General features: G+C 65.3%; 63 protein-coding genes (2 of these 63 running past the window's edge). 21 read left to right on the top strand and 42 right to left on the bottom strand.

The window, feature by feature from the left end; genetic code table 11:
• Both CVN68_RS21115 and dinB read left to right on the top strand, forming a co-directional pair.
• Window positions 1-248, top strand: the end of a protein-coding gene (locus CVN68_RS21115) for an OmpA family protein (RefSeq protein ID WP_100283936.1). It extends 532 nt beyond the left edge of the window; the window shows 248 of its 780 coding nt (coding positions 533-780); the start codon falls outside the window, past its left edge; its stop codon occupies window positions 246-248.
• Between the two features lie 107 nt (window positions 249-355).
• Window positions 356-1450, top strand: coding sequence for a DNA polymerase IV (gene dinB / locus CVN68_RS21110; RefSeq protein ID WP_100283935.1), 1095 nt, complete (start codon window positions 356-358; stop codon window positions 1448-1450).
• A gap of 11 nt (window positions 1451-1461) precedes the next feature.
• Here dinB and CVN68_RS21105 read toward each other — a convergent pair whose 3' ends face one another.
• Window positions 1462-2226: a Crp/Fnr family transcriptional regulator gene (locus tag CVN68_RS21105; protein ID WP_158299000.1), complete on the bottom strand. Its 765-nt coding sequence runs from the start codon at window positions 2224-2226 to the stop codon at window positions 1462-1464.
• Between the two features lie 108 nt (window positions 2227-2334).
• Window positions 2335-2592 carry a DUF6894 family protein gene (locus tag CVN68_RS21100; protein WP_100283933.1) on the bottom strand — a complete coding sequence of 86 codons (258 nt, stop codon included), beginning with the start codon at window positions 2590-2592 and terminating at the stop codon, window positions 2335-2337.
• Window positions 2593-2719: 127 nt separating this feature from the next.
• Here CVN68_RS21100 and CVN68_RS21095 point away from each other — a divergent pair, with 127 nt between their 5' ends.
• On the top strand, window positions 2720-3118 hold the full coding sequence (locus tag CVN68_RS21095; RefSeq protein WP_100283932.1) for a Dabb family protein: 399 nt from the start codon (window positions 2720-2722) through the stop codon (window positions 3116-3118).
• A 129-nt stretch (window positions 3119-3247) separates the two neighbouring features.
• Here CVN68_RS21095 and nadA read toward each other — a convergent pair whose 3' ends face one another.
• The 19 genes from nadA to CVN68_RS21000 form a co-directional block, all read right to left on the bottom strand.
• Window positions 3248-4276, bottom strand: coding sequence for a quinolinate synthase NadA (nadA, locus tag CVN68_RS21090; protein WP_100283931.1), 1029 nt, complete (start codon window positions 4274-4276; stop codon window positions 3248-3250).
• 47 nt (window positions 4277-4323) lie between these two features.
• Entirely contained in the window at window positions 4324-5112 is a 789-nt protein-coding gene (locus CVN68_RS21085; RefSeq protein WP_100284586.1) for a hypothetical protein, read from the bottom strand.
• Between the two features lie 56 nt (window positions 5113-5168).
• Window positions 5169-5867 (bottom strand): DUF4230 domain-containing protein, encoded by a 699-nt coding sequence (locus CVN68_RS21080; protein WP_100283930.1) that lies wholly within the window; start codon window positions 5865-5867, stop codon window positions 5169-5171.
• On the bottom strand, window positions 5849-6706 hold the full coding sequence (locus CVN68_RS21075) for an MBL fold metallo-hydrolase (protein ID WP_100284585.1): 858 nt from the start codon (window positions 6704-6706) through the stop codon (window positions 5849-5851). Before CVN68_RS21075 ends, CVN68_RS21080 begins: the two co-directional genes overlap by 19 nt.
• Window positions 6707-6958: 252 nt before the next feature.
• Window positions 6959-8455 (bottom strand): M56 family metallopeptidase, encoded by a 1497-nt coding sequence (locus CVN68_RS21070; RefSeq protein WP_100283929.1) that lies wholly within the window; start codon window positions 8453-8455, stop codon window positions 6959-6961.
• The gene (locus CVN68_RS21065; RefSeq protein ID WP_100283928.1) at window positions 8452-8820 is read right to left on the bottom strand and encodes a BlaI/MecI/CopY family transcriptional regulator; all 369 of its coding nucleotides are present in this window, start codon (window positions 8818-8820) and stop codon (window positions 8452-8454) included. Before CVN68_RS21065 ends, CVN68_RS21070 begins: the two co-directional genes overlap by 4 nt.
• Window positions 8821-9331: 511 nt before the next feature.
• The gene (gene grxD / locus CVN68_RS21060; RefSeq protein WP_100283927.1) at window positions 9332-9664 is read right to left on the bottom strand and encodes a Grx4 family monothiol glutaredoxin; all 333 of its coding nucleotides are present in this window, start codon (window positions 9662-9664) and stop codon (window positions 9332-9334) included.
• A 5-nt stretch (window positions 9665-9669) separates the two neighbouring features.
• Window positions 9670-9909 carry a BolA family protein gene (locus CVN68_RS21055; RefSeq protein ID WP_077511614.1) on the bottom strand — a complete coding sequence of 80 codons (240 nt, stop codon included), beginning with the start codon at window positions 9907-9909 and terminating at the stop codon, window positions 9670-9672.
• Between the two features lies 1 nt (window position 9910).
• On the bottom strand, window positions 9911-10234 hold the full coding sequence (locus CVN68_RS21050; RefSeq protein ID WP_100284584.1) for a DUF1476 domain-containing protein: 324 nt from the start codon (window positions 10232-10234) through the stop codon (window positions 9911-9913).
• A 94-nt stretch (window positions 10235-10328) separates the two neighbouring features.
• Window positions 10329-11327, bottom strand: coding sequence for an NADPH:quinone oxidoreductase family protein (locus CVN68_RS21045; RefSeq protein ID WP_100283926.1), 999 nt, complete (start codon window positions 11325-11327; stop codon window positions 10329-10331).
• Window positions 11290-11919, bottom strand: coding sequence for a 3-isopropylmalate dehydratase small subunit (leuD, locus tag CVN68_RS21040; RefSeq protein WP_100283925.1), 630 nt, complete (start codon window positions 11917-11919; stop codon window positions 11290-11292). Before leuD ends, CVN68_RS21045 begins: the two co-directional genes overlap by 38 nt.
• A 144-nt stretch (window positions 11920-12063) precedes the next feature.
• Entirely contained in the window at window positions 12064-13506 is a 1443-nt protein-coding gene (gene leuC, locus CVN68_RS21035) for a 3-isopropylmalate dehydratase large subunit (protein WP_100283924.1), read from the bottom strand.
• A gap of 225 nt (window positions 13507-13731) precedes the next feature.
• Window positions 13732-14700 (bottom strand): NAD-dependent epimerase/dehydratase family protein, encoded by a 969-nt coding sequence (locus tag CVN68_RS21030; RefSeq protein ID WP_100283923.1) that lies wholly within the window; start codon window positions 14698-14700, stop codon window positions 13732-13734.
• Window positions 14701-14797: 97 nt separating this feature from the next.
• Window positions 14798-15478 carry a hypothetical protein gene (locus CVN68_RS21025; RefSeq protein WP_100283922.1) on the bottom strand — a complete coding sequence of 227 codons (681 nt, stop codon included), beginning with the start codon at window positions 15476-15478 and terminating at the stop codon, window positions 14798-14800.
• A gap of 43 nt (window positions 15479-15521) precedes the next feature.
• Window positions 15522-16700 (bottom strand): hypothetical protein, encoded by a 1179-nt coding sequence (locus tag CVN68_RS21020; protein WP_100283921.1) that lies wholly within the window; start codon window positions 16698-16700, stop codon window positions 15522-15524.
• A gap of 116 nt (window positions 16701-16816) precedes the next feature.
• On the bottom strand, window positions 16817-17461 hold the full coding sequence (locus CVN68_RS21015) for a 3-oxoacid CoA-transferase subunit B (protein ID WP_100283920.1): 645 nt from the start codon (window positions 17459-17461) through the stop codon (window positions 16817-16819).
• A gap of 16 nt (window positions 17462-17477) precedes the next feature.
• Window positions 17478-17909 carry a hypothetical protein gene (locus CVN68_RS21010; RefSeq protein ID WP_100283919.1) on the bottom strand — a complete coding sequence of 144 codons (432 nt, stop codon included), beginning with the start codon at window positions 17907-17909 and terminating at the stop codon, window positions 17478-17480.
• Window positions 17906-18988 carry an HAD family acid phosphatase gene (locus tag CVN68_RS21005; RefSeq protein WP_233503468.1) on the bottom strand — a complete coding sequence of 361 codons (1083 nt, stop codon included), beginning with the start codon at window positions 18986-18988 and terminating at the stop codon, window positions 17906-17908. Before CVN68_RS21005 ends, CVN68_RS21010 begins: the two co-directional genes overlap by 4 nt.
• Window positions 18985-19692 (bottom strand): CoA transferase subunit A, encoded by a 708-nt coding sequence (locus CVN68_RS21000; protein WP_100283918.1) that lies wholly within the window; start codon window positions 19690-19692, stop codon window positions 18985-18987. Before CVN68_RS21000 ends, CVN68_RS21005 begins: the two co-directional genes overlap by 4 nt.
• A 304-nt stretch (window positions 19693-19996) precedes the next feature.
• Between CVN68_RS21000 and CVN68_RS20995 the strand changes: the two genes are divergently transcribed.
• The 3 genes from CVN68_RS20995 (at window position 19997) to CVN68_RS20985 (ending at window position 22535) form a co-directional block, all read left to right on the top strand.
• Window positions 19997-20515 (top strand): outer membrane protein, encoded by a 519-nt coding sequence (locus CVN68_RS20995; RefSeq protein ID WP_100283917.1) that lies wholly within the window; start codon window positions 19997-19999, stop codon window positions 20513-20515.
• An 87-nt stretch (window positions 20516-20602) separates the two neighbouring features.
• Window positions 20603-22255, top strand: coding sequence for a thiamine pyrophosphate-binding protein (locus tag CVN68_RS20990; protein WP_100283916.1), 1653 nt, complete (start codon window positions 20603-20605; stop codon window positions 22253-22255).
• Window positions 22256-22295: 40 nt separating this feature from the next.
• Window positions 22296-22535 (top strand): hypothetical protein, encoded by a 240-nt coding sequence (locus CVN68_RS20985; protein ID WP_100283915.1) that lies wholly within the window; start codon window positions 22296-22298, stop codon window positions 22533-22535.
• A gap of 61 nt (window positions 22536-22596) precedes the next feature.
• Here CVN68_RS20985 and CVN68_RS20980 read toward each other — a convergent pair whose 3' ends face one another.
• On the bottom strand, window positions 22597-22767 hold the full coding sequence (locus tag CVN68_RS20980) for a CsbD family protein (RefSeq protein ID WP_100283914.1): 171 nt from the start codon (window positions 22765-22767) through the stop codon (window positions 22597-22599).
• A gap of 92 nt (window positions 22768-22859) precedes the next feature.
• Here CVN68_RS20980 and CVN68_RS20975 point away from each other — a divergent pair, with 92 nt between their 5' ends.
• A complete protein-coding gene (locus tag CVN68_RS20975) occupies window positions 22860-23456 on the top strand; it encodes a class I SAM-dependent DNA methyltransferase (protein ID WP_100283913.1) in 597 nt (198 codons plus the stop codon).
• A 300-nt stretch (window positions 23457-23756) separates the two neighbouring features.
• Here CVN68_RS20975 and CVN68_RS24105 read toward each other — a convergent pair whose 3' ends face one another.
• Window positions 23757-24170, bottom strand: coding sequence for a hypothetical protein (locus tag CVN68_RS24105; RefSeq protein WP_233503467.1), 414 nt, complete (start codon window positions 24168-24170; stop codon window positions 23757-23759).
• Between the two features lie 208 nt (window positions 24171-24378).
• On the opposite strand from CVN68_RS24105, the gene CVN68_RS20965 reads away from it, so the two are divergent.
• Window positions 24379-25452, top strand: a complete 1074-nt coding sequence (locus CVN68_RS20965) for a calcium:proton antiporter (RefSeq protein ID WP_100283911.1) — start codon at window positions 24379-24381, stop codon at window positions 25450-25452.
• 154 nt (window positions 25453-25606) lie between these two features.
• On the opposite strand, the gene thiS is transcribed toward CVN68_RS20965, so the two are convergent.
• Window positions 25607-26614 (bottom strand): sulfur carrier protein ThiS, encoded by a 1008-nt coding sequence (gene thiS, locus CVN68_RS20960; protein WP_100283910.1) that lies wholly within the window; start codon window positions 26612-26614, stop codon window positions 25607-25609.
• 41 nt (window positions 26615-26655) lie between these two features.
• Window positions 26656-27210, bottom strand: coding sequence for a hypothetical protein (locus CVN68_RS20955; RefSeq protein ID WP_100283909.1), 555 nt, complete (start codon window positions 27208-27210; stop codon window positions 26656-26658).
• Window positions 27211-27343: 133 nt separating this feature from the next.
• Here CVN68_RS20955 and aroQ point away from each other — a divergent pair, with 133 nt between their 5' ends.
• The 12 genes from aroQ (at window position 27344) to bfr (ending at window position 37601) form a co-directional block, all read left to right on the top strand.
• Window positions 27344-27778 carry a type II 3-dehydroquinate dehydratase gene (gene aroQ / locus CVN68_RS20950; RefSeq protein ID WP_100283908.1) on the top strand — a complete coding sequence of 145 codons (435 nt, stop codon included), beginning with the start codon at window positions 27344-27346 and terminating at the stop codon, window positions 27776-27778.
• A 35-nt stretch (window positions 27779-27813) separates the two neighbouring features.
• The gene (accB, locus tag CVN68_RS20945; RefSeq protein ID WP_100283907.1) at window positions 27814-28284 is read left to right on the top strand and encodes an acetyl-CoA carboxylase biotin carboxyl carrier protein; all 471 of its coding nucleotides are present in this window, start codon (window positions 27814-27816) and stop codon (window positions 28282-28284) included.
• Between the two features lie 2 nt (window positions 28285-28286).
• Complete coding sequence (gene accC, locus CVN68_RS20940) at window positions 28287-29639, top strand: acetyl-CoA carboxylase biotin carboxylase subunit (protein WP_100283906.1); 1353 nt, start codon at window positions 28287-28289, stop codon at window positions 29637-29639.
• Entirely contained in the window at window positions 29636-29971 is a 336-nt protein-coding gene (gene arsC / locus CVN68_RS20935; protein ID WP_100283905.1) for an arsenate reductase (glutaredoxin), read from the top strand. The genes accC and arsC overlap by 4 nt, the downstream gene beginning before the upstream one ends.
• Window positions 29968-31422, top strand: a complete 1455-nt coding sequence (locus CVN68_RS20930; RefSeq protein WP_100283904.1) for a phospholipase D-like domain-containing protein — start codon at window positions 29968-29970, stop codon at window positions 31420-31422. Before arsC ends, CVN68_RS20930 begins: the two co-directional genes overlap by 4 nt.
• A 129-nt stretch (window positions 31423-31551) precedes the next feature.
• Entirely contained in the window at window positions 31552-31935 is a 384-nt protein-coding gene (locus tag CVN68_RS20925; protein ID WP_100283903.1) for a hypothetical protein, read from the top strand.
• A 140-nt stretch (window positions 31936-32075) separates the two neighbouring features.
• Window positions 32076-34295 carry a phosphoribosylformylglycinamidine synthase subunit PurL gene (purL, locus tag CVN68_RS20920; RefSeq protein ID WP_100283902.1) on the top strand — a complete coding sequence of 740 codons (2220 nt, stop codon included), beginning with the start codon at window positions 32076-32078 and terminating at the stop codon, window positions 34293-34295.
• A gap of 71 nt (window positions 34296-34366) precedes the next feature.
• Entirely contained in the window at window positions 34367-34792 is a 426-nt protein-coding gene (locus CVN68_RS20915; RefSeq protein ID WP_100283901.1) for a DUF3052 family protein, read from the top strand.
• 37 nt (window positions 34793-34829) lie between these two features.
• Window positions 34830-35504: a nitroreductase family protein gene (locus tag CVN68_RS20910; RefSeq protein ID WP_100283900.1), complete on the top strand. Its 675-nt coding sequence runs from the start codon at window positions 34830-34832 to the stop codon at window positions 35502-35504.
• A 10-nt stretch (window positions 35505-35514) separates the two neighbouring features.
• Window positions 35515-36780 (top strand): DUF418 domain-containing protein, encoded by a 1266-nt coding sequence (locus CVN68_RS20905; RefSeq protein ID WP_100283899.1) that lies wholly within the window; start codon window positions 35515-35517, stop codon window positions 36778-36780.
• Window positions 36781-36856: 76 nt separating this feature from the next.
• A complete protein-coding gene (locus CVN68_RS20900) occupies window positions 36857-37027 on the top strand; it encodes a (2Fe-2S)-binding protein (protein ID WP_100283898.1) in 171 nt (56 codons plus the stop codon).
• Between the two features lie 91 nt (window positions 37028-37118).
• Window positions 37119-37601 carry a bacterioferritin gene (gene bfr / locus CVN68_RS20895; RefSeq protein ID WP_100284582.1) on the top strand — a complete coding sequence of 161 codons (483 nt, stop codon included), beginning with the start codon at window positions 37119-37121 and terminating at the stop codon, window positions 37599-37601.
• Between the two features lie 91 nt (window positions 37602-37692).
• On the opposite strand, the gene CVN68_RS20890 is transcribed toward bfr, so the two are convergent.
• The 5 genes from CVN68_RS20890 to panB all read right to left on the bottom strand — a co-directional run bounded on the left by CVN68_RS20890 (window position 37693) and on the right by panB (window position 42752).
• The gene (locus tag CVN68_RS20890; RefSeq protein ID WP_100283897.1) at window positions 37693-38115 is read right to left on the bottom strand and encodes an Hpt domain-containing protein; all 423 of its coding nucleotides are present in this window, start codon (window positions 38113-38115) and stop codon (window positions 37693-37695) included.
• Between the two features lie 71 nt (window positions 38116-38186).
• Window positions 38187-39557 carry a ribosome biogenesis GTPase Der gene (gene der, locus CVN68_RS20885; RefSeq protein ID WP_100283896.1) on the bottom strand — a complete coding sequence of 457 codons (1371 nt, stop codon included), beginning with the start codon at window positions 39555-39557 and terminating at the stop codon, window positions 38187-38189.
• Window positions 39558-39789: 232 nt separating this feature from the next.
• A complete protein-coding gene (locus CVN68_RS20880; RefSeq protein WP_100283895.1) occupies window positions 39790-41112 on the bottom strand; it encodes an outer membrane protein assembly factor BamB family protein in 1323 nt (440 codons plus the stop codon).
• Entirely contained in the window at window positions 41109-41816 is a 708-nt protein-coding gene (locus CVN68_RS20875) for a tetratricopeptide repeat protein (protein ID WP_100283894.1), read from the bottom strand. Before CVN68_RS20875 ends, CVN68_RS20880 begins: the two co-directional genes overlap by 4 nt.
• A 78-nt stretch (window positions 41817-41894) precedes the next feature.
• Window positions 41895-42752: a 3-methyl-2-oxobutanoate hydroxymethyltransferase gene (gene panB, locus CVN68_RS20870; RefSeq protein ID WP_100283893.1), complete on the bottom strand. Its 858-nt coding sequence runs from the start codon at window positions 42750-42752 to the stop codon at window positions 41895-41897.
• A 115-nt stretch (window positions 42753-42867) separates the two neighbouring features.
• On the opposite strand from panB, the gene CVN68_RS20865 reads away from it, so the two are divergent.
• Entirely contained in the window at window positions 42868-43404 is a 537-nt protein-coding gene (locus CVN68_RS20865) for a hypothetical protein (RefSeq protein WP_158298998.1), read from the top strand.
• A gap of 18 nt (window positions 43405-43422) precedes the next feature.
• Here the strand turns inward: CVN68_RS20865 and CVN68_RS20860 are convergent, their stop codons facing one another.
• The 12 genes from CVN68_RS20860 to rpsM form a co-directional block, all read right to left on the bottom strand.
• A complete protein-coding gene (locus tag CVN68_RS20860; protein WP_233503466.1) occupies window positions 43423-43863 on the bottom strand; it encodes a hypothetical protein in 441 nt (146 codons plus the stop codon).
• A gap of 59 nt (window positions 43864-43922) precedes the next feature.
• Window positions 43923-44270 (bottom strand): ArsC family reductase, encoded by a 348-nt coding sequence (locus CVN68_RS20855; protein WP_100283891.1) that lies wholly within the window; start codon window positions 44268-44270, stop codon window positions 43923-43925.
• Window positions 44267-44695 (bottom strand): GNAT family acetyltransferase, encoded by a 429-nt coding sequence (locus CVN68_RS20850; protein ID WP_100283890.1) that lies wholly within the window; start codon window positions 44693-44695, stop codon window positions 44267-44269. The genes CVN68_RS20855 and CVN68_RS20850 overlap by 4 nt, the downstream gene beginning before the upstream one ends.
• Complete coding sequence (locus CVN68_RS20845) at window positions 44680-45252, bottom strand: hypothetical protein (RefSeq protein ID WP_233503465.1); 573 nt, start codon at window positions 45250-45252, stop codon at window positions 44680-44682. Before CVN68_RS20845 ends, CVN68_RS20850 begins: the two co-directional genes overlap by 16 nt.
• A gap of 26 nt (window positions 45253-45278) precedes the next feature.
• Complete coding sequence (guaA, locus tag CVN68_RS20840; protein WP_100283888.1) at window positions 45279-46835, bottom strand: glutamine-hydrolyzing GMP synthase; 1557 nt, start codon at window positions 46833-46835, stop codon at window positions 45279-45281.
• Between the two features lie 109 nt (window positions 46836-46944).
• The gene (locus CVN68_RS20835; RefSeq protein ID WP_158298997.1) at window positions 46945-47154 is read right to left on the bottom strand and encodes a hypothetical protein; all 210 of its coding nucleotides are present in this window, start codon (window positions 47152-47154) and stop codon (window positions 46945-46947) included.
• Between the two features lie 426 nt (window positions 47155-47580).
• A complete protein-coding gene (locus CVN68_RS20830; protein WP_100283886.1) occupies window positions 47581-49728 on the bottom strand; it encodes a prolyl oligopeptidase family serine peptidase in 2148 nt (715 codons plus the stop codon).
• Window positions 49729-49808: 80 nt separating this feature from the next.
• Window positions 49809-50231 carry a 50S ribosomal protein L17 gene (rplQ, locus tag CVN68_RS20825; protein WP_100283885.1) on the bottom strand — a complete coding sequence of 141 codons (423 nt, stop codon included), beginning with the start codon at window positions 50229-50231 and terminating at the stop codon, window positions 49809-49811.
• Window positions 50232-50454: 223 nt separating this feature from the next.
• Entirely contained in the window at window positions 50455-52686 is a 2232-nt protein-coding gene (locus CVN68_RS20820; protein WP_233503464.1) for a TonB-dependent receptor, read from the bottom strand.
• Between the two features lie 402 nt (window positions 52687-53088).
• Entirely contained in the window at window positions 53089-54159 is a 1071-nt protein-coding gene (locus CVN68_RS20815; protein WP_100283884.1) for a DNA-directed RNA polymerase subunit alpha, read from the bottom strand.
• 101 nt (window positions 54160-54260) lie between these two features.
• Window positions 54261-54650: a 30S ribosomal protein S11 gene (rpsK, locus tag CVN68_RS20810; protein WP_077511532.1), complete on the bottom strand. Its 390-nt coding sequence runs from the start codon at window positions 54648-54650 to the stop codon at window positions 54261-54263.
• 14 nt (window positions 54651-54664) lie between these two features.
• On the bottom strand, window positions 54665-54812 hold the 3' portion of the coding sequence (rpsM, locus tag CVN68_RS20805; protein ID WP_100283883.1) for a 30S ribosomal protein S13. Its footprint extends 221 nt past the window's final position; the window shows 148 of its 369 coding nt (coding positions 222-369); its start codon lies beyond the right edge, outside the window; the stop codon is at window positions 54665-54667.

Below are 54812 nucleotides of genomic sequence, written 5' to 3'. Positions count from 1 at the left end.
CGATCATCGGCCATACCGATTCGCGCGGCAGCGACGCGCACAACCAGGTCTTGTCGGAGCGCCGCGCCGATAGCGTGCGATCCGCGTTCGACGAAATGGGTGTGACTCGCGCGCGGTTCCGCGTCGAGGGGCATGGCGAGCGCGAGCCGGTCGCCACCAACAATACGCCCGAGGGGATGCGCCTCAACCGCCGCGTCGAGGTTACGCTGCTGGGCCAGCGCGCCGACCGTTTCGATCGCGACAACTGAACCGGCAAGGGGCAGCTCCAGAGAGTTGCCCCTTCACACTCGACCGATCACCCTCTCGCTTCCGGCTTTGCCGTTCCCCTATTGTTCGGGACGCGCTAGACCGGGGCGTGAGCAACCCGCCTGCCCGGAAAATCATCCACATCGACATGGACGCCTTTTATGCGTCGGTCGAGCAACGCGATGCGCCCGAATTGCGGGGGCGCCCGGTGGCAGTGGGCTATGCCGCGGCGCGCGGGGTGGTGGCGGCGGCGAGCTATGAAGCGCGGACATTCGGCGTGCGATCCGCGCTGCCTTCGGTGACGGCGCTCAGGCGCTGCCCCGAGCTGGTCTTCGTCAAGCCGCAGTTCGAGGTGTACAAGGCGGTGTCGAAACAGATCCACGCGATCTTCGCCGACTATACCGAGCTGATCCAGCCGCTGTCGCTCGACGAGGCCTATCTCGACGTAACCGCCAACCGCCGCGGGATCGAAACGGCTTGGGCAACCGCGAAAGAGATCCGTGCGCGAATTCTCGAGGAGACCAAGCTCACTGCCTCGGCGGGGATTTCGTACAACAAGTTCCTCGCCAAGCTCGCCTCGGACCAGCGCAAGCCCAATGGCCAGTTCGCCGTGACTCCCGAGATGGGCGCGGCATGGGTGGAGACGCTGCCGGTGGGGCGCTTCCACGGCGTGGGGCCGGTAACCGCGGCCAAGATGAAGCGGCTGGGGATCGAGACCGGAGCGGATTTGCGTGACAAGTCGCTCGATTTCCTGCGCGCGCATTTCGGCAGCGCGGCCGAATGGTATCACGCCATTGCGCGCGGCGAGGACGAGCGGCCGGTGAACCCGTCGCGCGAGCGCAAATCCTCAGGATCCGAAACCACTTTCGACCGCGATCTGACCGAGCCGGCCGAGATCGAGGCGGGCGCGCTGCGCATGGCCGATGAGGTCTGGGACTGGTGCGACAAGGCGCAGGCGTTCGGGCGCACGGTGACGGTGAAGATCAAGTTCGGCGACTTCAAGCTGATCACGCGGAGCAAGAGCTTCGCGTCGGCGGTCCGCACCCAGGCGGCGCTACGCACGGCGAGCCGCGAACTGATCGGACTGGTGCTGCCGCCGGAGAAAGGAATCCGGCTGGTGGGGGTTACGGTGTCGAACTTCGAGACCGAGGCCGGGCCAGCCGATGCGCTGCCGCTGTTCGGCGTGGACGTGGACGCGGCCTAGGCCGGGTCCCCCTAGGCCGCGCTGAGCAAGCGCCTCTGCCGCTCGGGTCCGGTGTCCGCCACGAGATAGGAGGATTCGAAGTCGCCGATCGCGACGAGCTTGTCCCAGTCGGCGATCCGGACCTTGCCGCTCCTGATCGTGACCGCCCCTTCCTGACGAAGACTCTTCAGCGAGCGATTCACGTGCACCGAGGTCAGCGCCGCGGCATCGCCGAGCTGTTCCTGGGTGATGGGGAAATCATATTCCGTCAGGATTTCCCGATCGCGGCCGTACCGGATCGACATCTCGCACAGGATGTGCGCGAGCCGGCTCCGCGCATCACGCCTGCCGACATTGATCACCCATTGCAGGAGAATTGCCGCGTCGAGCATCGTGTCTCGCCAGAAAGCTTCGGCAACGGCCGGATAGCGCGCCATCAGATTGCGGATCGCGACGTGCGGAATCCGCAATATCACGGTATCACAGAGCGCAGTCAGGCCGCCGACTCCGACGGGCCGCACCGCGGAGCTGAGGTCGGGCATATCGCCCGGAATGTGAAAGGCAGTGATCTGCCGTGCGCCGGCCGCAGTCTGGCCCGTTCGACCGACCAGCCCCGAAACCACGAAGCAGCTGTACGCGGTCTCTTCGTTGATGTGCACGAAATCCTGTTTGGCGCGCACGTGAACAGCATGGCCCGGGAGCCCGAGGATCGCCTGCTTCTCTTCCTCGCTCAGTACCGAGCGGGCAGTCAATCGCTCAATGAACGGGCCGAAGTCGGCCTGGTCCGTGCAACTCATCGCCATTCTCCCGTATGCAAGCGGGAGCGCGAACATCTCTCAGCCATCGGCGCCTGCGAGGCATATACCGATGATACGAACACCAATAACACGGATTATAGTCGTGACCTAATCCTGAGCAGCTGAATCGTCAGTAAGCGTGATGACTTCGCGGAACCTGACCACCACGAGTACTTGGCCCTTTTCATCCGTCACCTCGATGCGATGACCGAGATCGACCGGCCGCGCCTTGGTCACATGATCGGCAATCAGCTCGCGCGCTGCCTCCATTGCGGCGCTCCGCGCCTTGCCGAGATCGGGAAAGTCGGAGCCTTCCTCATCCATCGCGTCGACATCGTTGAAAAGGTTCAAATAGTAACGCGGCATGAAAGGCTAAGCGCTGGGGATCGCGCGCGGTTCCATGCCCTCCCTTGACCCGAAGCTCTCGCACGAAGACTGTATCCGGCGGACCACGCCGCGGCGGCCGGCGATAGCGGAAGGATGAGATGCAAAGATGCCAATCAATCGCAGGGACGCAATGAAGGGCGTCGCGCTGGGCGCGGCGGCAGTGGCGGCCAACCCTGCCGCGGCAGCACCCGCCGGCGGGAAGATCGTCCACCACGTCTTCTTCTGGCTGAAGAACCCGGGCTCGACCGCAGACCGCGACGCGCTGATCGCGGGTGTGCGCGGGCTCGGCAAGGTAGAGGTGGTGCGTCGCCTCGAGGTGGGTGTTCCGGCATCGACCGAGCAGCGCGACGTAGTCGATTCGAGCTTCCACGTCTCCGAGATGCTGGTGTTCGACAATGTCGCCGACCAGAAGACCTATCAGGACCATCCGGTGCACAAGGACTTCATCGCGAAGTGCGAGCATCTGTGGGGCAAGGTGGTCGTCTACGACATGGTCACGGTGTAGCCGGCCCTGTCCGTCACCCCGGACTTGTTCCGGGGTCCACCAGGAGGCAGCGACGCATTCTCGCTTCCAGCTTCTCCGTCGCGGCATATGGGTTCCGGCACAGGGCCGGGATGAGGGATTCTGGAAAGCCTAGTCGCCCTTGCGGGGGTCACCGCCAACCGCGGGGACCGGGCCGAGATCGCCCTGCCCCACCGTGGCGCTCGCCATCTCGAGCATGCGATCGAGGCTGTGCTTCGCCTTGAGCCGCATGCCTTCCTCGATCTCGATGCGCGGGTTCAGGTCGCGCAGCGCGAGGTAGAGCTTCTCCATGTTGTTGAGTGCCATGTACGGGCAGATGTTGCAGTTGCAGTTGCCGTCCGCGCCGGGGGCCCCGATGAAATTCTTGCTCGGCAGCGCCTTTTCCATCTGGTGAATGATGTGCGGCTCGGTGGCGACGATCAGGGTCTGACCGGGGAAGCTCTTGGCGAAATCGAGGATGCCGCGGGTCGATCCGACATAATCGGCGTGATCGAGGATGTGCGGCGGGCATTCGGGATGCGCGGCGATCGGCGCTCCCGGGTGCTGCGCCTTGAGCTTGAGCAATTCGGTTTCCGAGAACGCCTCATGGACGATGCACACACCGGGCCAGAGCAACATCTCGCGGCCGAGCGTCCGGGTGAGATAGCCGCCGAGATTGCGATCGGGGCCGAAGATGATCTTCTGGCTTTCCGGGATCTGGCTCAGGATCTTCTCGGCGCTGGAACTGGTGACGATAATGTCGCTCAGCGCTTTCACTTCGACCGAGCAATTGATGTAGGTCAGCGCGATGTGATCCGGGTGCTTCGCGCGGAAGGCGGCGAACTGGTCGGGCGGGCAGCTGTCTTCGAGGCTGCAGCCGGCGTTCATGTCGGGGAGTACGACGATCTTGTCGGGCGACAGGATCTTGGCGGTTTCGGCCATGAAGCGCACGCCGCAGAACGCAATGACGTCGGCGTCGGTCTCGGCGGCCTTGCGCGAGAGATCGAGGCTGTCGCCGACGAAATCGGCGAGGTCCTGGAGCTCGGGCTTCTGGTAATAATGCGCGAGAATGACGGCGTTGCGCTCCTTGCGCAGCCGATCGATCTCCGTGCGAAGGTCGAGACCTGTCAGGCTTCCGCCGATGCCATTACGTGCGTCCATTGGGTCGGTGCGCCTTTCGGGGAACGATACGGCTCCCAAATGGCGGTCTAACGCCCGGTGATCAAGGGACCTGCGGGCGGCGGGGGAAACTCCAGCGGTGCGATTTGGGCGCCGGGGTGGCCCACAGTCACGGCGGCGTAGAGCGCGATGCCGAGCGGGGTATGGGGGATCCATGCGGTGGCGAGCTGCGTGGCGATCAGCGCGCCCACGCCCCACGCCCAGGCCGGATGGACCGCGCCGTGCCGTCGCCGATCGGCGAGGATGCCGATCAACGGCCAGACCATCACTGCGGCGAACACCGCCCAGCCGGCATAGGGGATCAGCAGCGGCATCGGCAGCAGCCGGCCGAACGCGGGTCCGGTAAGCACCGCCACGGCGCAATAAACGAGGCGGCGGTGCCATTCGGTGCGTCGCCGGAGCAGGATCGCGGCAGCGAGCAGGCCGCCGAAGCACAGGATGCTCAGCGAGTTCATCACGAGGAAATAAGCAGGGAGAAAGAAGAACGGGGTGGTGCCGTTCCGGACCATCGTCGCGGTGATAGTGATGCCGATCACCACCATCGCGCTCGCCCAGACCGCGCCGATCCAGCCGAGACGGCGGTGGAACGCGATCGAGCCGCGGGTGACGAAAACGTTCTGCACGACGTAGAGCGTGATGAAACCGAAAAAGACGATCGCGTGGAGATGGACGAGCGGCGGCGAGGCGAAGCTCGACCGGCCCATTGCGAGCTGAAGCGTGAAGCCGGCGACGATGATCAGCGCCATCGCGACTGCCATCGTCAGGAAGAAACGATCGTCGCGGCCATATCCCGGAAGCGGTGTCGCCTGCGTCGCCATGCCCATCCCCTTCATGTTCACGCAGACGCGAAGCTAACCCAAGGGTGCGCGAGCGGCTACCATTTGTTGGCGAGGACATCCTCGGGGCGGCGCGATCGATCCCAGTCCTCGGTCGGGCGCTCGTCGGGGAAGAATACCGCGACCCTGGCGTCGAGCCCGGCGGCCTTGAGCGGCATCGCGAAGCTGCGCTCGATCGCGCGGCGAGTAGCCTCCTTGGCGAGCTTCATCGGCGTGGGGCCGCGGGCCTGGCGGATCAGTTCCTGCTGGCCGGACTTGCGATTGGCGGCGTCGAGCTGCTTTTCGACATCGGTGAAGCGCATCAGCAGCCCGCCTTGCGAATATTCGCGGATACCATCGAGATCGACGTCGGGGCCGATCACTTCGAGCGGCGGGAGCAGGATGGTGAGCCGGTTGGTCGCGGCGTCCCATGACAGGCTCTTCTGCTGGAGCTTGGCCAGATCAACTTCGTAACGGACCATGCCGGGCATGATCAGCGTCTTCTCGGCGGTCATGCCGAGGCGGCTCTGCTTCGAAGTGACCACCGCGACATAGCGCGCGGCGAAGGTGGAGAGGCGGTTCTGCTCGCGCAGCCCTTGCAGGCTCGCTTGCGCGACGGTGACCGGATCGGGGCCGCGGAACTGGCTCTTGACCGTATCGCCGAGGAACCAGAAGCCGGCGCCGATCGCAAGGACGAGCGCGGCGAGCAATGCGCCGAACTTGAGGCAGCCCCAGCGCTTCACGCGGCTATCTTCCACGCATCGCCCTCCCCCTGGACGAGGCCGCGCGCGCGCAGATCGAGCAGATGGGCGAGCACCGAGCGGCCGGCGGCACCGGTGAGGCGCGGATCGAGGCCGACATACATGCGCTCGACCATTTCGGGGACCGCGCCGATGTCCTCGCGCAGCAGACGGAGGATCTGGCCCTCGCGCTGCTTGCGGTGGCCCATCAGCCCGCGGACGAAGCGGCGGGGTTTCTCGATCGGATCGCCATGCGCGGGGAAATAGATGCGGTCTTCGCGCGACATCAATTTGTCGAGGCTGGCCATGTATGCCGCCATGTCGCCGTCGGGGGGGGCGACGACGGTAGTCGACCAGCCCATGACATGGTCGCCGGTGAACAGCGCGCCTGCTTGCGGTAGCGCGAAGGCGAGATGATTCGACGTGTGCCCGGGGGTGGCGACTGCAGTGAGGGTCCAGTCGGGGCCGGTGATGCTCTCCCCATCGGCGAGGACGCGATCGGGGGCATAACCGGTGTCGAAGGCGGCGTCGGCGCGGGGGCCGGCGTCTTCGAGGGTGAGCGGGGCGCAGCCGATTATCGGGGCACCGGTGGCGGCCTTCAGCGCGGCGGCGCCGGGACTGTGGTCGCGATGGGTGTGGGTGCACAGGATCGCAGTGACAGGGCAGCCGTTGATCGCGGCGAGGAGCGCGTCGAGATGCGCGGGATCGTCGGGACCGGGATCGATCACTGCCAGTTCGGTAGTGCCGATAAGGTAGGTCTGGGTGCCGGTATAGGTGAAAGGCGACGGGTTGGGCGCCAAGACACGGGTGACCAGAGGCTCGACCGCGAGCGCGATGCCAGTGGGAGCCTCGATCATGCTGGGGATGTGGCGGGTGAAGGCGGTGGGCGCAAGGGCTCCGTACTGCTCCTCCCTAAGCCACATGCTCCGGCGAAGGCCGGAGCGCTGGCCGCATAGGATGTCATGTGAAGCCAGCGCTCCGGCCTTCGCCGGGGCACGGATGGCTGGTACGCCAACCGTCTAAAATTAAACGGGGCCGGCTGCGAAGGAGTTCAGCCGGCCCCGTCGTGAAGGGTGTCCGCGGGGCTTGCGGACGCCCCTCCCCTCTCGTCAATCCTCGTCGCGTTCCTTGGCGAGTTCGGCCATCGCCTCGTCGATGCCCTTGAGCGCCTTGGCGCGCTCTTCCGCCGACAGATCGACTTCGGCCTCGATCGAGCGGCGCGCCATGCGCAGCCCCATCCGGGCACTGTCCATGCCGAGCGCCTTGTAGCGCGTCGCCATCCGTTCGGCATCGGCGGCGGCCATCTCGATCCGATCGGTGCAGATGATCATGATCTTCTTGTCGCCGTCCTTGCGATGCTCGACCGTCGGCTTGTCACCCTTGCCGCATTTGCCGTCGCGGATCTCGGGGATCGAGGCACGGATCGCGTCGACATCGGGCATGGCGACCTCGTCCTTGCTGCCGTCGGCGCGAACGATGACCATTTTCCGGACGCGCTTGCCGTCCTTCTCGTCGACCGAGAAGCGCTGAACGTGGACCTTGTGCGGCCCCTCGGCCATTGCGGGTGCCTCGGGCGCTTCAGGCGCTTCGGCCGCGGCGGGCGCTTCGGGAGGCGCCGGCGGCGCGGGCATATCCTGGGCGAGATCCATGCCGGTGACGGTCTCGACCTTGCTCTTGAGCGTCTCGGCAGCCTGCGTTCCCGAGGCAGTGAGCCCGAGAGCGGCAACCGAGAGCGCGCCGACGCCGATCAATCCCGCGGCGGCGCGGGTGGGGGAAAATTGCCGGGTCTTCGAAAGCATGCGTAACCTCCCTTTGACTTCGTTGATGGTGTGCAAATGACACGCCGCCGAGACCGCACCCCCATGCGCGGACTTGACGATCGCACGGCCATAAGCATGGCGCAGTGCCTGGGCGCGGCCGGCGAGCACGAGGGCGTCGCAGGCCATTTCCTGATCGGCGCGGAAGGCGCGGAACGCCCGCCAGGCGATTGGATTGAACCAGTGGAGCGCGAGGACGAACAGCGCCACCCAATTGGCGATCAAGTCGCCGCGGACATGGTGGCCGAGTTCATGAGCGAGCGCGAGATCGCGCTCCTGCTCGTCGTATCGCTCGGAGAAATCGCGCGGGAACGCGACATATTTGCGGAACACGCCGAAGGCCAGCGGGCCATGCGCGGCGTCGGTCTCGATCACCCGGACCTTGCCTTGCGCGACGGTACGATCGACGCGGGCGCGGCGCAGCAGATTGGCGGTGTAGCGGCCGTGCGAGACGAGGTGGTAGCCTAGGAACGCCGCGGCACCGAGCGCCCAGACGAGGAGGATCGCCATCCACAAGCCGAAGCTACCCTCGGCCCCTGCCGACGGGGCGGCGCCGAGCGGCTCGACGATATAGACTGCGACGATGTTGCTCGCCGCGGCGACCGGTGCCGCCGCCTGCTCGCGCCAGCTCGCTGGTAGCGGCGGCAGCAGCAGGCGCGCGACGGGCAGCAACCATAAGGCATAGGCGATCTGCGGCCCGAACGATTTGCGCACGGGGCCGCGCAGCGCCAGCACCAGCAGCATCAGCAAGCTGGTGGCGACGAAGGTCTCGAGTGCCCAGCCGATCATGATTTCAGCTCCTTCAGCAGCGCTTCGATCTCGGCGATGTCCTGATCGGTGATCGCGTCGCGCTCGGCGAGGTGGGCGACCAGGGGCGTGAGCTTGCCGCCGAACAGCCGATCCATGAAGCGGCGCGATTCACCGACGACATAGTCCGCGCGCTCGACCAAGGGGCGGTAGCGATAGCGGCGCCCGTCTTCCTCGTGGCCGATGATGCTCTTGGCAAGCAGGCGGCCGAGCAGGGTCTTGACGGTGTTGGCGCTCCAGTCGCGCTCGGCGGGGACCCGCTCGGCGACTTCCTGCGCAGTGAGCGGCGACTCCTCCCAGAGCACCTCCATCACTGCCTGCTCGGCTTCGCTGATCCGCTCGGTCATGAGTCCCTCGTACTGACTACGGCTGTAATCGCCACGATTACGTCTGTAGTCAAGGGGGTGAACGGCCGATGAACGGATTCTGTCAGATGCGTGTCACTGTCTCGCGAAGGTGTCGGATTTGCTTACAATGGGGGTGGCCGCCGGCGCGACGTTAACCATCGAAGGGATTGAGAAAGCACGGTTCGCGCAAAGTGGCACGGCGAGTGCAAAGTATCAGGCACCCGAGCGTTTCGACGCTTCATTTCAGGGTGGGTCGACCGCTTACTTACCGGTCTCGCGTCGACCCACCCGACCCGGGTTCCCTGACATCGATGGCGCGACTCGGCGGGTTTTGCGATTCCCCGTGCTCCGGCGCAGGCCGGAGCGCTGGATCACGCGCGACCACCTATGCGGCCAACGCTCCGGCCTGCGCGATGCCGTGCGAGCAGCAAGAGGTTCCTGCTAATCGATATCGGCACAGCGGACCCCGGCACAAGGCCGGGATGACGACGATGTTATCGCGATCGGCCGATCAAGCCTGCGCGGCGACGCCCTTGTCGGCCAGCAGCTGGGCGAGTTCGCCGCTCTCGTACATCTCCATCATGATGTCCGATCCGCCGACGAATTCACCCCTCACATAGAGCTGGGGGATCGTCGGCCAGTCGGAGAAGGCCTTGATGCCCTGACGGACGCCCTGGTCCTGGAGCACGTCGACGCTCTCGAACTCGACGCCGAGATGGGTGAGGATCGCGATCGCGCGGCTCGAAAAGCCGCATTGCGGGAAGAGCGGGCTCCCCTTCATGAACAGCAAAACGGGATTGGCATCTACCAGACCCTGAATGCGCGCGTGAACGTCGTCGGTCATTTCTATCACTCCTCGGCCGGCGCTTCGGTGGTCAGCTGGAGCGCGTGGAGCACCCCGCCCATGCGCCCGCCGAGCGCTGCATAAACCGCCTGGTGCTGGCGCACCCGCGGCATTCCTTTGAACATGGGGGCGACGACGCGCGCTGCATAGTGGTCGCCGTCACCGGCGAGGTCGGTGATCTCGACGCGGGCATCGGGGATGCCGGCGCGGATCAGTTCCTCGATCTCGGCCGCCGCCATCGCCATGTTATTTGGATTCCATCAGCTGGCGGCGCGCCTCGATCGTCTGCTCCTGGATCGCGCTGCGGATCGTCGCATCGTCGACCTCCACGCCCGCAGCGAGCAAGTCGCCGAGCAGCTTGCGGATCACGTCCTCATCGCCCGCTTCCTCGAAATCGGCCTGGACCACGGCCTTGGCATAAGCGTCGGTCTCTTCAGGCGTGAGCTTCATCCTGGCGGCAGCCCATTGACCGAGCAGGCGGTTGCGCCGCGCGGCGATGCGGAAGGCGATGTCCTCGTCATGGGCGAACTTCGCCTCGAACCCGCGCTCGCGATCGTCGAAAGTGGTCATGTGCTGCTCGCCTTTTGATCTGGTTTCGCCGAGATAGGTCGGACCTGGCAGCATGGCAACGGCACAATCCTCCCCCGCTGCGCGAGGGAGGATTTTAGCTGACCTGCACCACCAATTTCCCGATCGCCTGCCGCGCGGCCATCTTCGCAATCGCCTTTCCGCCTTCCGCCAGCGCAAAGGTCTCGGTCACGCGCGGGGCGATCTTGCCTTCTTTCCACAGCCGGAACAGATGCTCGACATGCGCCTGATTGGCCTGCGGATCGCGCGCGGCGAAGGCGCCCCAGAACACCCCGCAGACGTCGCAGCTCTTGAGCAAAGTGAGGTTGAGCGGGAGTTTCGGAATGCCGGCGGGGAAGCCGACCACCAGATAGCGCCCTTCCCAGCCGATCGCGCGCAAGGCGGGCTCGGCATAGTCGCCGCCTACGGGATCGTAGATGACATCGGCACCCCTGGGACCAACTGCGGCTTTGAACGTCTCGCTCAGCGCCTTCGATTGGTCCTTGTCGAAGGGCGCGCGCGGATAGACGAGCGTCTCGTCGGCACCCGCGGATCGCGCTGCCTCGGCCTTTTCCTCCGAGGAAACCGCAGCGACGACACGGGCGCCGAACGCCTTGCCAAGCTCGATCGCGGCGAGACCGACACCGCCGGCGGCGCCGAGGATGAGCAGGGTCTGCCCGGCTTCGAGATGCCCGCGGTCGAGCAAGGCATGGATCGTCGTGGCATAAGTGAGGAGCAGCGCGGCGCCTTCCTCGAAGCTGCGGCCCTCGGGAAGCGGATAGAGCCGCGCCGCGTCGACCGCGACCTTTTCGGCCAGCCCGCCATGGCCGATTACGCCGAGCACCCGGTCACCCAGCGCGAATTGCGTCACGCCTTCGCCCACTGCCTCGACCACGCCAGCGATCTCGCCGCCCGGCGCGAACGGGCGCGGCGGCTTGAACTGGTATTTGTCTTCAATGATCAGAACGTCGGGATAATTGATCGCGCAGGCACGGACCGCGACCAGCACCTGGCCCTTGCCCGGCGTGGGATCGGGAAGATCCGAGACGCTTAGAGTTTCAGGTCCGCCCGGCGCCTGCGATAAGAGTGCCTTCATTGCCCGCTCCCACTGCGATCCACGGCCGCGACGTGGCGACACCGGATTCGTATTTCGAAATCTCGGTATCTTTTGCCAGTGTCAGGCCGATCTCGTCCAGCCCCTGCATCAGGCAATCGCGGCGGAAGGCATCGAGGTAGAAGGGAAAGCGATCCTGGAAAGGCGTGGTGACCGTCATTGTCTCGAGGTCGATGGTGACGGGATTGTCGCGCGCGACTTCGACCAGCCGGTCGATCGCTTCCTGCGGGAGCACCACGGGGACGATGCCGTTCTTGAAAGCATTGCCCGAAAAGATGTCCGAGAAGCTCGGCGCGATCACCGCCATGATGCCCATGTCGGCGAGCGCCCAGGCGGCGTGCTCGCGGCTCGATCCGCAGCCGAAATTGTCGCCCGCGATCAGGATCGGGCTGCCGGCATAACGCGGATCGTCGAAGATGTTGTCGGGCTGCGCGCGCACCGTCTCGAACGCGCCCTGCCCCAGCCCTTCGCGCGTGGTGGTCTTGAGCCAATGCGCGGGGATGATGATGTCGGTGTCGATATTCTTGGCGCCCCACGGATAAGCGCGCCCCTCGACCTGGCGAACGGGCTCCATCAGAATATCTCCGGCTTTATCGGGGTGCGGGCGTATCCGTCGACGGCGTCTGTGCCTTGACCCGGGTGGCATAGGCCGCGGCGAGGCCGCTCACGATCGTCGCCGCGATCAACGCGTATAGCGCATGCTTCATTGGGCACTCCCTCACACATCCGCCGACATCAGCTCCCTGACATCGGTGAGGCGCCCCGTGACCGCCGCCGCCGCCGCCATGGCGGGAGAGAGCAGATGGGTTCGTGCGCCCGGACCCTGCCTTCCTACGAAGTTTCGATTCGAGGTGGAAGCACAACGTTCGCCGGGGGGAACCTTGTCCGGGTTCATCGCGAGGCACATCGAGCAGCCGGGCTCGCGCCATTCGAAGCCGGCTTCGGTGAAGATGCGGTCAAGCCCCTCGGCCTCGGCCTGGAGCTTGACGAGGCCCGATCCGGGCACGACCAAGGCCTGACGGATGCGGTCGGCGACATGGCGCCCCTTCACCACCGCGGCGGCGGCACGCAGATCCTCGATGCGGCTGTTGGTGCAGCTGCCGATGAAGACGTGCTCGATCTGGATATCCTGCATCGCAGTGCCCGCGGCGAGACCCATATAATCGAGCGACTTCTGCGCGGCGACGCGCTTGGAGGGATCGGCGAAGCTCTGCGGATCGGGGATCACGCCGGTGATCGACACGACGTCCTCGGGGCTGGTGCCCCAGGTCAGCGACGGTGCGATGTCGCTGGCGTGGAGGAGGACGGTCTTGTCGTAACGCGCGCCCGCGTCGGTCGGCAGCGTGCGCCAATAGGCGACGGCCTTGTCCCAATCCTCGGCCGAGGGCGCGAGCGGACGGCCCTTGAGATAGGCGAAGGTCGTCTCGTCCGGGGCGATGAGTCCTGAGCGCGCGCCGCCCTCGATCGACATGTTCGAGACGGTCAGGCGGCCTTCGACCGACATCGCGCGGATGACTTCGCCGGTGAATTCGATGACGTATCCCGTGCCCCCGGCAGCGCCGATCTTGCCGATGATCGCGAGAACGACGTCCTTGGGGCTGACGCCGAAACCCAGCGACCCATCGACGCGGATCTCGAGCGTCTGCGATTGCTGGAGCAGCAGGGTCTGGGTGGCTAGGACGTGCTCGACCTCCGATGTGCCGATGCCGAAGGCGAGCGCGCCGAGCGCGCCGTGCGCCGAGGTGTGGCTGTCGCCGCAAACCAAGGTGGTGCCGGGGAGCGTGAAACCCTGTTCGGGGCCGACGACATGGACGATCCCCTGCCGCGGATCGAGCGCGTCGATATAAGGCACGCCGAACGCGGCGACGTTGCTGCGCAGCGCCGCGAGCTGGCCGGCGCTCGCCACATCGGCGATCGGCAATGCGTTGCCGGCGGCATCGACCCGCGCGGTGGTGGGAAGGTTGTGGTCAGGGACCGCAAGAGTGAGATCGGGCCGGCGCACCGGACGCCCGGCGGCGCGGAGCCCGGCAAATGCCTGCGGGCTGGTGACTTCGTGGACGAGATGCCGGTCGATATAGATCAGGCAGGTGCCATCATCGCGGCGTTCGACGACATGGTCCGCCCAGATCTTCTCGTACAGCGTGCGGGGTTTGCTGGCCATGCAGGCGATCTAGTCCGATCGTGCGCCAGAGCAAGCCGCTACGCAATTTTGCGTCGGGAAGCTGGGCTATTCGCAGGACTCCAGCCTATATTCGTCACCCCGGCCCTGTGCCGGGGTCCACTCAGCCTCGCTGTATGCCTTCGAGCCTCTTGCGCAACGCTTGCCTCCCGGTGGACCCCGGCACAAGGCCGGGGTGACGAAAGGGGCTTGGTGCCGGGTGCACACTCATTGCGCCGGCGCCCTCTCAACTTCCTTGGGCGAGACATAGGATGGATCGTGCGCGAAAGGCAGCGAGTATCCAGCCTTCAATGCATCGAGCACTGCCCGAAAATCCGTCTCGCAGCGGAAGTCGAAGACCTGCTCTGCACGCGCGGCGTCATAAATACGGCTGATCGAATTGGGCAGTTCCCAGCCTTTGGCGGCGTATAACGCAGGTGCATCGGGGAAATAACGTGCGATTACTGTCGCGGCATCGCGTTTGAGTTCTTCGCATTCGTCGCGATCGAACGGCGTCGGCGCGGATATGATGAAGCTGCCAAAGCCGATCCGCGGCGCGGAATCGAGCGCCGCGATATGCGCGCGCGCAGCATCCTCCACGGTAAGGCGGCGGTGGAGCAGCTCGTTGGCCTTCATATTCTCGCCGGAGAGCGTGCGATGCGTATCGTCCTCCTCTGGAAAGAAGCGGCTGGTGCGAAGCACGACGCTGTTGAGGCCCTTTTCGAGATGCGCGAGCCGGCAGAGCTGCTCTGCGGCGAGCTTTGTGACGCCGTAGATGTTGCGCGGCTCGATCGGCCCGCTGGTCTCGTCGAGCCATATTGCATGATCGCCGAGTTCATTGCGGATCGCCTCGCTGATCATCAGCGAGGTGGTCGAAGTGAAGACGAAGCGGTCGTGCCCCGCCGCGGTGGCGGCCTCGAGCAGGTTGAGCGTGCCGGTGACGTTGACGTCGACGAACGCCTGCGCCGGATAACGCACGATGTCGGGCTTGTGCAGCGCGGCGCCGTGGATCACTGCCTCGATGCCATGCTCGGCGAAGATGCGGTCGATCGAGGCGCGATCGGCGACCGAGCCGATCACGTCGGTGTCCGCACCGGGCGCGACGTCGAGGCCGGTCACCACGTCGCCGCGGGCGCGCAGCATCGGCGCGAGGAATCGGCCCAGCCAGCCGGACGAACCTGTCAGCAGGATGCGCATGGGGCGCCCTATGCCCGACTCGGCACCCCGGCGAAAGCCGGGGTCGCGGGCGGCCTACGCTGCGGCATGCGATCCCGGCTCTCGCCGGGATGGCGGCTTAGACGAGCGCCGGCATCGGCGAAGCCTTCGCCTCCGCGGGATCGTGCGCGTCGGCCCAATCGGTGCAGCGCTCGAGCCACGGATTGAGGAACAATGCCGGCAGCTTGAGGAACAACAGCTCGGAATGGATGAAGCTGTCGATCGCGCGCTCCCACCATTTGGGGTCGCGCTTGCCGTTCGCCTTGAGCCAGCCTTCATAGGGCGCCCAATGGCTCGGCTCGTCCTTCTCGATGATGCGGAAGATCTTCATCAGCACTTTGTCGCCCGTGACCATCGGGTGGCGGAGCAGGATGTCGACCTGCTTGTAGCCACGCTGCTCGGTGAGCGAGATCACACGGCAGAGTTTCTCGAACTGGTCGTCCTCGGCGATGATCGCCCGGGTATCGAGATCGTCGATTGTGCGGCGGAACATGATCTCGACGAAGCGATCGATATGGCCGCAGGTGCGATCAACCCGGAGCGGCATCTTGCCCTGCAACTGGAACCAGCGCTTGAACATCAGATAGTGTTTGCGCTCGTCGGCGCGGTGCTTTTCGATCGCGGCGATCAAGGCGAGATCGCCGGGCGCCCGCACCCGCACCGCCTCGAGCACACGATCGATGCTCGTATAGCCCCGGTGCTCGTTATAGATGTAGATCGAGCCCAGCAGGTCGAGATAACGGCGGCGAAACCAGCCCATAGACCAAGGCTAGGCCTGCCCTGCCCGGGCGTCAACGCGATGCTCAGGCGCCTGCCGGGCGGGGCGGCTCCTCCGTGCCGATTGTGATGTCGGGGCTGTCGGAAACGGCGGCTGTCGCCGCTTCCACCGGATCGGGTTGATCGACAACTGTCGCGTCCGTCGCGGCCGTCTCCGCGGGGCCGTTGGCGCCCGGCGTCGGCACGACCTGGACCGGCGTGTCCTTGCCCGCCGGCTCGGCCGTACCAAAATTGGTCTTGCTCAGCAGGTTCGGAACCAGGCGCTCGAAGAAGCCGGCGACGAAGCCGATCAGGAAAACGGTGAGGCCGTTATAGGAACCCTCGGTGGGGCCGTGCACGATGGCCTGATTGTCGAACACCGCAGTCGACACCAGATCGGTGGCGAACAGGCTGTAGAGGACCGCGCCCGAGATCGCGCCGATCACCATTCGCAGCGTCACGTCGATGCGGTTCTCGCGGTTCTGCAGATCGATCACGACGTCGCGGCTCTTCAATCCCGTGACGATCGAGAAGAACGCGCCGACCGTTCCCCCTGAAACCGCGGTCCAGACGGGTCCGAGCTCGGGCGGGAAACGATGGATCGAGTCGAAGGCGCCCGCGGTCAGCAGCGTGGTCAGCCCGACCATGCCGATCACCAGCAGGAAGGCGCGATCGACATATTGCCCCCGCGCGATCGCAGTCCGCTCCGCGATGAGATCGTTCTTGACCTGGGCGAGCAGCTCCTGCGCGAGCTCCAGATTGTTCCCGTCCTCGAGCACCGTGATGATCGCATCCGCTACCCGGCGGTCGTAGCGATAGACCTTGCGGAACTGTTCGCGCTTGGCGCGCGTGCGCCGCCAGTCGAGTGGTCCGCTGAAGAAGCCGGGCGGCGATGCGTCCGGTTTGTCGTCACTCCCGGCATTGTGACTTCGACCCGTGGCTTCGCCGTCCACGGTGCCATCGTCGTTTGCGCTACGCCAGCCGTTGATCAGACCGTTGATCTGCCCGCGCATCGGCATCAGCGGAACGATCCGCGACCGCTGCTGCGATCTGAGAGGCTCCTGATCGGGATCGGCATAGTGCACGATCATTCGGTCGCGCGTACGGTAGATCGCATAGAGAGGCGGATTATACGAATAGACCTTGAGGATCCGCTCGCCGGCGGGATCCTTTGCACCTTTGACGATATCCTCGACCTTGCTGGCACACGCTTCGTCGTTGGGCATAGCCAAACCCCCGTCGATTCCCGGGCAGTGATCCGAACAGGATGAATGCCAGAATATCCAACGAGGGGCTATACTATTGCTGGATTGCGCCTCTGCTCAGCCGCGACATCGCGTATTCAGGCAACGAGCGCCGAATATCCTGCCGTGGTCTTCGCCGCCACTTCCTCCGCGGTCATCCCGGGCGCCAGCTCGATCAGCCGGAACGGGCTGTCATGATCGACGCGCTGGAACACCGCGAGATCGGTGATGATCATGTCGACGACGTTCCTGCCGGTGAGCGGCAAGGTGCATTCGGGAATGAACTTGGGATCGCCGTTCTTGCTGGTATGCTCCATCACCACGATGATCTTCTTGACCCCGGCGACGAGATCCATCGCGCCACCCATGCCCTTGATCATCTTGCCGGGGATCATCCAGTTGGCGATGTCGCCCTTCTCGCTCACTTCCATCGCGCCCAGCACGGTCAAGTCGATATGCCCGCCGCGGATCATCGCGAAACTGTCGGACGAGCTGAAATAGACCGAGCTGGGCAGCTCGCTGATCGTCTGCTTGCCGGCATTGATCAGGTCCGGGTCGACTTCGTCGTCATACGGAAACGGCCCGATGCCGAGCATGCCGTTTTCGGACTGGAGCGTGACCTCGACGCCTTCGGGGATATGATTGGCGACGAGCGTCGGAATGCCGATGCCGAGATTGACGTAGAAGCCGTCCTGCAGCTCTTTCGCGGCGCGCGCGGCCATTTCGTCACGGGTCCAGGGCATTATCGTTGGTCTCCAGTCATAATTGGTTCCAGCCGCGGCGCAGTCCGACCGCGTGCACCAGCCCCATCGCGAGCACGATTCCAGCCGACCACAAGGCGAAGGTTTGAGACAGGTCCGGCCGGCCCAGCAATTCCGGGCGGAACATCAGTCCGCGCAGCAGATATATTGCGGTTATCCCGATCAGGGCGAGGCGCAACAAGGGCATACGACGGATCACCCCCGCCCCGGCGAGTGCATAAGCGGCCCAGATCGTCAGCCCGGCCGCAATTGCGACCGTGACGAGCACCGGCTGCCACGCGCCGCGTTCGACAGCGTGCACCACCTGTGGCGGCGCTCCGACTGCGCGATACCAGGCGCTACCCCCTGCTATGCAGGCGAGATGCACCAGCGCAGCCAGCCCGCTCGCGATGCCGCCGGCCAGCAGCCACGGATTGCGATCGAGCCTCACCGCGGTGCCGCGCCCGGATCGGTCCAGCGCGCGTCTGGCGGGAAGATGTCGTCGAGGCCGCCCTTGAGTGCCGTGCCGTAGACCGGGTTGGGCAGCATGAACCAGCCGGCACCCCATAGCGGGGCGAGCAAGGTCCCGCCGACGGTGTTGCGCCGGGCGGCGATGCTTGCATCGGGAGCATTGAACAGGTCGCTGAAATCGCCGAGCTGATCGCCGGCCATCGCGACGATACAGTAACGCCCGGCGATCTTCTGGCGGCGCGAATCCTTGCCGCTGGGCTCGCCCTCGCCGCGCAGCCACAAGGTGTCGAACAGCGCCGCCGGGCCGAGGCCGGCATGATCGAGCGCGGCCGCGGTCTGCGCCGCGCTGGCGGCGGAGCGGTTGGAATTGAAGATCACGGTGAAGCCTTCGCGCCGGGCGGCGGCGAGCGCCTCGGCCGCGCCGGGAACCGCCGCGACCTTATCGGCGCCGGTCTGCTCCCAGCGGCTCCAGCGTGCGGCATCGTAGCCGCCGCCGCTTGCCGCCTCGTCGCGTTCGTAGCCGAGATTGAGCAAAGCGGTCTCGTCAATGTCGAGCACCACGGCGAGCGGCCGCTTGCCGCAGGTTTCGAAGCGCGGATTGTCGAGCGTCGATCCGGGCGTGAGCACCACCGAGCGGATCTGCGACTTGTCGCGGCGATAGCCGATCTCGACCTTCAGATAATTCCACAGCGCTTGATACGCCTGAAGGCTGAGCGCCGCGGCCTCACCCGAGCCATAGAGATATTGCATTGCCGGCGGCGCATTGCCGCCAGTTGGGGCCGCGGCCGCGGGGGCGCCGCTCGGTGGAGGCAGCGCGGTGAGCGTAGTGATCTCGACCTTGCTGCCGTCCGCCGCAGTGAAAACCTGCCCCGGCTTGGGCGTCGGCTGCGCCTGCTGCCGCGCGCGTTCGCGCTTCGACGCGCGGCTCTGTTTGCTGGCCTTGAACACGCCGGCGCCCGCGGCGAGCGGCGCGGCGACCATCGCAGCAGCGCAGCCAGAGAGCAGGATCCCCCCCGCCGCGGCAAGCGCGAAACCGGCAGGAAGGCGCCCGGAGATCACGCCGCCTCGCGGGCGCGCACGGTGCGGAACTCGATCTTCTTGTCGTAGGGCGCGCCGACGATCAGCCGCTTCACATAGATGCCGGGCAAGTGGATCGCATCGGGATCGAGGCTGCCGACGGGAACGACTTCCTCGACCTCGGCGACGCAGATCTTGCCCGCCGTGGCCATCGGCTGGTTGAAGTTGCGCGCGGTCTTGCGGAAGATGAGATTGCCGCTCTCGTCGGCCTTCCAGCCCTTGATGATCGCCAGGTCGGCACGGATGCCGCGTTCGAGGATAAATTCCTCGCCGTCGAAGACCTTCACTTCCTTGCCCTCGGCGACCTGGGTGCCGACGCCGGTCTTCGTATAAAAGCCCGGGATCCCGGCGCCGCCCGCCCGGCAGCGTTCGGCGAGCGTGCCCTGCGGGCAGAACTCGACCTCGAGCTCGCCCGAGAGATATTGGCGCTCGAACTCCTTATTCTCGCCGACATAGGACGAGATCATCTTCTTGACCTGGCGCGAACGGAGCAGCTTGCCGAGGCCTTCATTGTCGATCCCGGCATTGTTCGAGGCGATGGTGAGGTCCTTGACTCCCGCGGCCTGGATCGCGTCGATCAGCCGCTCGGGGATGCCGCACAGGCCGAAGCCGCCGGCACACAGAGTCATGCCGTCGAACAGCAGCCCTTCCAGCGCTGCCTCGGCGTTGGGATAGAGCTTCTTCATGGCGCGATTCTCTCCTGACCTGCCCGGGCGATAATCCGCCCCTGCCCGGCCGGTCAAGCGAACCTGAACCGGCTTTCAACTTTGCTTTTGTTTGCGTCGCAACCTTGGCTGCCGCGCGACAGCTTCCTATATGATGCGCGCCCGTAATAGATGCCGAAAATAGCAGATGTTGCAGAATAGTTACGGTGACAAATTTGTTACCGCACTGCAGCATTGCAGACATTGACCCTAAAATTTTCAAACCTACGTAGCGCTCCCCGGCCCTTTTCTGGGACCGGGATAGTATAGTACGAAGGATAAAATAATGCGTTTGTTCGCAGTGTCGGCGCTTGCCCTCGCAACTCTTGCCACGCCCGCTTTTGCTCAGGAAGCGACCTCAACTTTCACTGGCCCGCGCGCTGAAGTCGTCGCCGGCTGGGATCATGTCGGCAGCTCCGGCGAGGGTGCATCGGGCTTCACTTATGGTGGTGCGCTTGGCTATGATGCGCAGATCGGCAGTGCCGTGATCGGCGCCGAAGCCGAGATCACCGGCTCGACCACCGAGGAAGATGGCGCCAGCGCCGGTCGTGACCTCTATGTCGGCGGCCGCATCGGTTTCGTCGCGCTGCCGAATACGCTGCTTTACGCCAAGGGCGGCCTGACCAACGCGCGCGTCAACATCGACGGCCTCGGCTCGGTCAACACCGACGGCTATCGCTTTGGCGGCGGCGTCGAGCACAATTTCGGCCGCTTCTACGGCAAGGTCGAGTATCGCTATTCGCGCTACGAAGAGATCGATCTCAATCGCGACCAGGTGATGGCGGGCCTCGGCATCCGCTTCTGATCGTCTGATCACAGCAGGTTTGGGCCGCGCGGGCATTTGCTCGCGCGGCCCTTTTGCATTCGGAGCGCGCCACGGTAGGAAAGCGACATGACCAAGCTTCGCACCGGCGGCCGCATCCTCGTCGACAATCTCCTGGCGCAGGGCTGCGACCGCATCTTCCACGTCCCGGGAGAGAGCTTCCTCGCCGTACTCGATGCACTGCATGACACGCCCGAAATCGACCTCGTCACGTGCCGGCAGGAAGGCGGCGTCGGCTTCATGGCATGCGCCGACGGGGCGATGACCGGGCGCCCGGGCGTTGCTTTCGTCACACGCGGGCCGGGGGCGACCAATGCCTCGATCGGTGTGCACGTCGCGATGCAGGATTCGCAGCCGATGCTGCTGTTCATCGGCGATGTCGACCGCGGCATGCGCGACCGCGAAGGATTTCAGGAAGTCGACTTCCCCGCTTTTTTCGGCCCCATCGCAAAATGGGCGACGCGGATCGAGGATGCGGCGCGGATTCCGGAATATGTCGCGCGGGCGTGGAATGTGGCCACAAGCGGTCGGCCGGGGCCGGTGGTGATCGCGCTGCCCGAGGACATGCTGTGCGACGTGGTCGAAGCAGTCGATCGTCCGCCTTTGCCGCGAATCACCCAGGCACCCGACCGGCACGCGATGCAGGCCCTGGCGGGGCTGATCAAGCAAGCCGAACGGCCCGTCGCCATCGTCGGCGGCGCCGGGTGGACCGCAGCGGCGGGCGCGACCTTCGCCAGCTTCGCCGAGCGGATCGGGCTGCCGGTGGCGGCAGCGTTCCGGCGACAGGACGCGCTGCCCGCCGGTGCATCGGTCTATGCGGGCAATCTTGGTTATGGACCCAATCCGAAGCTGGTCTCGCGGATCAGAGGCGCGGACCTGATCCTCGCGGTGGGTGCGCGGCTAGGCGAGGCGACCACCGACGGCTATTCGCTGATCACCCCCGACCATCCTGGCCAGACGCTGATCCATGTCCATCCCGATCCCAACGAACTCGGCCGGGTCTACCGCGCCGATGTCGCGATCTGCGCCGACATGGCGAGCTTCGCCGGAGCCGCGGGACTAGAGAATATCGGCGCGGTCAAAGGCGGTGCGGCCGCCGAGGCGCATGCCGAATGGCTCGAATGGTCGACACCGAAGCCGCGCGGGGGCGCCACGCTCGATCTCGGCCAGTGCGTCGCGGCGATGCGCGCAGCGATGCCGGCGGACACGATCCTCTGCAACGGCGCGGGCAATTTCTCAAGCTGGTGGCATCGTTATTGGCCCTATGGCGCCCAGCCCTCGCAGCTTGCCCCCACGGCCGGCGCGATGGGCTATGGCGTTCCCGCCGCCGTCGCCGCCAAGCTGCGTGCCCCGGAGCGGCAGGTCGTCGCGCTGGCGGGCGACGGCGATTTCATGATGAACGGACAGGAACTCGCGACTGCGATCCAGCACAATGCCGACATCCTCGTGCTCGTCATCGACAACGGTGCCTATGGCACCATCCGCATGCATCAGGAGCGTGAATATCCGGCGCGGCTTTCGGGCACGAAGCTGCACAATCCGGACTTCGCCGCGCTCGGCCGGGCCTATGGCTGCTGGACCGAGACGGTAGAGCGAACCGAGGAATTCGCGCCCGCGCTGGCGCGTGCTCTGGCCGAGACCGGGGTGCGGCTGCTCCACCTCAAGACCGATGTGGAATTCATCACCCCGGGAACGACAATCACTGCGCTCCGCGACCGCTAACCGGTTCCGAAGCCTCTATAATGGGGGCAAGGAGACTGACATGGGTTGGAAGACGGCGCACATCGGCAAGGAAGGCGATCAGTTCGCGGTTTCCGGTGTGAGAGTGTGGCAGCAGGAATGGCGTTGGCTCGGCGGCAAGACCGTTATGCTGCCCAATCCGCTCGAACCGGTAGAGACGCAATCGTTCATGATCTGCGAGGTCGGCACTCCGAATCGGCCGATCCGCTTCGCAGCGAGCAAGCTGGGGAGCGGGCTGTGGTCGTTCTACGTCCCTGACTGAATGACAAAGGGCGGCCTCTTGCGAGACCGCCCTTCGGAATTCGAGGTTCGCCGCGGCGACGTCAGACGTCGTCGCCGAGCGCACCCTTGACCTTGCCGGCGAGCTGCTGGCCCTTGCCCTTGAGCTCCTGCGCGGCGCCTTCGTCGCGAGTCTCGGGATTGTTGCTCTCCTGCTTGATCTTGCCGGCCGCCTCGTTGAGGTTGCCCTTGATCTTGTCGACGAGTTCACCCATGATTTCAAACTCCTGGCCGCGAACCGGCGCGTGACTGCGCCTCGTACTAGCGTGCATCCCAATAACGGTTCGCGCGGGACGGGGTTCCTGAAATGCCCGATCGGATTGCCGAACATTATGAGCGCCACGCCCATGCGTTCGACGAAGCACGCCGCAAGAACTTCGTCGAGAAGAGCTGGCTCGACCGCTTCCTGCTGGGCGTCCCCAAGGGAGGGCAGGTGCTCGACCTCGGCTGCGGCGCGGGCGAGCCGATCGCCCGCTATCTGATCGACCGCGAGCGGCAGCTGACCGGAGTCGATGCCTCCGAAGCGATGATCACATTGGCCCGGACCCGGTTCGGGCGGCACCGCTGGATCTGCGGCGACATGCGCGACGTCGCGATGGAGGGCCCGTTCCACGGAGTGATCGCGTGGGACAGTATCTTCCACCTGCGTCCGGAGGAGCAGGCGGCGATGGTGGTCAAGGCTGCGCAATGGCTGGAGCCGGGCGGCGCCTTTCTGTTCAACACCGGTTCGGCGCGCGACGAGACGATCGGCTGCCAGTTCGGCGACGAATTGTACCACGCCAGCCTCGCCCCGGCCGAATATCGCGCGCTGTTCGCGGAGCACGGGCTGCTCGAAGTGGCATTCGTGCCGCACGATCACACCACCGGCGGAAGGGCGATCTGGCTGGCGCGCAAGCGGCACTGAGGCGGTTGACTGGTTGACTAATTGACTCGTTTGCGGGTTTTTCGCGGGACGCGGCGTCGAAGCGTCCGCGACGCGACAGCTTTGCGCCGCAAACGCGACAGTCACGCGCCACCTGCGCTAGGGTTGCGCGACACCTGCGCTACCGGCGCGCCACACGCACGCGGCTGCGGCGCCTTCGACACGCACGCGCGATGCGATGCGACTCAACGACAGGAAAGAGCAGCCGGCATTACCGACCGCCCGAGGCAAGTAGAGCAAATCCTACATTGCAAGGGCGTGCCACTATGCTCGGGCTCGGGCTCAGGCGCCCGCGCTTATTTTTGCCGCGAGATTGACCGCCGCCCTGCCTTGTGTGTCCGCCGCGGCGCGCGCCATGGTTTCCCAAGTGATCGCGGAGCGCTCATGCATTTCCCGGCGATTAGGCAGGTTGGTCTTTTCGGCTGCCGCGCGCTGGGCCGCGGCGTTCGCTAGATAGGTCTCGATCGTCGTCATCGCCCCCCTATCGCCGAAATCCTCTCGCGCGTCGAATCTCGGTGTGGCTGCACGGTCAAGCTCAACAGCCGACGTTCGCAGGGCCGATCGATCGAACGGATACCGCCAGTAGCGGACATCCTGTTCAGGCAATAACATCGGCGTCAGCGCCGGACGATACGAATTGCCGCGTTTGTGCTCCTTGCGCTGCTTCCGCTCGCGTTTGCGCTGTTGATGATCCACCTTGTCGGTTGCGACCAGGGCCTGCCAAACGGCTGTGCCGGCGCGAGTATTTTGCTCATCGCGGTTATTGGGTCAAATTCAGGCGCCGTAAGCGGTTGTAGCGTCCGCTCACCGCGTCAGCCCGCCTGGCCCGTCCTGATCACGCGATTGCCGGAGAATGGTGGTTAGCTGCCATTGCGCGAATAGGGCATCTCCCTAGATTGCGACCATGCAGAAGGCGCTACAGCACTGGACATGGCTCACGCCTTTGGCTGGATGGATGATGATCCTCCTCAGCTACGGAGCCACGGTTCCCGCCCTTCCGCTGGCACTGGTCCTGATCGCAACCGTACTCGCTGCCGTGCACCATGCCGAATTGATCGCACACCGCGTGGGGGAGCCGTTTGGCACGTTTTTGCTGGCAGTGGCCGTGACGGTCATCGAGCTCGGCCTTATCGTGACACTGATGGCCGCCGCGGGCCCGGGAGCGACGACCCTCGCGCGAGATACCGTTTTCGCCGCGGTCATGATCATCCTGAATGGCCTTGTCGGTATCTGCATCTTCATCGGCGCCATCCGGTTCAAGGAGCAGGTCTTTCAGCAGACGGGCGTGAGTGCCTCGCTCGCTACCCTCTGCGCGCTGACTGTCCTTACGCTGGTGCTACCTAACTTCACCGTCAGCGAGCCCGGACCCGTCTACTCCTTCTCCCAGCTCGGCTTCGTGGCCGTTGTTTCCTTCCTTCTCTACGTGACGTTCGTCATGGTCCAGACGGTGCGCCACCGCGATTACTTCCTTCCCGACAAGGCAGTCGCAGCCGACACCGAGGTGCACGCCGAGCCTCCGTCGGTGTCGCGTGCGTGGCTGTCCTTCGCCCTTCTGCTCGCATGCCTTGGCGCGGTTGTGCTGCTGGCCAAGATGCTTTCCACGCCCATCGAAGGAGCGGTCGCTTCCGCCGGGGCTCCGCGGGCGCTGGTCGGCGTCATCATCGCAGCGCTCGTTCTGCTTCCCGAGAGCGTCGCGGCGGTCCGGGCAACGCTTGCCAACCGGCTGCAGACCAGCCTCAACCTCGGTCTGGGCTCCGCACTTGCAACGATCGGACTGACCATACCGGCAGTCGCGGCGCTCTCGATCGCCGCCGACCTCCCGATCGCGCTCGGGCTCGATACCAAGAGTGCGGTGCTGCTCTTCCTGACGCTGATCGTGTCCACCCTGAGCTTGGGCGCCGGAAAGACCACCGTCCTCCAAGGCGCCGTCCATCTGGTGATCTTCGCTGTGTATCTTTTCACGACCATCGTACCCTGACTGGCCTTTCGTTGGCCGACGTCCGGTCTTCCGGATGGCCCGGGGGATCGCCGCATGCCCGCTAGTGGGCGTTAGCTACCGGTCTGCTTTGCAAACCACCCAATCGCAAAAGATATCGCGCTCCTGCGAAGGCAGGAGCACCAGGCGCGCGGCGCTAGATCAGCCCCGCCAGCGGGCTCGACGGATCGGCATAGCGCCGTTTGGCCATGCGGCCGGCGCGGTAGGAGAGCCGGCCCGCCTCGACCGCCGCCTTCATCGCGGCGGCCATCAGGATCGGATCCTTCGCCTCGGCGATCGCGGTGTTCATCAGCACGCCGTCGCAGCCCAGCTCCATCGCCACCGCCGCGTCCGACGCCGCGCCGACGCCGGCATCGACCAGCACCGGCACCTTGGCGCCCTCGACGATCAGCCGGATCGTCACCCGGTTCTGGATGCCGAGCCCTGAGCCGATCGGCGCGCCCAGCGGCATGATCGCGACTGCGCCGACATCCTCGAGCCGCTTCGCCGCGATCGGATCGTCGACGCAATAGACCATCGGCTTGAAGCCTTCGTTCGCGAGGATCTCGGTCGCGCGCAGCGTTTCGACCATGTCGGGATAGAGCGTGCGCGCCTCGCCGAGCACTTCGAGCTTGACGAGGTCCCAGCCCCCGGCTTCGCGCGCCAGTCGCAGCGTCCGGATCGCGGACTCGGCGTCGAAGCAGCCCGCGGTGTTGGGGAGATAGGTGATCTTCTTCGGATCGATATAGTCGGTGAGCATCGGCGCGCCCGGATCGGAGACGTTGACCCGGCGCACCGCGACAGTGACGATCTCCGCGCCCGACGCTGCGACCGCCGCGGCGTTCTGCTCGAAATCCTTGTACTTGCCGGTGCCCACGATCAGCCGCGAACGGAAAGTCCGGCCCGCGACGCTCCAGCTGTCCTCGACAAGCGGGCCGGCATGGTCGCCACCCCCAACGAAATGGACGATCTCGAGCTCGTCGCCGTCGGCCACGACGACCTCGCCCAAGGTCGAGCGCGGCACCACTTCGAGATTGCGCTCGACCGCGATCTTCTCGGGCACCAGCCCGAGCTGCTCGGCGAGCTGGATGATGGTGAGGCCAGCGATCACCCGCTTGTGCTCGCCATTGACTGTTATGCTGACCGTGCCGTCCGTATGCGCCATCACTATCTCCTGCGAGGCACTTAGGCGCGGACCCGGCTTTGTCAAAGGTCTCCGGCGGCAACCACCGCATTTCGCCACACCAGCGCCGGGCGGTTCTCGCCTGCGGTGGAATCGGTCATCGGGTCTGCGGAGAGCACGCGATCGCATCTTGCGGAGTCGAAGCGCGAGATCGTGCGCGGCGCGAACACCGCGCAGGTCAGCAGGCCGCGCTTCTTGTCGCGCGCCTCAACGAGGATCACGCCGCGTTGTCCTTCGGGATAGGTGCGCATGAAGGCCTTCCGCATCATCCATTCGGGCGGAGTAACCAGCTGCGACGCGCCACGTGCGAACTGCACCATCGCCGCCCGCACCTTCCACTTGATCGCCGCTCCTCCCTTTTCCGGCAGCGTTCCCTCAGGCAACGCAATGCCTTTGCCCGCCACCAGCAGACAAGCTGCGGCGTCGATCGTCTTCGACCCGGCTGATTCGACCGTCTTGCAGGCGCGCGTCACGCCCTCCGCATCGATGGTCAGTTCCACCAATACGCCCCTGACATCGACCGGCTGCGACGGCGTGCCCGCGGTTAGCAACAGCGATAAAACGAAGGGAAGGATCATGGCGCAGCTCCCGAATGAGGCTACGCCGCTTCTGGCCGGCCAGCCTTAACAACGCGTTCGCATCGGCCTTTTGCGCTGCGCGTGACGAACCGCTAAGGAGCCCCAAGCCTCACGATCCACGGGAACCCCAGCTTTGGCCGACACGATCTACGTCCTCAACGGCCCCAACCTCAACCTGCTGGGGCTGCGCGAGCCGGAGATCTACGGCTCGGACACGCTGGACGACATTGCGGGCCGGATGGAAGATCGCGCGAAAGAGCTCGATCTCGAGATCGACCTGCGCCAGTCGAACCATGAGGGGCACCTCATCGACTGGCTCCACGAAGCGCAGGCCCGGGGCGCCAAGGCCGTCATCCTCAATCCGGGTGGCTACACGCACACTTCGATCGCGTTGCACGATGCCGTCAAGAGCGTCACGACGCCGGTGATCGAGGTTCATCTTTCCAACCCGCATGCGCGCGAGGACTTCCGACACACCAGCTATGTCGGTCGTGCCGCGCGCGGAACCATCGCGGGCTTCGGCGCGCTGTCGTACATGCTTGCGCTTGAAGCCGCGGCGCGTCTCTGACATGAGCCCGCGTTTCATCGGATAAAAGGGTCGCAATGGCCGAAGATACCAAACAAGGGGCGATGCATGTCGATATCGAGCTGGTTCGCCAGCTCGCCGCCGTGCTCGACGAGACGCAGCTTACCGAAATCGAAGTAGAAGACGGCGAACGCCGCGTGCGCGTGGCACGGACGGTGACGGCCGCGCCGGCGATGCAATATGCCCCACCGGCCGCCGCGCCCGCCGCAGCCGCGCCGGCCGCTGACGTGGGCGCCCCGGCGCCTGCCGCCGCAGTGAACGCAGTCAAGTCGCCGATGGTCGGCACGGCCTATCTCAAGCCCAATCCCGAGGCGAAGCACTTCGTTTCGGTGGGCGACAAGGTCGCCGCTGGCGATACGCTGCTGATCATCGAGGCGATGAAGGTGATGAACGCGATTCACGCGCCCGCCGCGGGCACGGTCAAGGCGATCCTGATCGAGAACGGCCAGCCGGTCGAGTTCGATCAGCCGCTCGTGGTCGTCGAGTAAGCATGGCCGAAATCAAGAAGCTGCTGATCGCCAATCGCGGCGAGATCGCGCTGCGCATCCACCGTGCCTGTCACGAGATGGGGATCAAGACCGTCGCGGTGCACTCGACCGCCGACTCGGACGCGATGCACGTCCGTCTCGCCGATGAGGCGATCTGCATCGGGCCGCCGAGCGCGACCGAGAGCTATCTCAACATCCCCAACATCATCTCGGCCGCCGAAATCTCGGGCGCCGACGCGATCCACCCGGGGTACGGCTTCCTCTCGGAGAACGCCCAGTTCGCCGAGATCGTCGAAGCGCACGGGATCATCTTCGTCGGGCCAAAGCCCGAGCATATCCGCACGATGGGCGACAAGATCGAGGCCAAGCGCACCGCGGGCGCGCTCGGCCTGCCGCTCGTCCCGGGCTCGGACGGCGCGATCAGCGATCTGGCCGAAGCCAAGGAAATCGCGGCCAAGGCCGGCTATCCGGTGATCATCAAGGCGGCTTCCGGCGGCGGCGGGCGCGGCATGAAGGTGTGCACGTCCGAGGACCAGCTCGAGACCTTGATGCAACAGGCGGGCAGCGAGGCGAAGGCCGCGTTCGGCGACGCCACCGTCTATCTCGAGAAATATCTCGGCAATCCGCGCCATATCGAGATCCAGGTGTTCGGCGACGGCAACGGCAATGCCGTCCATCTCGGCGAGCGCGACTGCTCGCTCCAGCGCCGTCACCAGAAGGTGCTCGAGGAAGCCCCCTCCCCGGTGCTCGGCCAGGCCGATCGCGAGCGGATCGGCGGCGTCTGCGCCAAGGCGATGGCCGATATGGGCTATCGCGGCGCGGGGACGATCGAGTTCCTGTGGGAGAATGGCGAGTTCTACTTCATCGAGATGAACACCCGGCTGCAGGTCGAGCATCCGGTGACCGAGATGATCACCGGGCTCGATCTGGTCCGCGAGCAGATCCGCGTGGCGGAAGGCCATGGCCTGTCGTGCGAGCAACACCAGATCCAGTTTCGCGGCCACGCGATCGAATGCCGGATCAACGCCGAGGATCCGCGCACCTTCGCGCCATCACCGGGCACCGTGCAGCAGTTCCACGCCCCCGGCGGGATGCACGTCCGCGTCGATTCGGGGCTCTACGCCGGCTATAAGGTGCCGCCTTATTACGACAGCATGATCGCCAAGCTGATCGTCTATGGCTCGACGCGCGAACGCTGCCTGATGCGGCTGCGCCGCGCGCTCGAGGAGTTCGTGATCAGCGGCATGAAGACCACCATCCCGCTCCATCAGGCTTTGCTCGACGACCCCGAATTCCAGCAGGGCGCGTACACGATCAAGTGGCTCGAAGAGTGGCTGGCGAAGCAGGAAGCGTGAAAGCCACGATCTACCACAATCCGCGCTGCTCGAAATCGCGCGAGGCGCTGGCGATCCTGCAGGAGGCCGGCGCCGAGGTCGAGGTGGTCGAATATCTCAAGACCCCGCCCTCGCGCGCGAAGCTGGCAGCGCTCTATGCCCGCGCCGGGATCAGCCCGCGCGCCGGGCTGCGGATCGCCGAGGATGGCGCCAAGCCGCTCAAGTCCGCCGACGGCGATACCATCCTCGATGCGATGATGGTCGATCCGCTGCTGATCGAACGCCCGCTGGTCGAAACCGAAAAGGGCGTTCGGCTCGGCCGACCACCGGAGAAGGTGCGCGAGATCCTGTGACGGCCGGCAACGTGGTCCGCCCCGGCCATAATGCGTGGCGCGTCGAGCATGCCGACCGCGTGTCGGTGATCGTCGATGCCGAGGATTATTTCCGCGCCGCGCGCGATGCGATGCTGGAGGCGAAGCGCCAGATTCTGCTGATCGGCTGGGACTTCGACGCGCGAATCCGGCTGGCGGAGGCTTCGGATGCTGCGCCGGACGCGCCCGAGCAGGTCGGACCGTTCATCACCTGGCTCGCCCGGCGCAATCCGGAGCTCGAAATCTATCTGCTGCGCTGGGATGTCGGCGCGCTGAAGACCTATTTGCGACCCAGGACCTTGAGCACCACGATGCGCTGGATGCTCCATCCGCGCATCCATCCACGGCTCGACAGCAGCCACCCGCCGGGTGCGTCGCATCACCAGAAGATCGTCGTGATCGACGATTGCCTCGCTTTCTGTGGCGGCATCGACATGACCAACAAGCGCTGGGACACGCGCGGGCATCGCGACGACGAGCCCGGCCGCGTCGACCCGGATGGCGCGACCTATATGCCGTGGCATGACGCTTCCACGGCGCTGCAGGGTCCGGTGGCGCGGGCGCTGGGCGAGCTCTGCCGCGAACGTTGGGAATTGTCGGGCGGCAAGCCGATCGCCCCGCCGCCCGCCCGCGCGGCGTGCTGGCCCGAAATCCTGACGCCGCATTTCACGGACGTGCCCGCGGCGATCTCGCGCACCCAACCCGAGATGAAGGGAGTCGAAGCCGTCCATGAGATCGAGCAGCTCTATCTCGACCTGATCGCCCGCGCCGAGCAATGGATCTATGCCGAGAGCCAATATTTCGCCTCGCGCCGCATCGCCGAGGCGATTGCAAGACGCCTCGACGAGCCCGACGGCCCCGAGATCGTCATCGTCAATCCCGAACAGGCCGATGGCTGGCTCGAGCAAGTCGCGATGGACACGGCGCGCGCCCGGCTGGTCGAGGCGCTGCGCAGGCGCGACACGCATGGCCGGCTGCGGATCTACCACCCGTTCACTGCGGGCGGCGCGCCGATCTATGTCCACGCCAAGATATTGGTGATCGACGATCTGGTGCTGCGAGTCGGCTCGTCCAACTTCAACAATCGCTCGCTGCGGCTCGATACCGAGTGCGACGTGACGATCGAGGCGGGGCCGGCGGAGGCGGCGAAGCGCGGTCATATCGTCTCGATCCGCAACGGCCTGCTGGCGGAGCATCTCGGCTGCACCCCCGAGGAGGTCGCAGAAGCGATCGAGAGCGAGTCGCTGATCGCGGCGATCGAGCGACTGCGCCAGCGCGGCAGCAAGACGCTGCGGCCATACGAAGTCCCCGATCTCGAGGGCGTGACCGCGTGGCTCGCCGATCACGAGGTGCTCGATCCCGAGAACCCCGAGGATCTGTTCGAGCCGATCGCCGGCGGCGGGCTGTTCCGGTGGCTGCGCAAGCCGCAGTAGCGGACCTGCCGCCCTGATCGCGCCGAGCTGTGCCCTCTGCGCGCCCGCTGCAGCCGCAGCGATTGATTCCCGAACGCCGGGTGGCGAGACTGGTCGGAACGCCTCGGCGCCTCATACCAGGGACCGCGCATGCTACCGGATCTGCTGTTTGCGCTTCTCGTCCTCGGCGCGTCGGCGAACATGACCTCCGAGAACGCTGTGGACACCGGTCCCGCCCGCGACATCCAGCGCGGGTCGCGCCCCTGTTCGATGGATGCGCTCTGTCCGGCGGCGAAGCGGCGCATGATCAGCGAGTATAACCGTCGGAAAAGCGACGAGGGCGAGGCGAAGGCGAATGCCTGGGCTATGGAGGAAGGAAACCGCTTCCGCAGGCAGCTCGTCGCCGAGGGGGTGTGCCCGCCCCTGGCAGCGGAAGGTAGCCAGCCCGCTGCGGCGAAAAGCCCGACGGCAAGCCGCCTCTGCGCAACCGCCAGGGCAAGACCTGCAAGAATGTCGGCGTGGAGAATCGGATGATCCCGAACTTCGGCGGGGCGCCCATGACGATGGTTCTGGTTCCGGTGTGCAAGGACTGACTGGATCGGCCACCGCGAACGCAGCATGCAAGATCACACCGGGGATGACGAACCGCGATACCCCCGCTAAAGCCCCGCGGCATGACCCAGATCACGCCTGAGATCGTCGCCGAGCACGGCCTGTCCCCCGAGGAATATGCGCGCGTCCTGCACGCGATGGGCCGCGAGCCCAATCTGACCGAATTGGGCATCTTCAGCGTGATGTGGTCCGAGCATTGCAGCTACAAATCGAGCCGCATCCATTTGAAGAAGCTGCCGACCACCGGCCCGCAAGTGATCTGCGGCCCGGGCGAGAATGCCGGCGTGGTCGATATCGGCGACGGGCAGGCGGCGATCTTCAAGATGGAGAGCCACAACCACCCCTCGTATATCGAGCCCTATCAGGGCGCGGCGACGGGCGTCGGCGGGATCCTGCGCGACGTGTTCACGATGGGCGCGCGGCCGGTGGCCAACATGAACGCGCTGCGTTTCGGGCGGCCCGATCATCCCAAGATGCGCCATCTGATCGCCGGCGTGGTCCACGGCATCGGCGGCTATGGCAATTGCGTCGGCGTGCCGACGGTGGGCGGCGAAGTGAACTTCCACCCGGCCTATGACGGCAACATCCTCGTCAACGCGATGACCGTCGGCGTCGCCGATCAGGACAAGATCTTCTATTCGGCCGCCTCCGGCATCGGCAATTCGATCGTCTATGTCGGCTCCAAGACCGGCCGCGACGGCATTCACGGCGCAACGATGGCGAGCGCGGACTTCGGCGAGGATTCGGAAGAGAAGCGCCCCACCGTCCAGGTCGGCGACCCGTTCACCGAGAAGTTGCTGATCGAGGCGTGCCTCGAGCTGATGGCCAGCGACGCGATCGTCGCGATCCAGGACATGGGCGCCGCGGGCCTGACCTCCTCTTCGGTCGAGATGGCGAGCAAGGGCGGCGTCGGCATTGAGTTGATCATGGACGACGTGCCGCAGCGCGAAACCGGCATGACTCCGTACGAGATGATGCTGAGCGAGAGCCAGGAGCGCATGCTGATGGTCCTCAAGCCCGGCCGCGAGGATTTCGCCGAGGCGATCTTCCGCAAATGGGAGCTGGATTTCGCAGTGATCGGCCATGTCACCGATACCGGCCGGATGGTGCTAAAATGGAAGGGCGAGGTCGTCGCCGACATTCCACTGGCCCCGCTCGCCGACGACGCACCGCTTTATGATCGCCCGCACGTGCCGACCCCGAAGCGCGCGCCGCTGACCGACCTGCCCGAAAGCAAGGATCCGGCCGCGGACCTGGTCAAGCTGATGGGCTCGCCCGACATCGCCAGCCGCCGCTGGATCTGGGAGCAATATGACCACATGGTCGGTGCCGACACCGTCCAGCGCCCGGGCGGCGACGCCGCTGTGGTCCGCGTCCATGGCACGCAAAAGGGCCTCGCGATCACCACCGACTGCACCCCGCGTTATTGCTTTGCCGATCCTGTCGAGGGCGGCCGCCAGGCAGTTGCGGAGGCATGGCGGAACCTGACTTCGGTCGGCGCCAATCCGCTCGCGGTGACCAACTGCCTCAACTTCGCCAATCCGCAGCGCCCCGAGATCATGGGTCAGATCGTCGGCTGCCTCGAAGGCATGTCGGAGGCGTGCATCGCGCTCGACTTCCCGATCGTCTCGGGCAATGTCAGCCTCTACAACGAGAGCAAGGCCACCGGCGGCGGCAGCGCGATCCTCCCCACCCCGGCGATCGGCGGGCTCGGGCTGCTTGCCGACTATACCAAAAGCTGCACGATCGGCTTCAAAGGCGTCGGGGACACGATCCTCGCGGTCGGCGAACGCGGCGGCGATCTCGGCCAGTCGATCTGGCTGCGCGAAATCCACGGTCGCGAGGACGGCCCCCCGCCCCCGATCGATCTCGCCGCCGAACGCCGCACCGGCGACTTCATCCGCGAACAGATCCAGAAGGGCGCGATCACTGCCTGCCACGACGTCTCCGACGGTGGGCTCGCCGTGACGGTCGCCGAAATGGCGCTGGCCTCGGGGATCGGCGCGCTGGTCAACGAGCCACAGCCCTTCGGCATCGCCGGATCGCTGTTCGGCGAGGACCAGGGACTCTACCTCGTCACCGTGTGCGATTCGTGCCTCGCCGACTTCATGGTAGACGCGCACAAGGCCGACGTTCCCGCCGACCATCTCGGCCGGACGATCAAGGAACGCGTGATCTTCGAGCTCGACGAAGGCGACTGGACGGTATCGCTCGCCGATCTCCGGGCCGCGCACGAAGGCTTCTTCCCGGCACTGATGGGCGACGACGCGGCGCTCGCCTGAGGCCGCTCGATTGCGGGGGGCTTTCCCTGCACAGAATTGCAGCTAAGGTGCCCCTTCCGGAGGGCGTCCTGATGAATGCTGGCTATTCCGAAACGTCGCTCGCCGACAAGCTCGGGCTCAAGCGCGGCATGCGTTGCTGGTTCCACAACATGCCGGGGAGCGTGCGCACGACGATCGACCCCGAAGGCGCGGAAATCGAGGAGCAGACGACCGCGTCGGACGGGCTCCAATGCGCGCATCTTTTCGTCACCGAGCGTGCCAGACTGGAACGCGAGCTCGCTGCATTGCGGCCGGTGATGGCGCAGAACGGCTTCATCTGGATTTCGTGGCCAAAAAAGGCGGCGAAAGTGGAGACCGATATCACCGAGGATGTCGTGCGTGCCGTAGCGTTACCGACCGGGCTTGTAGACACCAAGGTGTGCGCCGTCGACGACACATGGTCGGCCCTCAAGCTCGTGATACGAAAGGAAAAACGCGACCCTCCGGAAAACAGCTGACTGGCTTTTCTAAAAGGGATTGTGCACGATCTGGAATATGTTCGACCGTGAGGTGCTGCCTTGGCAGCCATATCCCAACCTGACAGATGCCGAACGCATTGCCCGCGCCCGGGCGTTCAACGCCTCGATGCAGTCGCGCCGCAGCTGCCGCGCGTTCAGCGAAGAGCCGGTGCCACGCGAAATAATCGAGGCGGCACTGGCCACGGCCGGCTCCGCCCCGAACGGCGCCAACCGCCAGCCCTGGCACTTCTGCGTGGTCTCTTCTCCCGAAGCGAAATGCGCGATTCGCATCGCCGCCGAGGAAGAGGAGCGCGCCTTTTACGACGGCCGCGCCGGGAGCGAGTGGCTCGACGCGCTGGTTCCGCTCGGCACCGGCGCCGACAAGCCGTATCTCGAGACCGCGCCTTGGCTGATCGTCGTCTTCGCCCAGCGCCGCGGCGGACCCGATCTGGACGACCTCAAGCAGAATTACTATGTCACCGAGAGCGTCGGCCTCGCCTGCGGGCTGCTGCTGGCGACGCTGCACCAGGCGGGGATCGCCACGCTCGTCCACACGCCCAATCCGATGCGCTTCCTCAACCGGGTGTGCCGCCGGCCCGATCATGAAAAGCCGCTGATGGTGATCGTCGCCGGCCATGCCGCGCCCGATGCCGTCATTCCGGCACACGCGCTCGACAAGAAGACGCTGGAGCAGATCGCCAGCTGGCTGTAGCGCTGGCCGCATGGATGCGGCCCCGCCCCCCCACGATGCGCGCGGCCCGGGCCGCCTCCCCGCGCTGGACGTGGTCCGCGGCGTCGCAGTGCTCGGCATCCTGCTGCTCAATATCGTCAGCTTCGGCCTGCCCGAGGCCGCCTATCTCAACCCGCGCGCTTATGGCGGCTGGCACGGCGCCGATCTGGCGGCGTGGTTGGTCAATTTCGTGCTCTTCGACGGCAAGATGCGCGGGCTGTTCTCGTTCCTGTTCGGCGCCTCGATGCTGCTCGTGATCGAGCGCGCGGAGGCGAGTGGGGAAAACGCGGCCAAGGTCCATTACCGGCGGATGCTGTGGCTGCTCGCCTTCGGGCTCGCGCATCTCTGGCTGATCTGGCACGGCGACATCCTCACCCATTATGCTTTGGTGGGGATGGCCGCCTTTGCGCTGCGCAATCTGCCAACCGGGCGGATGCTGGTACTGGGCGTGATGCTCGTCGCCGCCAGCACGGTGCTGTTCGCCACGATCCCGCTGATGGTCCATCACCTCCAATGCTGTGCGTCCGGTCCGGCGCAGGCAGCGGAGTATGCACGCGACCTGCAAGGCTTCGCGCGGAGCATGGGCGTGCCTTCGGCAGCCGATCTGGCACGCGAGCTGGCGCTATATCGCGGCGACTATCGCAGTATCGTCGGGGTGCGCCTCGGAGAGCATGTGGGTACGCCGCTGATCCTGCTCTGGTTCTATGGCCCGGAGACATTGGCCTATATGCTGTTCGGGATGGCGGCGTTCAGGAGCGGGTTGCTGCGCGGCGAATGGCCGCGCTACCGCTACCGGCGATGGCTGCTGATCTGCTGGGGCGTCGCCCTGCCCGCTTTCGTCGGCCTCGCTTTCTATCTCGTGCGGGAGCAGTTCAACCTGCTTCCGGTAGTGCTGGTCTGGGTGCTCACCGTGCCGCTACGCCCGCCGATGATCGTCGGCTGGGCCTGCCTGATCCTGTTGCTCGCCAGGCCCGGCGGCACGTTCACCGAACGGCTGGCGGCAGCGGGACGGATGGCGTTCACCAACTATCTCGCGACCAGCCTGATCTGCACCAGCTTGTTCTACGGCTACGGCCTCGGCTGGTTCGGGCATCTGTCACGCTGGCAGCTCTATCCGGTGGTGCTGGCGATCTGGGCGATGATATTGCTGTGGTCGAAGCCGTGGCTCGCCCGCTTCCGATTCGGGCCGCTCGAATGGGTTTGGCGCAGCCTCGCGCGGGGACGATGGCAGAGCTTTCGCGGTGCAGCCTCCGTATAACTGCGAATGCCTCGCAATACCCTTGCGAATCGGTCTCATTAGCCGTACATCCCTGCAATCGAAGCGTGAGGGTGCGATGGTCGTCTGCGTTTGCAATGCAATCCGGGAACACGATGTGCGCGAAGCGGCACGCAGTGGCGCGACCAGCGCCTGCCAGGCCTATCGCGCGCTCGGACGCAGCCCCAAATGCGGGCAATGCGTGCCGTTCGCGCGTGAGATCATCAATTCGGAACGCGCGGCTGCGTAGCGTTCGCAACTAGAAAAACCGCGGATTTCTGCGGTTTTCGCCGCGCGATTTACGCGCTATGGCCGTCCCTGCAAGCATAGGGAATATGGCCATGAAGGGCGACGCGAAAGTCCTCGAATATCTCAACGAGGTGCTCAAGAACGAGCTCACCGCGATCAACCAATATTGGTTGCACTATCGGCTGCTCGACAATTGGGGCGTCAAGAAGCTCGCCGAGCTCGAGCGCCACGAATCGATCGACGAGATGAAGCACGCCGACAAATTGGCGGAGCGCATCCTGTTTCTCGAAGGGCTTCCCAACTTCCAGTTGCTCGGGCGGCTGCGCATCGGCGAGACCGTCGAGGAGATCCTCCGCGCCGACCTCGCGGTCGAGGTCGAGGCGATCGCCGTGCTCAAGGAAGCGATCCCGCATTGCGAGGCAGTGCGCGACTTCGTCAGCCGTGATCTGTTCGCCTATATCCTCGCCAGCGAGGAAGAGCATGTCGACACGCTCGAGCGCCAGTTCGAGATGATCGCGCGGATGGGGCTGGAAAACTACATCCAGCTCAACAGCAAGGCCGAAGAAGCGAGCTAGAGATCCGCACCGCCGTGCTCCGGCGAAGGCCGGAGCGCGGGCGGCAAGCGAGCCGGCCAAGGCTCCGGCCTTCGCCGGAGCACAGTCGCGTTTAAAGAACCGGACGCCGGCCGAATGCTGCGGCGGGTTTGCGCGCGACGAGGGGGTTTGCCTCGCGTTCGAGCATGTCGAGTGTGGTCTCGAACAAAGGGCGCAACTTCACGACATGTTCTAGCGCCTCGGTCGGCGTCTCGCGGCGTTCGATGCAACCGCGCGCGATCATTTCGATCGTCTCGGCCAGATCGGCCAGCGGATCGGCGCCGAACTGGCGCGCTTCGCCTTTGAGGGTATGCGCCGGGATCACCATCGCAGTGGCATTGTGCGACCGCATCGCGTCTTCGATGCGATCGACCGATTTGATGCCGTCCTCGCGAAAATAGCCAAGAATGCGCACGAAATTGGCACCGAGCTCGGAGCGCGCTTGCTGGTAGCTTTGCCAGTTCACCAGCGGATCATTGCCGATCGTCACGTCCATACCTCAAGCATACCCCCCGGAACGGCACGGGGCGATGATAGTACAGGAACGTAAACAGGGCGTTGATGCGATTACGTGTGCTTGTCGCGATCGAACGGGTTCTTCGAGGCGCGCAGGGTAAGCCGGACCGGCACCGCGCCGAAATCGAATTCCTTGCGCAGGCCGTTGATCAGATAGCGCTGATAGCTGACCGGAAGCAGATCGACGCGCGTGCCGAACAACACGAAGCTGGGCGGGCGCGACTTGTTCTGGGTGACGTAGCGCGGCTTGATCCGCTTGCCGCCCGGCGCGGGTGGCGGGTTCGTTTCGATCGCGCGCTCGAACCAGCGGTTGAGCTGTCCGGTCGAGACGCGGCGCGACCAGGCGTCACGGGTCTCGAACGCGACCTGCATCAGCATGTCGAGGCCCTTGCCGGTCTCGGCCGAAACGGTGAGCAAGGGCACACCCTTGACCTGCGCCAGCCCCTCGTCGAGCGCACCCTTGACGCCGTTGAACAGGCTCGAGGCGTTCTCCGCCACGTCCCATTTGTTCAGCGCGATGACCAGCGCGCGGCCTTCCTGGAGCACGCGATCGGCGATCTTCAGGTCCTGCACCTCAAGTCCCCGGGTGGCATCGAGCAGCAACACAACGACCTCGGCGAAGTCGACTGCGCGCATCGCGTCCATCACCGAGAGCTTTTCGAGCTTCTCCTCGATCTTGGCGCGCTTGCGCATGCCGGCGGTGTCGATCAGGCGAACCGCCCGGAGATTGCCTTCCGCATCGGGCCATTGCCAGTCGACCGAAATCGAATCGCGGGTGATCCCGGCCTCGGGGCCGGTGATCATGCGGTCTTCGCGGAGCAGCTTGTTGACGAGAGTAGACTTGCCCGCATTGGGGCGGCCGACGATCGCCAGCTTGAGCGGCGCATCGGGCGCTTCGGAATCCTCGGCCGCTTCCTCTTCGTCGCGCTCGACATGCGGGAGCAGCGCCTCGAACAGATCGACCACGCCTTCGCCATGCTCGGCGGAGAAAGGGATCGGGTCGCCGAGGCCGAGCGCCATCGCCTCGATGATACCGGTCTCGCCGGCTTTGCCCTCGGCCTTGTTGGCCATCAGCACGACCGGACGATCGGTGCTGCGCAGCCAGCGGGCGATCTCCTCGTCGAGCGGGGTTATCCCGGCGCGGGCGTCGATCATGAACAACGACACGTCGGACTCGCGCACCGCTGCCTCGGTCTGCGCGCGCATCCTGCCCGGCAAGGTCGCGGCGTCGTCGTCCTCATAGCCAGCGGTGTCCATCACGCGGAATTCGAGCCCGAGCAAATTGGCCTCGCCTTCGCGGCGATCGCGAGTCACGCCGGGCTGATCGTCGACCAGAGCGATGCGCTTGCCGACCAGCCGGTTGAACAAGGTCGACTTGCCGACATTCGGGCGTCCGATGATGGCGACGGTGGGAAGGGGCATTTTCTTACTCACTCCCCTTCCTGCTTGCAGGGAGGGGCTGGGGGTGGGTGCGCGTGTCTGCGCGCCTAATAGACTCACAAGCGGCAGAAACAAAGTAACGGGCGGGGCATCGAACCCCGCCCGTTCTGAACGCTTTCGTCATCCCGGCGAACGCCGGGATCTCGTGCGGCTCGTGTCCTGCGCTTCTGCCTGAGATCCCGGCGTTCGCCGGGATGACGGCAAAGCGACAAGGTTACCGATACGCCGACAGCCGGCCCTTGTCGTCGAGGACGTAGAGCGTGTTGTTCGCCACCGTGATAGGGAGCGTGATCGCTTCTTTGACGTCCATCGTCGAGATCACGCTGCCATCGGCCGGCGAGGCGAAGACGATCTCGCCTTCGCTGTTGCCGAGCACGAGGCGGCCCCCGGCGAGCACCGGGCCGACCCAGCTGATCGGGTTCTTCATCTTCTTCTCGTTGCGATAGTGGCGCAGCTGCGAGATCCAGCGGATCTTGCCGGTGCCGCGCGCGATCGCGAGCAGCCGGGCATCGTCGGTGACGACGAACAGCCATTCGCCCGCCGCCCACGGCGTCGAGATTCCGGCGATGGTCTGTTCCCACAAAGGATTGCCGCTGGCGATGTCCATCGCGACCATGCGGCCGCCCTGCCCGATCGCATAGACCCGGCCCTGATCGATCACCGGCTCGGCGTCGATGTCGGACAATGAAGACACCGAAGTTGACATCGAGGTGCGCGACAGGACGACGTCCCACAGCGAACGGCCATTCTCGTAGCGATAGGCATTGAGTTCGCCCGACGAGAAGCCAGCGATGACGGTGCCCTGTGCCGAGGCGGGCGCGGCGACGCCGAACACGCCCTGCGATTCGAGGCTCGCCGAGACGGTCCAGCTGATCTCGCCGGTGTCCTGCGAGAGCGCGAACAGCTGATTGTCCTGAGTCACGACATAGGCATTGCCATTGGCGAGCGTCGGCGCGCCGCGCAGCGGCCCGCCCGGGCGCTTGCGCCAGACCACCGTGCCATCGGCGACGTTGAGCGCGACGACATCGCCGAGGCCGTTGCTGGCAAAGGCGCGTTCGCCCTCGACGCTGACGCCGCCGCCGAAGCGCGCGCTTTCATTGCCCTTCCCGTCGGTGGTCGCAGTGCGCCACAATTCGGCGCCGGTGTCCGCCGCCATGGCGTGGACGACGCCATCGGTGTCGATCACATACAGCTTGTTTTCGGAAACCACCGGCGACGCGGCGAGCCGCTCTTTCTTCGAGGGCTTGGCGACGTCCTTCGACCAGATCCGCGTCGGGCTTGCGCCGAGCGCGAGGTGCCCCATCGACTTGGCGGCATTGCCGCCGGGCTGGCGCCAGCCATCGTTCGCCGCAGCCTCGGGCAACAGCACCTCGACGCCGGCCAGCGTCTTGTCGGCGACGACATCGCTTTCCGAAACGAGGATCGGCACGCGCTCGCCGAGCACGGGGGTTTTCTTGCCGCCGCCTTTGAAGATCCCGCAGCCGCTCACCATCGCGAGCGCCGCGAGAGCGGCAGCCACCCTCACCTTGTTATTCATTTAGCCTTGGTTTCCTTCGACTGATCGATGGCGTCGACACCGAGTACGCCGGCCAGCTGAACCGCACGTTGACGGATCGATTCGGGGACCTTCTCGCCGCCCTGTGCGATCTGTCCGTAGAGCCGGCCCGCCTCGGCGCGATTGCCCGCCTTGAGATATGCCGCGGCGACGAGCTCGCCGGCGGTGCCGAGCCACGGCGAATTGGGATTGGCCAACCCCTTCAGGCGGTCGATCACGACCTGCGGCTTGAGGCTGTCATATTCGGCGACTGTCTGGCGAAGCAGCGCGAGGTCGCGATAGGGCTGCTCGACCTTGGCGTCGTTCGCCACTTCGGCGAACTTCGCGGCGGCGCCCTTGGCATCGTTCTTCTGGAGCAGCAGATTGCCCTGGGCCAACCGCGCCAGGACGGCATAGCCCTCGCCGCTGCTCGTCGCGATCTTGTTCAGCGCGGGCAGCGCCTTGTCCGCCTGGTTCTGCTCGACCAGCCGCATCGCAGCGTCATATTCCTCGCCCTGCTTGCCGGCCTGGCTCTGATTATGATGCTGCCAATAGAGCCAGCCCGCGAATGCGAGCAACGCGACCACCACGGCGCCGATGATCAGCCGGCCGTAGCGCCGGAAGATCTGCATCGCCTGATCGCGGCGATACTCCTCGTCGACTTCGCGCAGAAAGGCTTCGTCAGTGGTACCGGGAGGAAGCGCCAAGAGAGACTCCATGGGGTTGGTTCGGGCGCGGACCTTAGCCGCGGGCACCGCCTAAAGGAAGCGTGCCCGCCTAGCCCTTCAGCCGCGCGCCGGATAGACCTGTTCTGCGCCCGGGAAGTCCCGCGCCCGGACTTCGGCGGCATAGGTCTCAACCGCGGCGGAAATGCGGCCGGCGAGATCGTCGTAGCGCTTCACGAAGCGCGGAGTCCGCTCGAACAGGCCCAGCATGTCCTCGGTCACCAGCACCTGCCCGTCGCATTGCGCCGAGGCGCCGATGCCGATCACGGGAACCGGCACCGCAGCGGTGATCTCATTGGCAAGCCCCTCGACCACCCCTTCGGCGACCATGCCGAACGCCCCGGCATCGGCGATCGCCCGGGCATCGTCGAGGATCTGGGCATGCTCGGCATTGCTGCGCCCGCGCGCGCCATAGCCGCCGAGCGCGTTCACCGATTGCGGGGTGAGGCCGATATGACCCATCACCGGAATGCCCCGGCGGGTGAGGAATTCGACCACCGGCGCGATCGCGGTGCCGCCCTCGAGCTTCACCCCCGCCGCGCCGGTCTCGGCGAGCACGCGCGCGGCCGATTCGAAGGCGCGCTCGGGACTCGCTTCGTAGCTGCCGAAGGGCATGTCGACGATCACCAGCGAATGATAGCTGCCGCGCACCACCGCGGCGCCATGCGCGATCATCATGTCCAGCGTCACCGGCAAGGTCGACGGCAGGCCGTAGATCACCTGCCCGAGGCTGTCGCCGACCAGCAGGACATCGCAATGCGGATCGAGCAACTGCGCCATCCGGGTGGTGTAGGCGGTGAGCATCACCACCGGATCCTTGCCCTTGCGGTTGCGGATCGCGGGAATGGTGAGCCGCTTCATCGGCGACGGCGTGGGATTGGCGCGGCTGGTGCCGGTGTCGAGCGTGTAGGTGGACATGGCACACCTCTAGCCCGGCCGGAGGATGCACGCCAGCAAGCAGGGATGGACCCGTTGAGCCTTTGTTTAGTCTGTCGGCGCTACCAAGGCGGGGCATTCGAGGCGAGGAAGCACCATGCGACGATTGCTGACGTACATCGTCGTTCCCGCCATGCTCAGCGGTTGCGCCGCGTTGGCCGGGCCACGCGCGGCGGACACCTGCAAGGCAATCGCAGGCGATCGTGTCGCGCAGGCGCTAGGCTCGACACTGGTGACGCAGGAGCTCGATGGCCAGCGCAAGCACGGCAAGGAAGTCGCGTCCACATGCCACTATGATCTCGCCAACGGCGATTTTGTACGGATCACGCTGAGCAGCTATGCCGATCCCGCGGAAGCCGACGAGGCGTTCGCGTGGCTGAAGAAGAAGCCCTCCAACGCAGTGCTGAGCGAAAAGCTGGGCGTCCGGGTCCTCTACGAAACCGGCGAGAAGGAAATCGATGCGCTGCTCAGCCCGACCGAGCAGGTCTATGCGCGGATCGGGCACAATGCCGGTCAGGCAAAGCTGGACAAGACCGTCATCGTCGGCAGCATCGGCGTCGCGACCTTCAAGCACAAGGGCGTGGAGAACGCCGCCGAAAAGCTCGCCAGCGTCATAGCGCTGGCGAAGCAATGATCCGTCGTCCCGGCCGGCCTATCTGATCCAGCCGCGGTGGCGGGCCAGATTGGCGAGCCAGATCTGGAACGCCGCCACCGCCGCGATGAACGAAGGAAACGGCACGGTGGCAGCCGCGCCCTTGTGCGCCAGCAGATCGGTGGCGAGGAACACATAGCCGAACTGGACGATCACTGCGATCAGCGAGATCAGGAACAGCGGCTGGGCCAGCTTCGAGCGCAGCAGCAATGCGATCGCGCCGAGCAGTCCGGCGCCCACCGCCGCGGCATAGACCGGCGTGAACCAGCCGGGCAGCGCGGCATAATAAGCACGGTCCCAATCGGTGGCCGCCGGATCCATCGCGGGCCCGAATTTGACATGCATGTAGAAGGCGACGCAGCCGAGCAGTCCCCACAGCACCAAAAGTACTGCCACCACTACGAACCAGCCCGCGGGCTTATGCCGAATCCAGGTCGCCACGCATCCCTCCCACGCCCGCAATTTCCGCACGCGAGCCTAACGGAAATCAAACGGGCCCGCTAGAGCAGCGCGGTGGCGTAGCGTTCCGGTTTGAAACCGATCAGCAGCCCGCCGGGATGCTCGAGCACCGGGCGTTTGATCATCGAGGGCTGGGCCAGCATCAACGCAGTTGCCTTGTCGACGTCGAGATCCGTCTTGTCGGCCTCGGGGAGCTTGCGGAACGTGGTGCCGGCGCGGTTGAGTACGGTTTCCCACCCTTCCAGTTCGATCCAGCGGGCGAGCCGCGCCGCGTTCACGCCGGTGGTCTTGTAATCGTGGAAATCATAGGCGACCGCTTGGGCGGCGAGCCAGTCGCGCGCCTTCCTGATCGTGTCGCAATTCTTGATGCCGTACAGGGTGACGGTCATGCGGAATCCTCCAGAAAGCGGCCGAGCGTGACGACCTGCTGCCATTCGAGCCCGAGCTTCTCGTAGAAGCCGAGCGCGGCGTGGTTGTCCGCACGGACCATGAGCTGGAGCTTGGGTGCGCCGCGGGCACGGAGCCAGTCCTCGGCGGCGGCCATCAGCGCCCGGCCAAGGCCGGCACCGCGGCAGTCAGGGCAGACGGCGAGATAATAGACCCAGCCGCGATGGCCGTCGAAACCAGCCATGACGCTGCCTTCAAGGCCTTCGGCGCCGCGCGCGACCAGCACGACCGAGCTTGCGCCGCCGAGCGCGAGAGCGAAGTCCCTGTCGGGATCGTTCCACGGGCGCGTGAGGTCGCAGGCGCGCCACAGCGCCACCACCGCGGTGGCATCTTGCGAAGTCGCCGGCTCGATCAGCGGGCGATGCACGTCGCACCGGCCCAGAGATTGGTGATCTCGCCGTCCGGATCGCGCGAACTGAGCAGCCCGGACAGGCCGCCCATGCTGAATTCGATGCCGAGGGTCGAATCCTCGAGGGTGACCGGGGCGGCGGCGTCGAGCTGCTTGCGCGTCGTGCCGATGCCGAGGCCGGTTGCAGTGGCGAAGCGGCCGCCGTCACGCCCGTCCAAGTCCCAGCCGACGAACTTGCCGGCGTCGAAATAGAGACCGAGCCCACCGCGGAAGCTGGCGAAGGACAATGCGCCCGTGCCGCATTCCTGATCGTCACCTTCCTCGATCGGGCTGCCGAGCGCCTTGGCGAGCATGTCGGTCACTGCGGCGCGGGGCATACCGAAGGTCGCGCGGCGAGTGGCGCCGAGGCCGAGACCGTCGGGCTCCAAGGCCACCGCAGCCCCCCCGGCTTCGGTGGAATTCTGCCCGGCGCCCCGCGGCACGGGGACGATCAGTTCGTTGTCGTTGCCGGTGATGACCACCGATCGCGTGGCGTTGCGCTCCGGCTCGGGGCCGCCACAACCCGCAAGCAGCATGGGCAAGAGGAGCAGACCATAGCGCATCATTCCCATTCGATCGTGCCCGGCGGCTTCGAGGTATAATCATAGGTTACGCGGTTGATCCCGCGAACCTCGTTGACGATCCTGGTGGCGACGCGCGGCAGGAAATCGCCGGGGAACTGGAAGGCGACTGCAGTCATCCCGTCGGTCGACGTGACCGCGCGCAGCGCCAGCACATAATCATAGGTGCGGTGATCGCCCATCACCCCGACGGTGCGCACCGGCAACAGCACCGCAAAGGCCTGCCAGATCGCGTCGTAGAGCCCAGCGTTGCGGATTTCCTCGAGATAGATGGCGTCGGCTTTCCGGAGAATGTCGCAGCGTTCCTTGGTGACTTCGCCCGGGATGCGGATCGCGAGGCCCGGCCCGGGGAACGGGTGGCGGCCGACGAAGATGTCGGGCAGGCCGAGCTCGCGGCCCAGGGCGCGGACCTCGTCCTTGAACAATTCGCGCAACGGCTCGACGAGCTTCATGTTCATCCGCTCGGGCAGACCGCCGACATTGTGGTGGCTCTTGATCGTCACCGACGGCCCGCCGGTGAAGCTGACGCTCTCGATCACGTCGGGATAGAGCGTGCCCTGCGCGAGGAAATCGGCGCCGCCGATTTTCTTCGCCTCCTCCTCGAACACTTCGATGAAGGTCTTGCCGATGAATTTGCGCTTGGCCTCGGGATCGGTGAGCCCGGCGAGCCCGTTGAGGAACAAGGTCTCGGCGTTCACATGGACCAGCGGGATGTTGTAATGGTTGCGGAACAGGCTGACGACCTGATCGGCCTCCCCTGCCCGCATCAGCCCGTGATCGACGAACACGCACGTCAGCTGCTCGCCGATCGCCTCGTGGATCAGCACCGCCGCCACCGCCGAATCGACGCCGCCGGAGAGGCCGCAGATCACCCGGCCGGTGCCGACCTGCGCGCGGATCTCGGCGATCTTGGCCGCGCGGAATTCGGCCATCGTCCAGTCGCCCTGCAGCCCGCAAACGTGGCGCACGAAATTGGCGAGCAGCCGCGCGCCATCGGGGGTGTGGACCACCTCCATGTGGAACTGGGTGGCGTAATAGCGCCGCGCGTCGTCGGCGACGACCGCGAAGGGCGAGCCGGGGCTGACTGCGACGGGGCGGAAGCCGGGAGCGAGTTCGGTGACCTTGTCGCCGTGGCTCATCCACACCTGATGGCTTTCGCCTTCGGCCCACAGGCCGTCGAACAGCACGCAGCTATCCTCGATCTCGATGAAGGCGAGCCCGAATTCGCCCGAATCGCCGAGCTGCACCTGCCCGCCCAATTGGTGCATCATGACTTGCTGGCCGTAACAGATGCCGAGGATCGGCAAGCCCGAATCGAAAATGACCTGCGGCACCCGCGGGCTTTCCTCGTGCAGCACCGAGGCAGGCGAGCCCGAGAGGATGATCCCCTTGGGCTGCATCCGCTCGAACGCCTCGGCGGCGGCATTGAAAGGGGCAATTTCGCTATAGACCCCGGCCTCGCGCACGCGGCGCGCGATCAGCTGGGTCACCTGGCTCCCGAAATCTACGATCAGGATTGAATCGGCATGATGTTCCATGCCCAGCGCGCATAGCAGAAGCGGCCGGCATGGGAAGAGCCCGGTTATTGGTATTCGGCGCGCCCTTCCTGCCCTGCTTGCAGGGAGGAGAAAGAGATGTTGACGATCCTCACGGCCCGCAATTCCATACGCCCTCGAACCGCCGTTCGGCGCCGTCGGAGCGCTGTGCAACCAGTGACGCCCGGTGCGCCGTGCTTTCGTTGCCTGTATCAAGGCGCGCCAGACGGGTGATCCGTACCGTCAGCCCCTTGCCACCGAAGACAGCGCCCTTCTCCATCGCGCCGAAGCCACCTTCCGCCGTGCCGGCAAGCATTTCCACGGGGGCGCCATTTCGTACCACTGCGAACCCCCGCGCCGTCTTGCCGACATCGGCACGGGCCAGCAGTAGGGCCGCAGGCGCGCCCTCCGCCTGAAAACTACAGGCGAGTTCGCCTTCGACCCGGTCTGCGTCCTCTGGTCGGAGCGGCAGCAGACGGATCTGCGATCCATCGCCACCGATCGTGTCACCGGCTGCATTACCAGCCGCCAGGGGCAGCGCCGGCGCGACGGGAGCAGGAGCTTCGGACCTTGCATTAGCGCTCGTGGTCGACGCGCTCGCCTCCGCGCCATTCCCCACGACGGCATTGCCTCCCGCGGGCTCAGTCGAACAGGCTGCGAGCAACAGTAGCGAGGCGACGCAAAGGCGGGGACAGAGCATGCGATTGCAACGTGCCCCGTCCCCTGGCGTTCCCGCGACGCACCATGCTCAGCGCGGCTTGACCTCCAGCCCCGTCCACTTGGCCGCGAAGGCGTACAGATCCGCCGCTTCCTCGATGATCTTGTCGGTCGGCTTGCCCGAGCCGTGGCCGGCCCGGGTCTCGATCCGGGCGAGGTGCGGCTTGTCGCCAATGTCGGCGGCCTGCAGCGCGGCGGTGTATTTGAAGCTGTGGCCGGGAACGACGCGATCATCGGTATCCGCCGTGGTCACCAGGATCGCCGGATAGGCCCGCCCGCCCTTGATGTTGTGATACGGCGAATAGGCGTAGAGGCGCTTGAAGTCGGCTTCCTTCGACGGATAGCCGTAATCGTCGACCCAATAGCGCCCCGCGGTCCAACGATCGAAGCGCAGCATGTCCATCACCCCCACGGCAGGCAGCGCCGCGGCGAACAGATCGGGGCGCTGGTTGACCACCGCGCCGACCAGCAGCCCGCCGTTCGAACCACCCTGGATCGCCAGCTGGTCCTTGCCGGCGATGCCTTGCTCGATCAGATATTCGCCCGCCGCGATGAAATCGTCGAACACGTTCTGCTTGTTGGCGAGGCGGCCGCCATCGTGCCACGCTTTGCCATATTCGCCGCCGCCGCGAATGTTGGCGAGGACGAAGACCCCGCCCTGCTCCATCCATGCCACGCGCGCTGCCGAAAAAGCCGGGGTGTAGGGCACATTGAACCCGCCATAGCCCCAGAGCAGGGTCGGCGCGGGGCCGGTGGTCGTGGCCTTGCGCACGACGAACATCGGCACCCGCGTGCCGTCCTTCGAGGCGTAGAAACGCTGCTCGACCTTGTACTGCGACGGATCGAAGGCGACCTTGGGCTGGGCCCATGGCGTCGACTTGCCGGTGGTCACGTCGTAGCGGAAGATCGTCGTCGGATAATTGAAGCTGGTGAAGGCGAAGAAGGTCTCGGGATCGCCCAATTCGCCGCCGAAGCCGCTGGCGGTGCCGATGCCCGGAAGCGCGACCTTACCGTCCGCCTTGCCGTCCAGCGTATAGCGACGCACCTCGGTCCTGGCGTCGACCATATAGTTCAGGATCAGCCGGTCGCCGACGATCGAGGCGCCTGCGAGCGTCTCCTTCTGCTCGGGCACGATCTCCTTCGGTGTCAGTCCGGGATCGGCGATGTCGATCGAGACGATACGGTCGCGCGGGGCGCCGGCGTTGGTCGAGAAATAGAAGACGCTGCCCTTGTTGCCGACCGCGCTCCAGTCGTTCTCGAGCTTGCCGATGATCGTGCGCGCCTGCCATTTGGAGTCGTTCAGGTCGACGATATGGACAAGGTTGCGGTTGTCGGTGCCCTCGGTGGTGCCGATGACGAGGTAGCGGCCGTCGTCGGTGATTCCGGCATAATGGCTGAGCTTCGGGCTCGCCGGAGTCTCATAGACCAGCCGATCGGCCGATTGCGGCGTGCCCAGCTTGTGGAAATAGATTTTGTGGTTCTCGTTGAGCGCCTGGAACTTGGCCTCGGCGGGCGGCTCGGGATAGCGTGAATAAAAGAAGCCCGAGCCATCCTTGGCCCAGGAAAGCCCCATGGTATATTTGGCCCAGCTGATCTCGTCGCCGGTCTCCTTGCCCGTCGCGGTGTCGATCACCTTGATCGTGCGCCAGTCGGTGCCGCCGTCCTGGATCGAATAAGCGAGCAGTTTGCCGTCTTCGGACGGCAGCCATTCGGCGAGCGCGGTAGCCCCGTCCTTCGACCAACCATTGGGGTCGATCAATACGCGGCCCTCGCCTTCCAGCGTATCGCGGACCCAGAGTACCGCCTGGTTCTGCAAGCCGGCATTGTGCGCATAGAAATAGCGCCCGCCCTTCTTCACCGGCGCGCCGAAACGCTCATAATTGAACAGCGCCTTGATCCGATCGGCGAAGGGCTGACGGCCAGGCAAGGTCGCGAGATAGGCGTCGGTGACCTTGTTCTGCGCGGCGACCCAATCGGCGACTTCCTTGTCGTTCCGCACATCGTTCTCGAGCCAGCGATACGGATCGGCGACCTTCACCCCGAACTGTTCCTCGACGACATCGACGCGGCGGGTCTGCGGATAAGCGGGCTTGGTCATCGTCGTATGCGGCTCCGAGGGGGTCTGGGCGAGAGCGGGGCTGGCGAACAGAAGCGGAAGAGCGAGAATGATACGGCGCATCGCATACCCCGAAATGGAAAGGAGGCCGGACCCTATGCAGGGCCGGCCTCCTTCTCAAGTCTTTGCTATCGACGCAGCGATCAGGCGGCTTCGTCGAAATCCTCGTCGGTCAGCACCGGGCCCGAATCCTGACCCTTGGCCGAGACGTCGCGATCGACGAACTCGATGATCGCCATCGGCGAAGCGTCCGAGGCGCGGATGCCGGCCTTGATCACGCGAGTGTAACCGCCGTTGCGGTCGGCGTAGCGCGCGGCGAGCACGTCGAACAGCTTGACCAGCTGGGCGTCGTCGAGAAGGCGCGAATGCGCGAGACGGCGGTTCGAAAGGCCGCCCTTCTTGGCGAGCGTGATCAGCTTCTCCACGTACGGGCGAAGCTCCTTAGCCTTGGCGACGGTGGTGGTGATCTGCTCGTGCTTGATGAGCGCGGCGCTCATGTTGCGGAACAGGGCAATACGGTGAGCCGAGGTCCGCTGAAGCTTACGGCCGCCTACGCGATGGCGCATGATTTCTTCCTTCGTTCGTCAAGGGGCCGTGTGAGGTACCCCGGGCCAGGCAGCTTCAGGGTGCTGCCAATACCCCCACGCGTTTCCGCAGGAAGGCGCGCCCAAAGCGGATTCGGTGCCGAAAGTCAAGGTTTCGATGCCTGCGCGCCTTTCTGTCCGTCGCGTAATTCGCGATCAACAATGGCGATTGGGGGCGGGAACCAGTCCCGCCCCCGTTCTCAGGTCAGAAGTGCACGCCGACCCGCACCCCGCCATAGCGGCGGAAATCGCGCGGCAGCAGTGCCTGCGTGCCGATCCGGTTGCCGTAATTGCCGGCCGAATTCACCAGCGACTGGAAATACTGCTTGTCGAACAGATTGTTGACGAACGCCGTCACTTCCCAGCGACGATCCTGCTCGCGCACGCCCAGACCCAGATTGAACACGCTGAACCCCGGCTGGAAGGCCTGCGGATCGCGGGCGACGTAATAGAGGCTCGACTGGTACTGCCAGCTTACCTGCGCAACGCCCTTGAGATTCTGGCCGAGCGACGGCGCGTATTCCGCGCCCGCCGAGGTCTTCCACTTCGGCGATTGCACGGCGCGCGTGCCCGTCAGGTTCTGGCTGGGCGGCGTGCCGACGCAGCCCAGCGCAGCGGTTTGCAGCACATAGCATTGGGCGGCCGGGAACGAAGTGTAGGTCGCGTCGAGATAGGTCGCCGCGCCGTTGAAGCTCAGGTCGCGCGTGACCCGGGCACCGAGTTCGAATTCGAGACCCTTGGTGTTGAGCCCGCCGACATTGGTGAGGCGGAAGTTGGACGTGCCGTTCACCGTCTCGATCGATTGCGCCTGCAGATCGGTATAATCGGTGTCGAAATACGTGACGTTGAACGTCGCACGCCGATCGAAGAACTGGGTGCGGACACCGAATTCCTTGTCGCGCGACGTTTCGGGCCGGATCGGTCCTGCGTTCGCACGCGCGGCATTGAAACCGGAGGTCAGATCATAGGTCTGCCCCTTGTAGCCGGTCGTATAGCTGCCGAAGAACATGACGTCGGGCGTCACCTGATAGCTGAGGCCCAGGCGATAGGTGGCGGTGCTGTCGCTCGCATCGCCGGCAAAGTTGGTCGCGGCGATCTTGTCGCGGAAAGTGTATTTGATCGCTTCGTTCTGGACGCGGCCACCCGCAGTCGCGGTCAGGTGCGGCAGGAATTCCCAGTCGATCTGGGCGAAGCCGGCGATCTGGCGCGATCCCGAGCTGGCTTCCCAGTCGGCGGGCGAAAAGGCCGGGCCGCGCTTGAACGGGCGCTCGAAACCGACATTCGCGTAATAGAGGCCGAGGGCATAGCGGAATGCCTCGTCCCCCGGCGAGAGCAGGCGAAGCTCCTGGGTGAACAGCCGCGACTTGAACGCGCCGACGTTGATATTGCTGCCGAACGGGCCCGGCGCCGACGTATCGTCATGATCCAGATAGTCGTCGAGGCGGTAGCGATCGTACGAAGTCAGCGACAGGACGTTCAGCTTGCCGATATTGGCTTCGCTGCGCAGCAGCGTGCCCCAGCCCCAATATTTGGTGCGCGACGGGGAATTGTTGCTGATGTTCTGATTGTCCTCGTCGATCGTCACGCCGGGGAAGGCCACTGCGGGCGTCAGACCCGGCTGGTTGCGCAGGAGCGCATTGGGCGCCATCCGGATGAACGGGCGGCCGACGGTGGTGTTGCCGTTCAAATAATTGCCCGACAGCGTGAAAGTGACGTCGGGCGTCGCCTTCCAGCGAAGCTTGGCGCGGGTGTTGAGGGTCTCGCGGCCATTGGCCTTCTTGCCGTCGGCGAGGTTGCGGACATTGCCGCCCCAATTGTTGTAACCGGCCGAGAACACGTAGCCGAGCGTCTCGCTGATCGGCCCCGTGATGCTGAAATTGCCGCCGAATTCGCTGTCGGTGGTCGCCAGCGTATTGGCGCGCACATGCAGCGTGTCGGTCGGCTGGATCGTCATGATCTTGATCAGACCCGCCGACGCCGCCTTGCCGTACAAGGTGCTCTGCGGTCCGCGCAGCACTTCGATCTGCGCCACGTCGGGAAGGTCGGCGAAGGCGCGTGCCTGGAACGCGACCGCCGCACCATCGACGGTCACCGCGACGCTCGGCTCGACGCCGATGCCAAATGCGAAGGTGCCGACGCCGCGCAGCGACACGTTGGCATTGACCGGATGCTCGGCCGTGCGGATCGTCAGCGACGGCGCGACCTTGCCCAGATCCTGGAAGTGACGGACGCCCTGCGCCTCGAGCTGCGACGGCGTGATCACCTGCACTGCGAGCGGGACGTTCTGAAGGTTCTCGAACCGCTTCTGCGCGGTCGTGGTGACGACGATCTCATCGTCCTTCCCCCCGATCACGTCGGCAGTGACCGTTTCAGTGGCCGCGACGGCATTCGCGTCGCTGGTCTGCGCATTGACTTGCGCACTGGCCAAGAGCGACACGGCGAGTGCGCCAAAGCAAACCGATGTATTCAAACGCATCATTAAACTTCCCATTACCCGGTGATTTTACTCCCCAAATTTATAGGTGGTTTGCCGGGAGGGCTGGTCTCGTGCCGGCGGAAAGTTTTATGTAATCGGCGTAATTGCTGGAGAATGTTGCCAAAAGACCACAAGCGCAACTTGCGGACTCTCGCTGCCCACGCCTGCCGTTCACTCGAAGCTTCGCAACGACGCTGTCGAACCGGCCGTTTCGCGCAAGTAACGAAAAGGGCCCCGCATTGCTGCGGAGCCCTTCGTGCAGTCGAGTCCGACGCGGCAAAACCGCGTCGTCGGTCGGAGCCTGTGGCTCCGCCGGCCGGGCTATCGACGTCTCCGGATTAGCTTGCGCTAATCCGGTGCGCCTCAGCCCATGATTTCCTGCTCGAGCTTCTTGGCCATCTCTTCGATGTTCTCGGGCGGCCAGCCGGGGATTTCCATACCCAGGCGCAGGCCCATGCTCGAAAGCACTTCCTTGATCTCGTTGAGCGACTTGCGGCCGAAGTTCGGGGTGCGCAGCATCTCGGCTTCGGTCTTCTGGACCAGATCGCCGATATAGATGATGTTGTCGTTCTTGAGGCAATTGGCCGAACGCACCGACAGTTCGAGCTCGTCGACCTTCTTGAGAAGGTAACGATTGATCTGCGCGGTATCGCCCGAAGCGACGCCACCTTCTGCAGCCGCCGGAGCGGCCATGCCGATCGGCGCCGAGCGCGTGACTGCGGAATCGTCGAAATGCACGAACAGCGAGAGCTGATCCTGGAGGATGCGCGCCGCATAAGCGAGGCCGTCCTCCGGAGTGATCGTGCCGTCGGTCTCGACGGTCAGCGTGAGCTTGTCGTAATCGAGCTCCTGGCCGACGCGGGTATTCTCGACCTTGTACGACACCTGGCGGACCGGGCTGTACAAAGCGTCGACCGGGATCAGACCGATCGGCGCATCCGCCGGACGGTTGGCCTGAGCGGGGACATAGCCCTTACCGGTATCGGCGGTCAGCTCCATGTTGAGCGTCGCGCCGTCGTCGAGATGGCAGATCACCAGCTCGGGGTTCATCACTTCGATGTCGCCCGAGACTGCGATGTCGCCTGCCTTCACTTCAGCCGGGCCGGTGGCCGAGAGCTGGAGCCGCTTCGGGCCTTCGCCCTGCATGCGGATGGCGATCTGCTTCACGTTGAGCACGATGTCCGTCACGTCCTCACGGACGCCGGCAAGGCTCGAGAATTCGTGAAGCACATTCTCGATCTTGATCGAAGTGACCGCGGCGCCCTGCAGCGACGAGAGCAAAACGCGACGCAGTGCGTTACCGAGCGTAAGGCCGAAACCGCGCTCGAGCGGCTCGGCCACGAAGGTCGACTTGCGCTTGGGATCGCCACCGGCCTTCTTTTCGAGGCCGTTGGGCTTCTTGAGTTCCTGCCAGTTCTTAGGGTTCACCGACACGGGCTTTCCTCATATTTGGGCAGGACGGGGCCATCCTGCCGGGTACCAGCTGCCCGGTCCGGACCCCGCCCTCGGGGCCCGTGAACGGACAGTATTGCAAATCAGACGCGACGGCGCTTCGACGGACGAACGCCGTTGTGCGGGATCGAGGTCACGTCGCGGATCGACGTGATCTGGAAACCGACCGCCTGGAGGGCGCGCAGCGCGCTCTCGCGGCCCGAACCCGGACCCTTGACTTCGACCTCGAGGGTGCGAACGCCGTGCTCGGCAGCCTTGCGGCCGGCATCTTCGGCGGCGACCTGGGCAGCATAAGGCGTCGACTTGCGCGACCCCTTGAAGCCCATCATGCCGGCCGACGACCACGAAATCGCGTTGCCCTGGGCATCGGTGATCGTGATCATGGTGTTGTTGAAGGAAGCATTCACATGGGCGACGCCCGATGTGATGTTCTTGCGCTCACGGCGCTTAATGCGCTGCGGTTCACGTGCCATTGCTCAGCGCTCCCTTACTTCTTCTTGCCGGCGATCGGCTTGGCCTTGCCCTTGCGGGTGCGCGCATTGGTATGCGTGCGCTGGCCACGGACCGGGAGGCCCTTGCGATGACGGAGGCCGCGATAGCAGGCCAGATCCATCAGGCGCTTGATGTTCATCGCC

It is taken from the genome of Sphingomonas psychrotolerans (genome assembly GCF_002796605.1).
Lineage (GTDB): Bacteria > Pseudomonadota > Alphaproteobacteria > Sphingomonadales > Sphingomonadaceae > Sphingomonas > Sphingomonas psychrotolerans.
This window is presented reverse-complemented; position numbering and strand designations above follow the sequence as displayed.

Bases quoted from the DNA above. Each gene is read 5' to 3' on its own strand.
- CVN68_RS21000 (WP_100283918.1), bottom strand. From the start codon at position 19,692: ATGAAGAAGCTCTATCCCAACGCCGAGGCAGCGCTGGAAGGGCTGCTG.
- rplQ (WP_100283885.1), bottom strand. From the start codon at position 50,231: ATGCGCCATCGCGTAGGCGGCCGTAAGCTTCAGCGGACCTCGGCTCAC.
- CVN68_RS21065 (WP_100283928.1), bottom strand. From the start codon at position 8,820: ATGACCGAGCGGATCAGCGAAGCCGAGCAGGCAGTGATGGAGGTGCTC.
- rpsK (WP_077511532.1), bottom strand. From the start codon at position 54,650: ATGGCACGTGAACCGCAGCGCATTAAGCGCCGTGAGCGCAAGAACATC.
- CVN68_RS20855 (WP_100283891.1), bottom strand. From the start codon at position 44,270: ATGACCGTCACCCTGTACGGCATCAAGAATTGCGACACGATCAGGAAG.
- CVN68_RS20990 (WP_100283916.1), top strand. From the start codon at position 20,603: ATGACCAAGCTTCGCACCGGCGGCCGCATCCTCGTCGACAATCTCCTG.
- CVN68_RS20905 (WP_100283899.1), top strand. From the start codon at position 35,515: ATGGATGCGGCCCCGCCCCCCCACGATGCGCGCGGCCCGGGCCGCCTC.
- accB (WP_100283907.1), top strand. From the start codon at position 27,814: ATGGCCGAAGATACCAAACAAGGGGCGATGCATGTCGATATCGAGCTG.
- bfr (WP_100284582.1), top strand. From the start codon at position 37,119: ATGAAGGGCGACGCGAAAGTCCTCGAATATCTCAACGAGGTGCTCAAG.
- CVN68_RS20865 (WP_158298998.1), top strand. From the start codon at position 42,868: ATGCGACGATTGCTGACGTACATCGTCGTTCCCGCCATGCTCAGCGGT.
- CVN68_RS21100 (WP_100283933.1), bottom strand. From the start codon at position 2,592: ATGCCGCGTTACTATTTGAACCTTTTCAACGATGTCGACGCGATGGAT.
- leuC (WP_100283924.1), bottom strand. From the start codon at position 13,506: ATGGCCAGCAAACCCCGCACGCTGTACGAGAAGATCTGGGCGGACCAT.
- CVN68_RS21045 (WP_100283926.1), bottom strand. From the start codon at position 11,327: ATGAAGGCACTCTTATCGCAGGCGCCGGGCGGACCTGAAACTCTAAGC.
- CVN68_RS21015 (WP_100283920.1), bottom strand. From the start codon at position 17,461: ATGCCCTGGACCCGTGACGAAATGGCCGCGCGCGCCGCGAAAGAGCTG.
- CVN68_RS20830 (WP_100283886.1), bottom strand. From the start codon at position 49,728: ATGCGCCGTATCATTCTCGCTCTTCCGCTTCTGTTCGCCAGCCCCGCT.
- der (WP_100283896.1), bottom strand. From the start codon at position 39,557: ATGCCCCTTCCCACCGTCGCCATCATCGGACGCCCGAATGTCGGCAAG.
- CVN68_RS20995 (WP_100283917.1), top strand. From the start codon at position 19,997: ATGCGTTTGTTCGCAGTGTCGGCGCTTGCCCTCGCAACTCTTGCCACG.
- purL (WP_100283902.1), top strand. From the start codon at position 32,076: ATGACCCAGATCACGCCTGAGATCGTCGCCGAGCACGGCCTGTCCCCC.
- CVN68_RS21050 (WP_100284584.1), bottom strand. From the start codon at position 10,234: ATGACCACTTTCGACGATCGCGAGCGCGGGTTCGAGGCGAAGTTCGCC.
- accC (WP_100283906.1), top strand. From the start codon at position 28,287: ATGGCCGAAATCAAGAAGCTGCTGATCGCCAATCGCGGCGAGATCGCG.
- CVN68_RS21020 (WP_100283921.1), bottom strand. From the start codon at position 16,700: ATGCCCAACGACGAAGCGTGTGCCAGCAAGGTCGAGGATATCGTCAAA.
- CVN68_RS20925 (WP_100283903.1), top strand. From the start codon at position 31,552: ATGCTACCGGATCTGCTGTTTGCGCTTCTCGTCCTCGGCGCGTCGGCG.
- grxD (WP_100283927.1), bottom strand. From the start codon at position 9,664: ATGACCGACGACGTTCACGCGCGCATTCAGGGTCTGGTAGATGCCAAT.
- thiS (WP_100283910.1), bottom strand. From the start codon at position 26,614: ATGGCGCATACGGACGGCACGGTCAGCATAACAGTCAATGGCGAGCAC.
- guaA (WP_100283888.1), bottom strand. From the start codon at position 46,835: ATGGAACATCATGCCGATTCAATCCTGATCGTAGATTTCGGGAGCCAG.
- CVN68_RS20890 (WP_100283897.1), bottom strand. From the start codon at position 38,115: ATGGACGTGACGATCGGCAATGATCCGCTGGTGAACTGGCAAAGCTAC.
- CVN68_RS21025 (WP_100283922.1), bottom strand. From the start codon at position 15,478: ATGGGCTGGTTTCGCCGCCGTTATCTCGACCTGCTGGGCTCGATCTAC.
- CVN68_RS21055 (WP_077511614.1), bottom strand. From the start codon at position 9,909: ATGGCGATGGCGGCGGCCGAGATCGAGGAACTGATCCGCGCCGGCATC.
- CVN68_RS20985 (WP_100283915.1), top strand. From the start codon at position 22,296: ATGGGTTGGAAGACGGCGCACATCGGCAAGGAAGGCGATCAGTTCGCG.
- CVN68_RS21095 (WP_100283932.1), top strand. From the start codon at position 2,720: ATGCCAATCAATCGCAGGGACGCAATGAAGGGCGTCGCGCTGGGCGCG.
- CVN68_RS20880 (WP_100283895.1), bottom strand. From the start codon at position 41,112: ATGAATAACAAGGTGAGGGTGGCTGCCGCTCTCGCGGCGCTCGCGATG.
- CVN68_RS21085 (WP_100284586.1), bottom strand. From the start codon at position 5,112: ATGGCGACGCAGGCGACACCGCTTCCGGGATATGGCCGCGACGATCGT.
- CVN68_RS20915 (WP_100283901.1), top strand. From the start codon at position 34,367: ATGAATGCTGGCTATTCCGAAACGTCGCTCGCCGACAAGCTCGGGCTC.
- CVN68_RS20965 (WP_100283911.1), top strand. From the start codon at position 24,379: ATGCAGAAGGCGCTACAGCACTGGACATGGCTCACGCCTTTGGCTGGA.
- CVN68_RS20980 (WP_100283914.1), bottom strand. From the start codon at position 22,767: ATGGGTGAACTCGTCGACAAGATCAAGGGCAACCTCAACGAGGCGGCC.
- CVN68_RS21070 (WP_100283929.1), bottom strand. From the start codon at position 8,455: ATGATCGGCTGGGCACTCGAGACCTTCGTCGCCACCAGCTTGCTGATG.
- panB (WP_100283893.1), bottom strand. From the start codon at position 42,752: ATGTCCACCTACACGCTCGACACCGGCACCAGCCGCGCCAATCCCACG.
- CVN68_RS21030 (WP_100283923.1), bottom strand. From the start codon at position 14,700: ATGCGCATCCTGCTGACAGGTTCGTCCGGCTGGCTGGGCCGATTCCTC.
- CVN68_RS20900 (WP_100283898.1), top strand. From the start codon at position 36,857: ATGGTCGTCTGCGTTTGCAATGCAATCCGGGAACACGATGTGCGCGAA.
- nadA (WP_100283931.1), bottom strand. From the start codon at position 4,276: ATGGACGCACGTAATGGCATCGGCGGAAGCCTGACAGGTCTCGACCTT.
- leuD (WP_100283925.1), bottom strand. From the start codon at position 11,919: ATGGAGCCCGTTCGCCAGGTCGAGGGGCGCGCTTATCCGTGGGGCGCC.
- CVN68_RS20955 (WP_100283909.1), bottom strand. From the start codon at position 27,210: ATGATCCTTCCCTTCGTTTTATCGCTGTTGCTAACCGCGGGCACGCCG.
- CVN68_RS21105 (WP_158299000.1), bottom strand. From the start codon at position 2,226: ATGAGTTGCACGGACCAGGCCGACTTCGGCCCGTTCATTGAGCGATTG.
- CVN68_RS20975 (WP_100283913.1), top strand. From the start codon at position 22,860: ATGCCCGATCGGATTGCCGAACATTATGAGCGCCACGCCCATGCGTTC.
- CVN68_RS21075 (WP_100284585.1), bottom strand. From the start codon at position 6,706: ATGATCGAGGCTCCCACTGGCATCGCGCTCGCGGTCGAGCCTCTGGTC.
- CVN68_RS20910 (WP_100283900.1), top strand. From the start codon at position 34,830: ATGTTCGACCGTGAGGTGCTGCCTTGGCAGCCATATCCCAACCTGACA.
- CVN68_RS20845 (WP_233503465.1), bottom strand. From the start codon at position 45,252: ATGCTGCTTGCGGGTTGTGGCGGCCCCGAGCCGGAGCGCAACGCCACG.